The following is a 57,671-nucleotide window of genomic DNA, read 5'->3' as shown; positions in this document are numbered from 1 at the left end:
CATGCTATCATCATTGCCATAAACATTAACCAATTTATGTTAGTATCAAACAACGCAATAACCGTACCTAAAATAACAGGAGCGAATGTTGCCGTTAATGTATGTGGGCGAGTCATTTTCCACATTAATTTTGCGGGACTCATTTGATTTTCATTTTCCATGAATCTATTCAACTTACCTCTCTTTTATAGTTTTCACATTCATACATTATATCAAATATAACAGTTTGCTCAAATCTAGTTTTTAGCAAAGGCTAGAATCATTCATAAAAAAGAACAAATAGAACCTACAATTTTGAACTGAACCCCGAATAGTGGACACTTTAAAAAAAGTGGACCTATTCGGGGTTTTTCTATTTTCTTCAATGAACTACCCCGTTATACTTAACATACTATTTATGAACGGGAGAATTTTTATGAGTAAGATAATTTTTAATGAACATCAACGTAGACTATTAGAAACAAACCAAAATGTTGCATCAGTATCAGATCGCGCCATCCAATATACAGCCGAATTTAAAATAAAAGCGGTTAAGGAAAATCAATTAGGAAAAGGACCAGCTCAGATCTTCAATGAAGCTGGGTTTGATTTAGAAATTATTGGTCTAAAGAAAGCTCAAAGTTCCCTTGCACGCTGGCGTAAAACCTATCAAACACTTGGAGAATCAGGATTTTTAGAGGAACGACGCGGAAAAGCAAGTTCTGGTCGGCCAAAGGCTGAACACTTGTCAGCTGAAAAGAAATTAGAAAAAGCAGAAGCGCGTATTCGATTATTAGAGGCGGAGCTTACGCTCCTAAAAAAGCTCGAAGAAATGGAAAGGCAGGCGAAGAAGAAACGAATCTAAAGCCAAGCGAGAAATATCAGGCAATTAATGAAACGATTCGTCTGTATCAATTAAAAAATATGACTCGTTATCTTTGTAAAATAGCGAATGTTAGTCCAAGTGGCTATTATAAATGGCTTCAGAACAATGGAAAGCAAGTACTACGTGATGAAGCAGACTATCAAGATTATTTATTATTGAAGGATATTTATGAAGCCTCAAATGGAAAAATAGGTTATCGTGGATTTTATATGACTTTAACAGAATTACTAGTAACCCCAATGAATCACAAGAAGATATTACGTTTAATGAGCAAATTCAATTTGTATTCAAAAGTGAGACGTGCCAATCCTTATCGTACATTAGCGAAGGCAACTGAAGTGCATCGCCAAGTACCTAATCATTTAAATCGCCAGTTTAAACAAGATGAGCCTGGTAAAGTATTCTTAACTGATATCACCTATCTACAATATGGAAGTGGACAAACTGCCTATTTATCATGTGTTAAAGATGTAGCTACAAGAGAGATTGTGGCATATGAATTATCTACGAGTCTAAAGATGGATATTGTCAGCCGTACATTAAAAAAGTTAGAAGAATTTATAAATGATAACCTACATCCAGAGGCGATGATACATTCCGATCAAGGCTTTCATTATACACACCCTGATTTCCAACAGCGTGTGAAAGAAATGGGTCTCCTTCAATCCATGTCACGACGAGGAAACTGCCTCGATAACGCACCGATGGAATCATTCTTCGGGCACTTTAAAGATGAAGTTGATTACAAAGAAGCTGAGAGCTTAAAAGATTTGAAATACATAGTAGAAAATTATATGGATTACTACAATACTGCAAGAAAACAATGGACATTAAAGAAGATGACTCCGGTAGCATACCGAAGCCATCTAATCGTCGCTTAAAATAGGTGGCGAACTCCCTTTTAATTAAACTGTCTACTTTATAGGGTTCAGTTCATTTCCATTGTAGGCTCCTTTTATTTATTCACCTGTATAGATAAAATAATCTACTTGCATTGATTTTAAAAAACCGGCTTTTTCATATAGAGCAAGGGCTCTGTCGTTTTCAATTTCCACTTCCAGCATAACTAATTTTTCTCCGTTACGCATAGCGAAATTTTTCACCCAATTTAACAAAGCGGTACCTATACCTAGACCTTGTTTTTCAGGATGTACCGCCAATGCCGTCACCCATTGCACTTCCCCTTCTTTTGAAGAAGTAACCGTCCCAACGATTTCATCTTCTACTACTGCAACCCATAAAATTCTTCCTGCGGTCACCGTATTATAAGTAATTAATTCGATAGATTCCTCCCGTAAATCACCAAAGGCATTACTAAAAATTGTAATTAAAGCTTCTTTATCTGTTGATTCAATATAAGGTCGAATTGAAATTGAATTGGATAGCTCCATCGATTCGGGTTTTGCTTCAAAGGTTGCTTCTGAAAAACTATAGGAATACCCATATTTTTCAACAAACTTTCGTCGTTCAGTGTCATTTTCGATAACGAGGGCAAGTTCGCCTTCAGCTCCACGTTGGTGCAAGCCATCACCTAGCACTTTTAAAATTGCTTCATCCAATCCAATTCCACGATACATCGGCGCTATTAATATAGACCATTCATAAGTGTTTAAACCCATTTGATCTATACTACTTGCTACACCAACAAGCTGATCTTGTTCGTCATCATAAGCAAGAACAAAAAAGCCTTTCACATTATATTGTCTAGATTCTAGTAAATTTAAAACAGAACTATAACTATATTTATCTGTTTCAAAGGCTGTTTCACATAACAGTTTAATTTCATTATACGTTTCTATATCAATCGGAAATGATGCGGTAATTATTGAAAAGTTCATTAAATTGCTCCCCGTTCTTTTAACTTGCCTCCATTTTAGAGGAACTCATGTTATGAGCGCAAGGGCAATTGAAGAATTACATGGAATTACCTCCGATTCATAATATACCAGCTTGTTTAAGCATATTAGCATATATACCATTCGTCTCCATTAATTCCTGTTGTGTTCCCGCTTCAACCATACGACCTTCTTGCATAACAAATACGACATCTGCATTCCGTATCGTATTAAGTCTGTGGGCAATGACAAAGCTTGTTCTTCCTTCCATTAGTACTTCTAATGCCTGCTGAATTTTTACTTCTGTCACTGTATCAATACTACTTGTTGCTTCATCGAGTAATAATATTACCGGATCTGCTACAAAGGCTCTAGCAATGGACAGCAGCTGCTTCTGTCCTTGCGAAATTTCATTTCCATCGGATGTTAAAATCGTATTGTACCCATTAGGTAGCTTTACAATGAAATCATGGGCATTAGCCCTTTTAGCAGCCTCTACAATTTCCTCATTTGTTGCATTGAGTCGGCCATATCGAATATTTTCATAAACACTTGCTTCAAAAAGAAAAGAATCCTGTAAAACAAAAGCCATTTGACTACGTAACGTTTGACGTTTTAATTTCTGTACATTCACTCCATCAAATAATATTTCGCCCTGCTCCACGTCGTAAAATCTAGCGATCAATTGCATAATCGTCGTTTTGCCAGCACCAGTTGCTCCGACTAATGCAGCGGTTTGACCTGGTTTTACATGGAAGCTAACATCCTTTAAAGTGTGTTCTTGTTCAGCTAATTCATATTTAAAGGAAACATGACGGAATTTTACGTCGCCTAATAGTTTATGATGATCATCCATATCTCCTATATCCTCTTCAACTGTTTCCTCCATTATGGAAAAAACACGTTCTGCCCCTGCTATAGCAGATAATACCGTATTCATTTGGTTTGCCAAGTCGTTTAGCGGTCTAGTAAATTGGCGGGCATATTCTGTAAATACGACGATTGTTCCGATTGTAACGAACCCTTTAAAAGCAAGTATTCCACCTATACCAGCTATAATTGCAAAGCTAATATTATTTAAAAAGTTCATTACCTTTGGAATATATCCTGAGTAGGTCAAAGCCCAAAAGCCGGTTCTCCTTAACCGAGTACTTTTTTCACGAAATTCTTTCTTTACCCTTTCTTCTTGTGAAAATGCTTTTACAACTTGTTGACCCGAAATAGTTTCTTCTATCATTCCATTTAAAGCACCTAATGCTGCCTGTTGCTCTTTAAATAACTTCCCCGTTCTTCGAGTTATCCAGCGGGTAGCCATAAACATGGCAGGAATAATGATCATCGTTAATAGCGTTAATAAAGGGCTTAAACTGAGCATGACAATGAACGTACCAGTTAAGGTTAAAATACTTGAAAACACTTGAATAAAAGAACTATTTAAAGTGGCACTAACCGTTTCCATATCATTTGTCGCTCGGCTCATCAATTCCCCATGTTGCCTTTTATCAAAAAATGAAACGGGTAAATGCAAAAGATGATGGAAAAGGCCCGTACGCATACGATAAATCGTCTGTTGGGCAATGCCGATCATCCAATAATTTTGGAAAAATAACGATAATGCTAAAACAAAGTAGATTACAATTAATCCAACGATCAATAGTGGCATTCCACTAAAATGCTCTTTCATCACATATTCATCGATCATGTATCCGATTAAATAGGGACCTAATAGTGACATGGCGGAGCTGACGACGACTAATAATAAAACAGCGATGAGCAGTGCTCTCTGTTCATCAACAATTTTCCAAATACGTAGTAACGTATTCTTCCAATTGTTTGGACGGGGTCCTTTTTTCTTTTGAACCGAATTTTTCACATCTTCCTTTGTTAATACTGGCTCATAGCCAAAGGGTTTTCGTATGAAGTTCACTACGCATCGACCTCCCTCTCATGTTGAGACAGGGCAATTTGTTTATAAACTTCACTTGTTTCAAGTAATTGTTTGTGGGTACCATAGGCAATGACCTGTCCTTCATCGAGCAGTAGTATTTTATCCGCACCTTTTGCTGTGCGAATTTTCTGCGTTACAACGAGCATTGTTGCTCGTTCACCTTTAATCGCATCCCAAAAAGCAGCTTCCGTTTTAACATCTAACGCGCTAGTACTATCATCTAACAGCAAAATTTTTGATTTGCGTATTAAAGCGCGGGCAATTGAAAGACGCTGTTTTTGACCACCGGAAAGATTGACCCCCTTTTGACCAACACGTGTTTCATATTGATTTGGAAAATTTTCTACCGTCTGATGAATTTGAGCTTGAGTTGTTGCTATCCTCACTTCTTCCATTTCAGCCCCCTGTTTACCCCAGCTAACATTGTCATAAATGGATCCTGTAAATAACATAGACTGTTGGGGAACATATCCAATCATTGACCTAAGCTTCTCCAAAGGCCATTTCGTTATATGTTGTCCATTTATATAAATCGCCCCGGAAGTTGGTGCATAAAATCTAGGAATTAAGTTTAATAGAGTGGATTTCCCTGCCCCTGTCGCCCCCATTATGGCGATTGTTTCTCCAGTAGCAACAGTAAAGGAAACATCCTTCAATATCGGCTTTTTTGTATTCGGATATTGGAAAGTTACATGTTCGAAGCGAATCGATTCGGAATGTTGTATAGTAGGTGAAAGTTTTTCAGATTGAGTGTGTTCTTCAATTCCACTTTCAATTAACAATATTTCTTCCATCCGTTCGGAAGAAGCCTTTGCACGGGAAAGCGCATTAATAATAAAAGCAAACATAGAAAAGGAACCGGTCATGCGTAGCGCATAGTTAACAACCGCTACTAATTCCCCTACTTGTGCACTTCCGTTACTCACATCAATCGAACCAAACCATAAAGCTGCGAGTAAACTAACATTCATTACAAACAACAACACCGGTTGTATTAGCTCCATCATACGAAGTGCTTTCATTGTATCTACTTTTAAATGATTTGAAACTTCTTGAAAACGTGAAGACTCATAGTTTCCCCGCATATAAGCTTTTACTAACCGTATTCCTTGGAGGTTTTCTTGAAGAACCCGGTTTACCCGGTCTAATCGACGCTGTACTTCACCAAAAAGGTGAACGCCCTTTTTGACAATAATATATAAGAAAATCATAAGAAGTGGTGTCCCAATTAATAAAAACAGCGCCATTTTTGGGTTAACAAAAAAAGCCATCATTAAACTGCCTACCGCTGCCAATGGAGCACGAAGCATAATTCGCAAACTCATGAACAGAACAGATTGTACTTGTTGGACATCGCTCGTCAATCTCGTAATGAGCCCGGAAGTTGGAAACCGTAAGTAAGTTGCCATTGTGAAAGATTGGATTTTACTAAATAAGGCGTTCCGTAAATCAAAGCCAAAACTTTGTGCTGTGTGGGAAGCAAAATAAGAATTAATAATCCCACTTAAAAATGCTGAAATAGCCAGCATAATTAAAATAAATCCCCAATAACCGATTGTTCCTAAATCCTTTACGATAATACCGTGATCAATAATTCTAGCAATTATTAACGGTTGAATAAGCTCTACCGATAATTCAATGAGCATTAAACAAAGTGCAATGATTGCTGGCCATTTATATGGCTTCACATAACTAAAAACCGTTTTCATGACACACCCCTAACAAATTGACCTATGACTGGCGACAAAATATGTTAAATTATTCAAAAGTTTGAATTTTGTTCACATTTCCGCTATATATTGTATTTTTCTGACTTTCTTACCTATATTTGATACTTATTAGTATAAATAAGCATAATCCAAATCTTAAAAATTTGCCAACCGCCTAAAGTCGGAAAGAGATAAAACTTCCTAGTGTCGAAAGCATTCACTTACGAAAAATAAACATTCTTAAAAGTAATTTTCAAATTGGATATTTTTTCATTTTCTGTAAACGCTTTAATACCTATTAATATTAGTATTTGTAATACTTCATTTTACTACTTCAGTACCATCTATTTCACCTTTATATTTTGAATCTTTCGGCACTAAAACACGTATGAAAATTCACTCTCTTTTATTCCCGTTCGTTTTTTATTCATGCATCCTTATATTTATATTGGTTTATAATTATCATTATAAAAAACATTTTATAGTTCTAAAGACCTTCAAAATTTCAATATCAAAATCTTACTATTAGTTTAGGAATGACTATTTACTGTAAAATCTCTATAATAATAGTATAAATATAGGATACTCGAGGAGTCGAATGCTGATGCGCGAAGAAAATACGAATATTATCGATGAGAAATTAGTAAACACATCTCCTTTTCCATCTTTTGCACTGAATCGACATGGTAGTGTTGTCCTTTGGAACAATTTAAGTGAAAAATATTTTGGTTACTCTATAGATACATTTGTAAATAAAAATTCATCTATAAAAGATAACTTACTATCTTCCCTATCAGAAGAAGCCTACAAAAGATTATTAACGGGAAATGAGTCGTTACGCTTTGAACAAGTTCAACTTTTAACGATTGAGGATTCCTTCATTAACGCTACGTTGATTGCCTCTCCAGTTTATATAAAAGGTGAGCCTTCTATTCTTATTACTTGTCTTATAGATTCTTTATTTACTAGACTCAATGATTCCACTCAAGCTTTAAAAGATCTACAAAATGGTTTATTTTCTTCCTTCATGATGGTAACGATTGATGAAGAAGGACTAATTATTCATTGTAACCAAGCTTTCCTTAATACGAGTCACTGGACACCAAAGCGTGTATTAGGAAAAACATTTTGGCAGCTTTTTCCTGAAGATGAGAACAGCAAAAAAGTAGTTGATATCATTTGGAAAACTATTACTTCTGGCCAAATTTGGCAAGGGGAAGTAGAAAAAATTACAAAAGATGGTTTACCTTATTGGGTTGATTTAACTGTAATCCCAACCTATTCCGAAACAGATAAACAGTATCAATATGTGTTAATAGAAAAGGATATTACTAGTCAAAAGAATATACAACATAAGCTTGAGAAAATTGCTTATATCGATCCTGAAACTGGCTTGATGAATACACACCGTTTAGAAATTATCGTTAACGAAATGATAAAGGAAAATCGCCATTTCACGTTCGTGTATATAAGTATCGATAAGTTTTATACGTTAAAAGAATTACACAATCATCATATAGAAAACAATTTAATTGTCGAATTTACAAAACGTATGAAAATTTATTTCCAAGACAGCCATATGGCACGAATAAATGAAAACGAGTTTGTTGTCATTACCCCTCTTGGCGAATGGTTTATACAAGGCTTTTTAACTTATTTAAAACAAAATCCTATTTATAATGGAAATATGGCAGTACCCATTTCAATTAGTGGTGGGATTACCCGTGCACCTCAAGATCAATCAACATTTTCCCACTTAATGAAAGCTTCCCTTGCTACCATTTCTACTGTTCGTGAAGCTGGTGGAGATAGCATTGTTTCATTATCTAATGCGACTCATAAAGCGATTAATCGAAAATCTATTATTGAGAAAAGATTATTATTCGCCCTTGATCAACAGCATTTAAAAGTACTATATCAGCCGCAACTAAATATCCATACTGGAAAGATCGATGCAGTAGAAGCCCTTGTACGTTGGGAAGATGATGAAATTGGTGTTGTATCACCTGACGAGTTAATTCCAATAGCAGAAGAAACCGGTCTAATTAATAACATCGGTTCCTTTGTCATTGAAGAAGCTTGTAAGCAAGCTGCTAAATGGCATAGTGAAGGGTTAGATTTAAAAATTAGTATTAACTTGTCTGTCCGCGAATTCCGGGACAAAAACATGGCTAAAACAATTTTAGAAACGTTAGAAAATACTCGCTGTCCGGCAAACTTAATTCAAATTGAAATTACAGAAAAGTTCGCCTTAGAAGCTGAAGCTGAAAAATCTATTATTAAACAAATGTTAAAACTTGAAAACGAAGGAATTGTATTTATTCTTGATGACTTTGGAACAGGCTATGCTTCATTCCGTTATATGCAACTGTTGCCAATTAAAATTTTAAAAATTGATCAAATGTTTATTAGTTCCTTATTAAAATCTGAAAAAACCCAACGCCTCATTAACGGTATGGTTCAGTTTGGTAAATCCATGAACTTAACTGTATTGGCAGAAGGCGTTGAAACAAAACAACAGCAAGAAATATTAGAGGAATATGGTTGTGATGCTATTCAAGGATATTTAATTAGTAAACCTGTTAGTCATGACACTATAAGAAAACTCGTGAAAGTGATATAAAATTCTCTCTATAAAAACATAAAAACTGCAAGACTCTCTAATCTATGAGCGCACTGACCTAAAAAAATGAGACAAATAAAAACACCTTTCGTTGAAAAACGGGTATTAAACCTATAAATCCAACGTGGAGGTGTTTTTTCTATGGGAACAAGAGTTAGTTATCCAGTAGAAATTAAAATGAAAGCAATCGAAATGAGATTAGCAGGAATACCTGTTAATCAAGTTTTAGAAGAATTGAATATTCGAAATTATACACAACTAAAAACGTGGATGAAGTGGTATCGAAATGGAGAACTTCATCGCCTTGAACAGCCAGTTGGAAAGCAATATACCTATGGTAAAGGACCAGAATATGAAAATGAAACAGCTAAATTAAAGGCTGAGAACCGTTATTTAAAGCAACAAATTGAAGTTTTAAAAAAGTACGCAGAATGGGAAAGGAAGTGGTACCAAGAATAGTTGTGCAATTGGTAGAAGAACTAAAAGAAGTCATGACAATTGGCGAAATCTGTGACCACTTGGGGGTAGGTAGATCATCTTATTATCGTTGGAAAAAGAATAATAACGTTGAAACAAAGAAAGACATTCGGGATAAGAGAATGGGTGAGTTGTGTAAACTTCATAAATATCGATACGGATACCGAAAAATCACAAGCATTTATGGAGAACCGATAAGTGAAAATACAGTACAAAAAGTAATGCAAAAATATGGTTGGCAGTGTCGAGTAAAAGTGAAGAAACGTAAACGCACTGGACAACCAGCATACGTCGCACCGAATTTATTAAATCGTGAATTTACAGCGGAAGCACCATTTGAAAAGTTAGTAACAGATATTACCTACTTGCCTTTTGGTCAATCAATGATGTATCTTTCAAGTATTCTAGATGTCTTTAATGGCGAGATTGTAGCGCGTACAATCGGATTTACTCAAGATACAGAGTTTGTTTTAGATACATTAAATCAGCTACCAGAATTACCTGAAGGCTGTATCCTGCATAGCGATCAAGGTTCTGTATATACGTCCTATGACTATCAAAAGGCAGTAAAAGAAAAAAGAATTACCATGAGCATGTCTCGTAAAGGCACGCCCGCTGATAATTCTCCAATTGAAACGTTTCACTCCTCGCTAAAGTCTGAAACGTTCTATCTCGACGGAATCAATCGCACAACGAATGCGCATGTGATCCAAATCGTCGAAAACTATATAAAATATTATAACAATATCCGTATTCAAACGAAACTAAACAGCCAATCGCCGGTTAAATACCGTCAACTAACTGTAAAGTAGGGTGTTTTCTTATTGTCTCAAAAATGATGGTCAGTACCGAGTGCCTTGCAGTTTTATTTGTCTACTTAATTTTTTGCCTTCTTTTTGCTCTTGCGTAAGATTGCATAGACGTTCTGCCCTTATGGAACATCCTCATCACTAATTGTACAATTACCTCTGCAAAAACAAGTCCCATTGCGATGGCACCGGAAATCATAAATACGCGCATACCATTTTGAATTCCCATATTATAGTCTAGTTCGACAATATTACGCATCGTATTATAGGCGATACCACCCGGAACTAACGGAATAATTCCTGAAACATTAAAAATAATCATTGGCATTTTAAACCGCCGGGCAAAAATTTGAGCTACTAGGGCAACGACAAATGCCCCTAAAAAAGAAGCCTGTACTTCTGTGACCTTAACCTCGTAAAGGATATAGTATACCATCCATCCGATCGCACCAACGAAACCGCAATATGGAATTGCCTTTGTAGGTGCATTGAAAATGACACCAAAGCAAGCTGTAAATATAAAACTAAATAATGCTTGTATAATAAACTCCATATTCATTCTCCTTAAGAAGCTACAATGAGAGCAATACCAGCCCCAATTGCAAAGGCTGTTAAAAAGGCTTCGGCTCCCTTAGCTATTCCAGCCGTAAAATGCCCTGCCATTAAATCACGAACGGCATTCGTAATAATCAAACCTGGAACGAGGGGCATGACACTGCCAACAATAATTTTGTCCATTTCTTTTCCTAGTCCGAACTGTACCGCCAAAGAGGCAATCAATCCAACGACTAATGCAGCTAAAAACTCCGAGAAAAACTTCACCTTTGTCATCTCTTGAATAATCATAAAAACGAAAAATCCGACTCCTCCTGCCACAAAGGCAACAGGCATATCCGACCAATAGCCGTTCACTAATACTAAAAAACAACTACTTGCAATGGATGCAGCTAATATTTGTAAATGTACTGGTAAAAAATAATTCGTTTTTTGTATTTTTCTTAACTCTTCATATGCCTCTTCTAACGTAATCCTTTGGCTAGTAAGCTTTCTCGAGACATTGTTGACCTTGGCAATTTTATGCAAGTCCGTAATTCTTGCTGCTATGGACGTTATTTTCGTAACTTGTTTTTTTCCTAAGGATAAAATGATTCCTGTTGGAGTTACATAACTTTGAGCATCCTCAATGTTTTGGGAGCGAGCCATACGAAGCATTGTATCTTCTACTCGATAAGTTTCCGCTCCGCTTTCCATCATTATTTGGCCAGCTAGTAAAAAACAGTCTAGTGCCAATTCAAAATTTTGTTCATTGTTCATATTTTTGAGTCAATCTCCTTTTTCTCCATGCTCATATTATCGAACAGTAAAGATTATCTCAATACAAACATTATTAATTTTCATTTTAATTGTGGTAATTTTGTCCATTTTATAAACAAGGGAATCATAATATTTCGTAACCTTTACATACGAAAGGAATATAACCTTCAACAATTTCTACTTCATTAATAACTATCTATTTAATTTTAAGATAAAAAGTACAATCCAGTTTTTGCTGAATTGTACTATCTATTCTTTCTTAAGGCTATTTTAGCTTCACACTACCTAAAGCATTGAAGTTTTGTAAATTGTAGCTCCTCACTTCATCTCTTGAAACGGTATACAATGTGTCTTCAATGTAAAGTAAACGTGTAATTAACGTTTCCCAGTTTTCATATTCTTCTCCTTGTTTTGCAGGAGTGATTAAATTTCCTTTTAACTCAATACCATGATCAGCCGTAATTTCGTATATAACGGCCCCAGAGCCTTTATATTCGACGTCGTATTCCCCTTTCCCTTCATAAACCGTCACAGGGAATCCAAAATAGTTATATTCTTCATTTCTAAATAAAGCTTTATGATTATACTCTATTTCCGAGTGGGTACCACGCCCACCTATTACAACCGAATCTTGTTCCTTCGGGTTTTCGTAATCTGTAATATCAAATAAAGATACTTTAATACCTTTCGTTGTTATAATAGGCTGTTTAGAAGTACTATCTATCCTTGATTCTGTATCGTATCCTATTCCGATTAAATGATGTTCATCTAACGGATGAAGATAATTACTATAACCAGAGATTTTCAATTCACCTAATACTTTCGGTTGTTTCGGATTTTGTAAATCAATTACAAACAGCGGATCTACTTGTTTAAATGTCACAATATAGGCTTTATCCCCCATAAAACGGGCAGAGTATATTCGTTCTCCTTTCGCTAAATCTGTTACTTCCCCTACTTTTTCCAATTTATCATTGTAAACAAAGAGATGATTTTTAGTAGATTCATTCGTACCGCCCCATGCATCTCCTTCAGTAGTTGCAATACGGAAATAACCATTATGTTCATCCATCGAGAATTGATTTAAAAGACTTCCTGTAATAGAAGTTGAAGCTAAAAACTCCACTTTCACTCCATCAATTGTAAATTTAAAAATATCTGTAGTTGTTGGTCCTGCTGGTAAAATGGCTATATCCGTCGATACCTTTGAATCCGTTTCTTTTTCTAGTGTTCTCGCCATAAAATCAACAGCTGTTAAATAAAGGGCATTTTCCGACATGTATAACGAGGAGCTACCACCTAGAAAACCTTTTGTTTCAATTTTTTTCTCTTCAAAATTGTTTAAATCAATAGACGATATAATTATATAGTTTGGCTCATTGGATCCTGGTAAAATCGTCAACTGGTCTAAATCCATCGGCTTTACCTCATTATCTTGAGCACTATCATAAGTGTATGGTCGCAATTCAACATCTTTTTCTTTTTCTAACAGCCAATATTCCGGCGCCTTATTTGACACAATATACAGGATATTATTATATTTACGAACTCCGTTTATATAACCATCTTGTGCAAACTCTCTTATTAACTTAGGTTTAGCTGGATTCTCCATACTATAAAAGGCTACCTTTGTCATACTATTTCCACTAGCATATCCATCTTTTTTTGTCTCCACATAATCATCCATAACAACGATTAACATATTTTGATGTATCATTAGTTGAGATGGATAACTGTTTCCATCTAATGTAATTTTACTAGCAATTTTTAAAGCATTGTGATTTGTCCCATCTGTTATGATAATTTGATTATCTACAGCAGTATAAATATATTTACCGTCCGTTACGACAATATCTCCTTCTTCAATGTCCTCTACTTGATTGTTTGTAGTAGAATAAGACTCGGCGCCATCGTCACTTGCTCCACCTGATATTTCGTTAGAGGAAGACATGTCTGCACTTTTACTTTCCTCGACAGTTGTCTCAAACATCGAATGGTTCGTAGCATCTGTATTGATGGCATTTTGGAAGAAATCTTTCAACTCCTGAAGTGACGTAATTTTTTCAAGTTCTTCTATAACTTTAAATTCCACTTCTTGTTTCTTTGTATTTAAAGGTTTTTCTTTAAAGGCCTCTTCTTCAATATGAAGAACGTATTGTCCAGGCAGCAAATTTTCTATTGAAAGAGACTGTTTATTTTGTTCCAAAGTAATTTCGCCCTTAACCTTTTCCCCAGCTGCATTCGTAATATAAATGAATTGATCTTGAATACTATTGTCATTCATTTTATGGGAAAAATGGACATGGTACGGTTGATTTATAAAAACAGTTGAAGAAGCGCTGACCTCAACTTTTTTCCCTAGTATCCAAACACTTACGAAGGCAATAAGTGCGATGGCCATCAAAAGGATTCCACTAATATATAATCTTTTTTTCATCTGTTTCCTCCCCTTTAGAATGTATTTATCCCATTAGACTTTTATTTCTTCGTTTCGTTACAAACTTTTTATAAAATTTTTTCCAAAAAAAAAGTGTGAAAAATCGTTTGATTTCTCCACACTTAAAATATTTAATTTGACGTTACACTACCATTTAACAATAGTTGAACGATGGGAAGTTTCTTTAATCATAACGCCCCGTTTTGCCATTTTCTCGATATATTCATCACCAGGAACAATTGATTCAGGCGGATAAACACCGTGCTCAGTAATCACACCACTGCCAACCATAACAGCAACTGTAGCAATCGTACATGCTGTTGCACGAGCCATAGCCGTCATCGTCGTTTTTTCATCTCTTTTAATCGTTAATTCGTATTCATAAGTTAATTGCTCATCGGATTTCTCACCTGAAACAATGACACGCAATAGAACAGCATCTTCTTTATCTCCTAGCGACAGTTTTTTCTTTAGAGCCTCACGGACAACATCGCGGACCGCTACTTCATTTCCATCGACTTCCACTTTATTTCCTTTATCTAAGAACCCTAAATCGGCAAGCAATTGAAACTTTTCTGCATGCCCTTTATAACGAATCGTTTTATATTCAAGGTTTTTAACATGAGGGAAAGTATTCGTTAACGTGGACGTTCCACCAGAAGTATAAAAGGCTTCTAGAACGCCAAATTGATCAAAATAAATTGGCTCAATTCCAGAAAGAGATTTTACTTCAGTTAACTTTCCATCCTTAATTATTTTCGCAGGTTCTGTATAATGATCGATAACCCCTTCTAAAGAAAATACTTGTGTATAATTTAGCGGTGGTTCAGGTTTAGTCGGAATACCACCTACATAAAGCTTTATCGATTCAATCGTATCTAATTTAGAAGCACCATATCCGGCTAATATATTGATCATCCCAGGAGCTACGCCTAAATCAGGAATTAATGTGACATTTTTCGCCTTTGCCTCTTCATGTAATGTCAAAATATGTTCCGTTACTTCCCCGATGTGTCCTCCTAAATCGACAGAGTGGACGCCAACTTCAATAGCTGTCTTTGCAACCCTCTCATTAAATTCATAGAATAGTGCATTAACAGCAACGTCCCCCTTTGCCATGACGTTACGTAATTCATCTTCATTTTTCGCATTTAAAGATACTACTTCGATTTTCGACGTTGAAAGAGAGTCAACAAATTGTTGAGCTGCATTCGTATCGATATCTGCCAAATATATTTTTTCTACATTTTCGATAGAGTTTAAATCCCTCGCTACTTCTTTCCCCATTAAGCCAGCGCCTAAAACTACTACTTTCATTAAACCCATCCCCTTTTTCTGCTTTAGTTTTCAGTATCAATTTGCGCTCGTTGAAGTTTCCCACTATAGTCAACGTAAATACTTTTCCATTCTGTATACACATCCAAAGCTGCTTGACCGGAATCCCGGTGCCCATTTCCAGTTCCTTTTGTCCCCCCAAAAGGAAGATGAATTTCTGCACCTGTTGTTCCTGCATTTACGTAAACAATTCCTGTATCTAAATCTCTTTGTGCTTTAAATATTTTATTAACATCTTGAGAGAAGATAGAACTCGATAAACCAAATTTCACACTATTGTTCACTTCAATCGCTTCATCTAGACTTGCTACTTCGATTATACTTACGACTGGTCCGAAAATTTCCTCTTGGGCGATCACCATATCATTTTGAACATCTGTAAAAATAGTTGGTTCAAAATAATATCCTTTATCAAATGGTGGTGTTGATAATACTCTGCCTCCAACTAGGAGAGTCGCCCCTTCCTTCTTCCCAATTTCAACATAACGGTTGATTTTTTCAAGGGCAGCTTGATTAATAACAGGGCCAACCTTTACCGTTGGATCGAGACCATCTCCTATTGTTAACTGACCAATCGATTTAACTAGCATAGACTCCAATTCAGTTTTAACATCTTTATGGACAATGACACGACTACACGCTGTACAACGTTGACCAGCTGTTCCAAATGCACTCCAAATAATCGCATCCACCGCTAACTGTAAATTGGCATCATCCATTACAATTACAGCGTTTTTACCACCCATTTCAAGGGATACCTTTTTTAAATGCTTACCGCCAAGTTCGGCAACCTTACTTCCTGTTTCCGTAGAACCGGTGAAAGAAATGACTTTGACATCCGGATGCTCAATCATTGCAGTTCCAACTGTTGAACCTGCACCAAATACGACATTGGCAACCCCTTCCGGCAATCCTACTTCTTCTAATATTTTTGCCATTTCGTAAGCCATAAGAGGCGTTTCAGTGGCAGGTTTCCAGACAACTGTATTCCCCGAGACGATCGCCGGAAACGCCTTCCAAGTTGCAATGGCAATCGGAAAATTCCATGGTGTAATGAGGCCTACTACACCAATCGGCGCCCTGACACTCATCGCAAATTTATCTGCAAGCTCGGAAGGAGTCGTTTCCCCAAACAGTCGTCTCCCTTCCCCGGCCATATAAAAGGCCATATCAATACCTTCTTGCACTTCTCCACGTGCTTCTTCAATGACTTTACCCATTTCCTTCGTCAAAATTTGGGCTAGATGTTCCTTCTTTTCTTTTAATTTATAACCAATTTCATATAGAAAATCTGCTCGTTTAGGGGCAGGAACTAGCGCCCAAGATTTTTGTGCTCTTTTAGCTGCTGCTACAGCCTCATCTACTTGAGCTTTTGTTGAAAGGGGAACAGTTGCAAGCTGTTCTCCATTAGCCGGATTTACAACGGGAACTGTCTCTAAACCATCATCTGTTATCCATTTACCATTGATAAAGTTTCTAATTTCCATAACACCCTCCCTATTTTCGCTCGAATTTCCTCTTATATTGTCTTTTATTCGACTTTTTCCACCTTAATTCCTCTATTCATAGATTTAGATTTTATGAAATTTTGAATGAAACCTTTCCGAGAGGTGAAACGTAACCTTAAATGGTATATATGTATTATTAAACTTAGGAGGATATGAATAATGAACAACCATGAAATTGACTACAAATTGCACGGAGATGATATGCAGTTTGTAGAAGTCGAACTAGATCCTAACGAAACAGCCATTGCCGAAGCAGGAAGTTTAATGATGATGGACGAAGCAATCAAAATGGAAACCATTTTCGGTGACGGCTCTAAAAACAGCGGTGGCATTATGGGAAAGTTAATGGGCGCTGGGAAACGATTAATATCCGGTGAAAGTTTATTTATGACAACCTTTACGAATGTGGGCGAAGGAAAAAAACATGTTTATTTTGCAGCCCCATATCCAGGAAAAATTATTCCAATGGATTTAAGTCAATATAACGGGAAAATTATTTGTCAAAAGGATTCTTTTTTAGCTGCTGCGAAAGGCGTTTCTGTCGGTATTGAATTCCAACGTAAAATTGGTGCTGGCTTCTTCGGTGGTGAAGGTTTCATTATGCAAAAACTTGAAGGAGATGGATTAGCATTCATCCATGCCGGTGGAGCTATTGAGAAAATTGATTTGCAAGCCGGTCAAAAGCTTTTAGTAGATACTGGCTGTTTAGTGGCGATGACTTCTTCTGTTGATTATGATATCCAACCTGTTAGTGGCGTAAAAACCGCTTTATTTGGAGGGGAAGGAATATTCCTTGCTTCTTTACGTGGTCCTGGTACAGTATGGATTCAATCGTTACCATTTAGCCGATTAGCAAGCCGTGTATTTGCTGCTGCTCCTGTTTCAAAAGGCGGAGGCGGAAATAATGCAGGTGAAGGCGGAATCGGTGGAATTTTTAATCTGTTTAACGATTAAGTAACCCCCCTTTTTTTCTAAAAAAGAATTCCATCGAATTAAGATGAAAATGCTTGGGCTTTTTCGTTGTCCAAGCATTTTTTATAATTCATTAACTTTCCAAATTATTATTTTCAATCATATTTAAGCAGTTCAAATCTAATTTTCCCCACTCATCTATCTCCCTTTTTGTATGCAAAATTTAAAATCGCATATCGGAAGAATAATTTTATAAATTACGGTAATTATGAAATTAGAAATCCCTTCTGAGTAGGGATATTAAAGGTGACAAGAACAAAATGAAAGATCAATTTTTAAATATCATTGTTATTTTAAATACTAAATCTTACGAGAGCCTTGCATTCCTTAAAGGGAAGAGAAAGGGGTATTAGTGAAAAAGCATTTGCAAATAGACCCAAGTCAAAAATTTAACGCTTCACTTCTCTTATTTACAACTACTGCAGTTCAAATTGGGGTAGGAATACATGGATTTCAAAGTGTAATTTACAAAGAAGCGAAACAAGATGCTTGGATATCCATTATTATAAGTTTTATTGCCGCTCATCTTGTAGTTTTTGTTATGTTTAAAACATTAGAGATGTACGGTTCCGATGATATTTTCGGTATCCAAATAAATGTATTTGGTAAATATTTAGGAAATTTAATGAATTTAGTTTTAATTAGTTACTGTTTATTAGCATTCTTTGTTGTTATAAGAACTTACACAGAAGTTATTAATGTATGGGTATTCCCTGATTTAAGTACATCCTTTATCACCATCACTGTCTTACTAATAGTTATTTATACGTTTTCTGGAGGACTACGGGTAATCATAGGAATTTGTTTCTTTAGTTATGTTTTACCACTATGGATTTTAGCTATCTTATTATTTCCACTAGAGTATGCTAACTACAATCATGTTTTACCTGTATTCGGTAGTGATTTAATCAGTATACTAAAGGGAGCTTATTCCATGTCCTTTACAATTGTAGGTTTTGAAGTATTAAATGTACTTTATCCCTTCGTTAAGGAACAGAATAAGGCAAAAAAATATGTCCACTTAGGACTACTTTCAACATTGGCTATTTATTTATTCGTTATGTTAATTAGCTTATCTTTCTTTAGCGGGGAACAACTTGAAAAATACATTTGGGCTACATTAACAATGTTCAGCATTATCCGTCTCCCCTTTATCGAAAGAATTGAACTTTTTACAATTTGTTTTTGGTTAATTATCATTTTACCAAACCTTTGTTTATATGCTTGGTCTGCCCATCGTGGTTTCATACGAATGATAAAAGTAAGTGAAAAGAAATTTATTTACATTTTCTCAATCATTATTTTTATCGGAACTTTATTTGTAGAATCACGGTCCCAAATTAAAACGATAAATGATTTTTTTGGTAGATTATCTTTCGTTTTAGTGTTTATTTATCCGTTTATTTTAAATGCTATTGCGAATATAAAAAGGTTGTTTTCTAAACTAAAGTAGAAAAAAGTGGAAAATCGAGAAGTAGAAAGTGAAAATGCCGAATAAAAAACGCCTCAAATTTTGAGGCGTTTACATTATAAATATAATACAACAATTAAAATTGCCGCTAAAATTAATCGATAAATTGCAAACGGTACTAGCTTAATACGTGATATTAACTTTAAGAAGAATTTAATAGATATTAATGCGAAAACAAAGGCACTAATAAATCCAAGGGCATAAAATCCAAAATCAGAAGGATTAATTTCGCTCCAGTTTTTCACAAGGGATAAACCACTAGCCCCTGCCATAATCGGAACAGCCATAATGAACGTGAAGTCTGAAGCCGTCTTATGGTCAAGTCCTAACATAACCCCACCTGAAATTGTCGCACCTGAACGAGAGAATCCTGGCCATAAAGATAAACATTGGATTAAGCCGATTTTAAATGCTTTTCCATAGGATAGATCGTCTAAAGATGTAATTTTAGGACGTTTTGGACCAAATTTATCAGCAATAATCATCCAAATGGCCCCAACAATTAACCCAATAATAACTGTTGATGTGAAAAATAAGTTTTCATCAATATAATCTTCGAACAATACGCCAAACACACCAGCAGGAATAATCCCTACGATGACATGTCCTAAATTAAATTTACGAGAAGCCGTTTGTCCTTTAATTTTATATAATCCTACCAAACTTAACATACGCTTCCACATTACGACTACAACTGCTAATATCGAACCTAGCTGAATAACAATTTTAAATGTGTTGGCAGAACCTGGTTCTAAAAACTCCTTTGTCTTTAACCATAGATCATCTACGATAATCATATGTCCTGTTGAAGATACAGGAGCAAATTCTGTCATCCCTTCAACAAAACCAAGGATGACCGCTTTAATAAGTTCAAATAATTCCATAAAAATAATAGTCTCCTCATTTTTTACTTTTGCTTAATTGCACAAAAACCATCAATGTTAAAATCGATTAATTTAGTTGCCCGAAAATGTGATATCAACTACCCATAACTCAGAGCGGCTACCAATTCTTGTAGGTGGACCCCAAAAACCAAAACCCGAAGATACTAAAGCATGCATATTCCCTTTTTTCATATGTCCATAATCAAGTTCAAATAATTTATCGGTAATAAAATTGTTCGGCCACAGTTGTCCAAGATGGGTATGCCCTGATAAATGAAGATCTACCCCTGCCTTTTGCGGAAGATGTAAATCGTAAGGAGTATGATTCATTACAATCCATGGCAATTGTTCCTTTTCAGGCTTAAGCTCAGCAATCGATCGTCTATCTTTATTCGTCACATCTTCCTGACCTGTTAAATACAAACGATTTCCAACTAAAATAGTTTCATCCATCAAAATTTGAACATTTGCATTTTTCATTTCTTCGACAAATTGAGGAATTTTCCCACCATAATATTCGTGATTTCCAAGCACTCCATATACACCATATGTTGACTTTAGCTTTGACATCACCTCTGCCATTCCTTCTTCCAAAAACCATTTCGGATCATCATCGACTAAATCGCCAACTAATAAAACAAGATCCGGGTTTGCATCATTTGATAGCTCCACAAACCTTTGAAGATGTTTTTTGTTCGAAAGGACCCCTAAATGGAAGTCAGATGCTACTACTAATCGGATTGGCTCACCACTTTTGTCAACGGAAATTCCTAAATTACGTACTACTGGAGAATAGGCGTTATAGCTACCCCAAGCAAACAATACAACTAAAAGTCCAACGACAACAGACCCAATAACAGCAATATTTTTTAATGGTGTAAACGTTACTAGGAGATTCGTGATGATACATAATATGAGTCCATACTCAAAAAAGAACATCCAATAGTTACCGACTACTGATAATGGTCTTAAGGTTTCATGAAATCTTCCAATGATAAAACTAAATGCAATGAGGAAGAAAACAATCCAGTAAACTACGGGCCAACGGAAAAGATGAATTGCTTCTAGCCACTTTTTAAAATTTAACCCTAAATAGGTTGTAAGTGCACTATAAATGATGAAGACAATCGATATGCCAACGATTTTCCCCATTCGTATTCCTCCATTATTTGTAATACCCAAAGTATACCATGTTGAGAGAAAATGTTCATATTCAAGTAGTAAAGAGGACGCCCTAAAATGCGTGTTAGGACGTCCTCTATCGGCATACTGTTAACTATTTCCAACAATAGTTACTGTCACTTTAAATAAATCTCCATCTACCTCAACAGTAAGACGGCCATTGTGTAAATCAACAATCGACTGAGCAATCGCTAACCCTAATCCAGAACCATCTGTATGGCGGGAAGCATCCGCCCTTTTAAAGCGTTCTGTAAGCTCTTGAACGTTTTCATTTAATTCATACTTTGAAACATTTTTTACTGAAAACTCAATATTGGATCCAATTTGTTTTAAAGTAACATATACTCTTGTTCCCTCTAACGAGTATTTCAATGTGTTGACAATTAAATTATCAATAACACGCCACATTTTTTGACCATCTACATAGGCATAGAGGGGTTCCTCTGGCATTAAAATACGTAACTCTAAATTTGAAAGGGAAAAGGCCTCTTCATGTTCTCCTATTGCTTGTTGCACCAATTGAGTTAAATCTAGCTTCTGTTTTGTTATTTCAATATTCCCACTGGCCATTTTTGACACTTCAAATAAATCTTCTATTAACGTTTTAAGACGGGCTGATTTTTTATCCAATACATCGATATATTGTTTTCGTTGTTCATCTGTTAAATCCGGGTTCTTTAATAAATCGGTATAGGTTATAATCGACGTTAACGGTGTTCGTAAATCATGGCTAACATTCGTAATAAGCTCTGTTTTTAACCGTTCACTTTTCGCTTGTTCTGACATTGATTTTTTTACACCTTCACGCAATGCATTTAAATTTGCTGCATGCTTGGCTAATGGTGACTTCCCTTTCACCTTAATATCATTTGTTAAACGTCCCCTTGCCATATCTTCCGTCTGTCGCATAATTCGATTAAGATACCCAATTCGACGAAGAAAGAGAATGCCAGCTGGTAATCCAATAAAGAATAGTAAAAGAATATAAATCATGAGTAGCTCAACGCTATACGATGCCCCTACGAAACCAATTCCGGCAAGAAAGAAAATAATTAAAATGGCTACGGATTGTACACCGAGGGAACGGTTTAAAAATAAATCCCTTAGCCCATCTGCAAGTCTGTATAGCATAGCATTTTTTAATTGCTCTTCTATCTTAGGCTCATTTTTAATCGAATCCCAAGTCCATGTTATGCCAAATATTATGGCAGCAACACTTATAAAGACTATAAAAAGAAATATGAGTTCTTCAACACTAGATGTAATTAAATTTATTGGGTTAAAGTAAATGATATTATTGATTAACGAATTACCAATATACTCCATTAATCCAAAGGATATAAAACTTACCACAATAATTAAAATGATGCGAACATCAATAGGAAGGCGTAAGAAAGCATCTTTTACATTGGATGATTCTCTGAACATATCCATTTTTGGTCTAGCAAAAGTAAACAATCCGACAATTGCTAATATACCAGTGACCCATATAACAATAAAAGTTATTTTCGCTATATTAAAATATTGATAATCAGTTCCCAAATTAGAACTACTAAGCATAGATTTTGGTATACTAAAGGATCCTTCATATCTTGCGGATTCTCCATCAATTTGAAATTCCGGAATAGTGTCTTGTACTTCCGAGTAAACATTATTATCATAGGAATTTATATTAACTGAATTATTTACTATTAAAGGATTTTTATCTTCATAACTTTCAGTAAATAGATCAGATTTTTGTTGGGTTCCTGATTCAAATTTTTTTCCATTGTCTATGTTTACAAAGTGATAAGAAAAATAGCTAAATTCATTTAAAAAGGACTTTTTATATTTTTCTTGCTCTGCTGCATACTCATCGATTAATTGTTCCTTTTGTTTTCGAATTTTCTCTTTAACATAATCATCACTTTCAAAGTTCGCTTTAATATCTGCAATTTTTTTATCACGCTCCTCTATTAATAGCTCTTTTAATGTTGAATCTTTGCTCTCCTCTGCCTCCATTATCCGCCCTCTATATTGAGATTGAATACTTTCAACTTGTTCCGTTAAAGAGCCATAACGATATCGATACTCTTCGATTTCTCCTTGCGTAACATTGATTGTTTCCTTTGCCTTTTCAGCATCAAAGGGCATTAAAACGTAGTGGCCTAATTGGTCAATAAAACTTTCCTTCGTAGATTGGAAAGTATCCGATTGAAAATAAGATTTTACTAAATAATTAGGGGCTTGCTTTACAAAGAGCACTATAGAAAATACTGCCCACGTAATAAGAAAAAGAGTGAGGAGTAATTTCCCTTTATTTTTCATCAATGGATCCTCCTCTAAAATAATCTCTCAAAAAATCGAATCGCCTCACCGATATGTTCATTAATAAATTGCCAAGTCTTCATTCCGATTATGAACATACCAATAATACTTGCGATAAAACTAATAGTCGTCACACTTTTTTCAATTTTGTTTTTCAATTTTATATCCAATTCCCCACACAACCTTTAAAAATCTTGGATTTTTCGGATCAGCTTCAATTTTCTCGCGAATTTTTCGAATGTGCACTGCTACAACATTCTCAGCATTATAAGCTTCTTCATTCCAAACAAGTTCATAAATTTCTCGAATCGAAAATACTCGTCCAGCATTTTTTAATAGAAGTTCCGTAATTTTATATTCGATTGGTGTCAGTTTAACAAGTTCCCCATCTAATCGTACTTCCTTTGCTTCGACATCAAGGGTTAAACCGTTCGATTCATATTTTGTAGACTGGGCATTGTACGTACCTAGTTGAACGTAACGTCTTAATTGGGATTTCACCCGGGCAAGAAGCTCCATTGGGTGAAAAGGTTTTGTAATATAATCATCTGCCCCTACTGATAATCCATGAATCTTATCAGTATCTTCGGCTTTTGCACTTAACATAATAATCGGGATGTTTCGCTCGGCGCGAATTTTAAATGTTGCGGAAATCCCATCCATATTCGGCATCATAATATCGAGAATAATTAAATGCACTTCATGTTCTTCCAACAGTTTCAATGCTTCGACTCCATCTGCCGCCTTTAAAACATTGTAGCCTTCATTTGTTAAATAAATTTCAATTCCATCACGAATATCTTTATCATCATCTGTAACGAGCACGGTTAACTTCTCCATTGCCCTCACCTCATCTTTTTCTTATAGTTTTATATTAGCCATCGTTTCTTAAAAAGCAGTAAGTATAATTCTGAAGAAATTCTTAAGATATCATTGTATTTAGGTGTATTTCAAATTCTAAAAATCCAGCAATTACGCCTATTTTCAGTATATTACCATATTTTAGCTTTATTTAAGAGTGGTTAATAGTATTTATCTATGGTGGGTAAATTGGGGTACCGAACTTTTTAAACTGGGGTACAGTGGGGTACATAAAAGTACTTACCAGATGATATTCAATTATCGTATGTATTACGTTCTTTCACACATGAAATATATATTCTAATATCTAGTTATATAATGTTAGATTCTCGTTATACTTTTGCTCTGTAGGTATTCGCTTTTTTATACAAATGTATACCTACAATTGAGGTGGTATCATCAAAACATCATCATTTTTGTGATGATATAGTAAAAAAATATGTGATATTGTTATGAATTACCTTTATAGTTATTTATGTACAAAATAATAATGAGGTGAAAAATTTGAGTGCTTTTTTAGGTGTAATAGGATTTTTAGGAATAATAGTAGGAATCATTTTATTAATTCTAGGATTAATTAGAAAGAAAAAAATGAAAGGTGGACTTGTATTAGCTCTATCTTTTGTAGTATTTATAATTGCATTGTTTATTCCATCACCAGATTCGAAGAATACTACAAAACAAGCTGTGGAAAGTGAAACTAAAGAAGTAGCTGAAACATCAGAAAAAACTGAGGAACCGAAAGAAGAAGAATCTACAGAAAAACCTTCGCAAGACGAGGTGACTTATTATCAAACTGAAGTGTTACCAGCGATTGATGACTTTCAGGCTGAATATGATAGAATTTGGAATGATTTATGGGTAACAACATTTAATGGTGTATCAGATGGTTCAGTAGACGTGTACACAGCGTATCGAAATATGACTTTTATTGAGACAAACTATAATGTGCTAAGCGATAATATAGCGGAATTTGAAGGAGAAAATTTATCAAAAGAGAATAAAAAGTTATTAGAAAGCTATAAAGAAAAGTTAATTGAATCTGCAGATTATCGTGCAATAGCAAGTAGAAGCGCCGCAGAAATGTTTGATGAAGGTAATTTAAAACCATCTAAAGTTGAAGAAATTAAATCAATAATTTCTTCTGGTGATGTAGAATTAATGCAGGCTATGGCAAATAGACTATCTATTGAAGAGAATTTAGGATTAACACAACAAACAACAGATTAAACAATAGAAAGAGTCACTCATTGAGTGGCTTTTTTTATTACACGTTTAATAATCGCTTTATCTCATCATCAACCTTATTTTTTAGTGCAATATTCATGTATCTACTATGATGTTCAGTCCCCTTATCCATAATCACATATTCTGTGATGTCTTTATCAATTCGAATTTCCGCTTGTACTTTAATACCACTCTTACCTAGTTGGGATCTCACTTCTCTTAATTCATTTTGAACTACAGTAATTTGTTGCCCCATCCACATAGCTAATGGACGATTTATTTTAATATCATTTAAATGTTTTAGATCGCGCTCTAAAGTTCGTTTAGTTAAATCAAGGATGATTTGTTTATGAATTAATTCAGCAGCATTAAAGTCAATCAAATTACTTCACGCTCTTTCCGGATAACTGGTACTAATGCTAGAACATTATCGATACAAAATACTCGATTAGCATGTTTCAAAAAGCAATAAGCATTAAATTTATCATCAGATACTTTCGTTACTTTAATACGTCTTTTAGTGATTTCGCCATTTTTAGCAATGTACATCATATCAACTAACTGATTGCGTTGCATTGCTTTTAATAACTGTCCTTTCATTAATACCACTCCTTTTACAGAACGTTAGTTCTTATTTTACGCTAATTATAGAACAGTTGTTCCTCTTTTGGCAATAAAAAATCCAGGTAGTAAAATACCTGGATTAATTAATTTAAGTAGTGAATTAGTTAAGTTAGCTAATTTAATTATACTTTTGGTTTAAATTTTCAAATACGAAAAAAAACCACTAATCTGTGAGTGGTTTTTTTCTGCACGCTGATTCCGGTTCAGCGAGCCAAACCTTTGTAGGTCCTGCTACTATAAGTAAAGGACTAATGTTATTTTCATATTAAGTTATTTCAGTTTCCTTTGTCAAGCATATATCACTTAAACTTCCAACTGGACTTGACTTAATCTTTTCAACTACCTCTTCATTGTCACATAAAAATGCGGTAACAAATGTTGCAGTATTAGCTTTTTTAGCATTTAATCTTATTACTACAACATAATTATCTGGAGTCACTAAGCTTACTCTTCTATTGGAATCGTACTTCTTTTTTTTCTTATCATATCCACTAAATACAGGAATCGAACTATCGAGCAAAATATCTCTAATCCACCTAATCCTTTGTGCTCGTTCAGTGCTAAAGATTGATTTATCAGCTTTTTTCCGGTTAGAACTTGTAAAAAAAGCATGCTCGAATCTTTCAGGGTAAAATCTAACCAATATGCCGTCGTGCGTTACTATTTCTTGATTACAGTACTCTTCTTCATATACTTTTTTATATTCGGCCTCTGAATGAAGGATGAGTAAATCTTTATATATTGTCATAAATTTATTTTAAAAACATTAAATTTACTTTGATTTTTAATTGTTGGTTTAAGAACATGGCCGATATGTTCTTCTATTCTGCTAATGACAGCCAATTTTGCGGAACTAGTTTCGTATCCATTAAATTTATAACCAACGGCACCCATCAAAACATCGACTAACTGAATTAATACAGATTGCTTAGATTCTATAGCTTGAACATTTTCTACATATGCTAAAGAAGCTCGATTTAAAACATTATCCAATGTACTTAATCGATCACGTTCTTTATTCTTCTTATAGTCTAGGAAAATTGAGTACTCTTTATTCCAATCTAACCAATGAAAGATTAATTGGTAATAAAATTTATAAAATCCTAATTCCTGATCAGAATCATGATATTTTTGTAGATTAACTTTAGCCGAGTCGATAACTATACATCGAAACCTAATTGCCTTATTTTCAAAAAATATATTGATTAAATCTAAATAGAACTCAACTTTAGAAGGGGATACATTTTTCCATTTAATTTCACCAAATAGATTATGCTTAACTCGTAATCTTTGTATATCTTTTTTGATTTTCCTAATATTACTTTTATCTATCCACACTCCACCTAAAACTGAATATCTATCAACGGGTCTATCTTGCCCTATCATTTCTGGTCTGTTTTCATCACAATAAATGTGGTACATATTTAATCCTCACAAAATAACAAAATTTTATACAATTATAACTTATAATTTCAAATAATTCCAAAATTCAACATCCATAATTTATAGTGATTAACAAAAACCAAGGACACCGATTTTTGGTAATAAAAACTTTGGTTTTTTTAATATTTTTAACTGGAAATTGTTGACATTTTATAAACCATGGTATATAATTAAAATATAGAAAGGAGGTGAACAAAGTGGATTATGATAAGGTTTTAACTTACTTAATCTCAATATCAACGGTGATTCACTTACTGACAAGTTCAGCAAAGAACATCAAAGATATTAGACAAAGTAAGAAAGAAGAAAAGCGACGCCCTCCCGCAAAGAAGAAACGTCGCAAATAAGAACCCCGAAGGAGGTTAACCCCTCCTTCACCCTTATCTTATCATATCCATTTAATTATGAAAAATATAAGTTATGGTATTGCTTTTGCATTTGCATTGTATGTTTTGATTGAAATGGTTAACTGGAACGATCCAAAATTCTTCGATTACTCCATGATTGTTATTTATTCGATTTGTTTAATTTTAGTAATGTTTAACTCAATTTTATATCTTAAGAAAATGAGGGATAAAAAATGACTGAAAAAAAGACATCTGAAGCTCAAAAAAGAGCAACTCAAGCTTATAGGGAAAGAAACAGGGAAAAAGCGCGAAAGCAAAGTGCGAAGAGTTCAGCTAGAACCTTTATTAATAAATACGGTGATATAGAGGAATTGAAAGAGTTGAAAATATTAATTGAAAAAAGAATTGAAGGACTATCCGAATAAACGAAAAAACCGCCCTCTACATGAACTGACCCAAAAAAGTTAGACATATTTTGTTAGGCGGCTTCCAAGACCTTTGTTCGGTATTCTACCGGGCTTAGGTCTTTTAATTTTGCCTTCATTCGTTTGTAATTATAGTACTCAATATATAACCTTAATTCTTCTTCAAAATGTTCGATACTATTAAACTCTTGCAAGTATAATAGTTCAGATTTTAAGATGCCAAAGAAACTCTCCATTGCTGCGTTATCAAGACAATTCCCTTTGCGGGACATACTTTGCTTGATACCGTGTTTTTGGAGTGTTTTCTGATATTGTTTCATCTGATAATGCCATCCTTGATCTGAATGTAGGATCACTTCATCTCCTATTTGAAGACGTGTTAACGCCTGATCAAGCATATCTGATACAAGTTTATATACAGGTCTTTTCATCAGTATATAAGCGATAATTTCACCATTACATAAATCCATCACAGGAGATAGGTAGCGTTTTTCACCAAATAAATGAAATTCTGTTACATCAGTTACCCACTTTTCATTCATTTTCTCTGCTTTGAAATCTCGTTCTAATAGATTTGGTGCAATTCGACCAACTTGTCCTTTATAAGAACGATATTTCTTCATTCTTACCAGACATTTTAATCCCAATTCATTCATGAAACGGTTGATTGTTTTTGGATCATGTTGGAATCCGTATTTTTTCAATTCACTCGCAATACGACGATAACCATAACGCCCCTTGTGTTCGTGATATATTGATTGAATTGCCTCCTTAACTTCGGCATATTTATCTTCACGATTCATTCGCTTTTCCCAATAATAATAAGTGCTTCGAGGAATATTTGCGACTTTAACTAATTCTACGACATCATAAATGTGCTTTAGTTCAAAAATTACTTGCGCTTTGATTTTATTTGTAATTTTTCCTGTCCCTGAACTAAAGCATTCAACTTTTTTAAATACGCATTCTCCATTTCTAGCTGTTTAATGCGTGCTTCAAGTGCCTCTACAGAACCATCAGCTGGAACCGATTTCGATGTCTTCTTGTTTAATTTATTCATGGATGGACGCCCCTTTTTCTTTGAATTGAGGGCATCAAATCCACCTGTTTCAAATTGATTACGCCATTTTCGAACTAATTTTGAAGATGAAATATTGAAAATAGCAGCTGCATCAATAGAGGACGTACCCGTTTCATTCATATAATTAAGTACATCCATTTTAAACTCTGCAGAGTAACTTGTATATGATTTCATAAAGGCTTCCACACCATGTTGTTCGTATAAACGAATCCAAGAAGTTAATTCAGATACGATTACACCTTCTTCTCTAGCAATTTGTTTTACACTTTCTTGTCCATTTACATAACGTAATAATATTCGTATTTTTTCATCTTTTGTAATTTTAGTCATAAAAAACACCCCGTAAAAGTTAGATTGGTGTCTAACTTTTACGGGGCATATCAACATTGGAAAGGCGGTTTTAATTTTGATTTACCATTTTTAATGTTCAGATTCAATTGCTTCTGCTTTTGTGGTATGCACAGTTCCAAATGGATGATTAGGCGGAGCATAAATTGTATAAAGTTTTAGTGGCGTATTACCTATGTTTGTTATGTTATGCCAAGTTTTTGCAGGTACCATTATAGCTGAATCTTCGTATACATTTCTTTTAAATGGTAAGTTATCTTTACTTTTGCCCATTTGGACAATTCCTTGCCCCTGTTCAATACGTAAAAATTGGTCAACATCGGGATGTATTTCTAGTCCAATATCTTCTCCTGGATTCAAGCTCATTAATGCAACCTGTAAATGGTCCCCCGTCCATAAAACAGTACGATAATTATTATTTTGCTCTGATGCTTCATTAATATTAATAACAAAAGGATTTTTACCATAGTCTTTTAAAGCTATTCTATTACTAGTTCTATTACTAAAGAGGTGATAATAATTTAAACGATTTCTTCCCATTATGTCATTGTTATAGGGATAGTAATGTATTTCTCCACCAAAATTATTTATCCTAGAATTACAGTAGTACATGTTATGGTATGGATAACCATACGGATAATAATACATCTATTCAGCCCTTTCCTAAATACTTCGTAATATCATATGCTTATATCTGAGAAATGTGTCCTTAATAGACTATTAGGTGATAGAAAACAAAAAAGACCAGGCTCACAATTAAATGAATACCTGGTCTTTGTTTTTTATTTTTCTAACTGAATATCGTAATTAAATCCTTTTTTCAATAACCATTGTTCTAACTCATATTTCCCTTTAGAATCTTGTGGGTACCAATAGGATTCAAGCATGTACTTCCCGTTTGTACACATGACTTTGTAGTCTAATTTCTTGCTATCTAAATACTTTTTCAAAGCTACTAATCCTGAATTTGTTGCGGATGGGAACCAATAAACACGGACATTGTGACGTTTACGTTTTACGGTCGCTTTTGCAACTTGTACTTTTTTCTTTAATTTCGCTTGTTTGGCCAACCCTGTAGCACTAGCTACCCCTATTGCTTTTAAAAATGCTTCATCTTTTAATAATGCATTCTCTTCTTTATTATCTATAAATAAATTTTCGATTAATACTGCAGGCATTTCCGTTTCTCTTAACACTGATAAATTAGCCCGTTTTTTGCCTCGATCTTTTACACCAGGATAAAATTGCTTGATAGCTTTTAATACTTCATCATGCACTGCGTTTTGAAGTGCTTTCGTTTCTTTTTGAACAGGTCCATCATAAATAAAGGTTTCAAACCCTTCTCCACCACCTGAATTTACATGATATGAAGCGAAGTAATCAGCTCTCCAGTTGTCAGCTAAATCATCACGTTTGCTTAAATCTACTGTGGTATCTGTTGTACGTGTTAGACGTACCTCTGCATTTTCATATTGCTCAAGTTCTGCTTTTGCATATTTTGCTACTTTTAAATTCACGTCATCTTCTTGGAGTCCAAATTTTACGGCACCGGGGTCAATTCCACCATGCCCTGGATCGAGTTGAAATTTCACTACTGGTCCCATTATTTTTCACCTTCCTCTAAATCGTCTCTAGGTTTGTTGTAACCAAGAGCTTGTTCACTATCTCCTAATCCACTTGTAGTAGGGTCTTGTACAATACCGATTAGCACTAAAATTGATAAAACAGTATTAAAAATAGCGGTAGCCTGTTCGCTAACCGCTGCTGATAATCCGTATCCAAATAAGTCTGCTACTTGTTGAACCAGTAATAATACCAATGCAAATGCCGAAACTAAAAATGTTTTACTTTGTAATCTTACCTTCCAATTAATTTTCATATTTATGTTCCTCCTTTGTTCTTACACCTGTTACTGTTTCAAGGACAACAATACGAATCTCGTGATCGTTGATTTTCTTTTTAGATTCTTTTGTTGTGGAATTTAATTCTTTGATATTTTCATTGAGTAAAAGGATGTTTTTATTTAAGTTGTACGTAATCCGCCAAATAAACAAGAGACCTCCACAGAGAGCTCCTACAATTGGCAACCAATCATTAATTGTTTGAATCATTTAGGCACCGTCCTTGTTGCATAATAAAAACCCTCCACAATTGTGAAAGGCTTGTTAAATACTACCTGTATAAGGTTCTTTTACAATTTGTTCATATTCTTCCGCAGTAATAACATTGGCTTTTACCGCATCACCAACTTGTTCTTTCGTCCATAGCTTTGCTATGTAGAAGTATTTTATCTTAGTAAAATTAAGCATTCTTAACACTTCCCGTCATAATGGCATACCACATATCTGCTATTTCCTGTTCCGGTTTTGGCTTGTTTTTTAACAATTCTTCGGCTTCAATTTGTTGTTGTCGATATACTTCATCTAAAATTATTTCTCCATCGACAAAAACATAATTTGAAGGATGATCTAATACATCATGATCATCCTCAACTTCAATTTCAACATTATTTTGAATGAATGGGCTAGTAGTACTGCAACCTAGTACTTTATTATCTTGGGGATTTACAAGCAAATATAGTTTCATATCTCCACCACCTAATACATTAATACTTGTCTTAATACTGCTTGTTGTGCATTAATTCCACTTTGGTTATTTGCTACACCAGTAATTGTGTTATGTGTAATACTTAATGCTTTAATCGTAAATGCATTACTATCTGCTTCATCAACCGGAACCATAAACAATGTGTGATTTCCTAATCTACTCTTTGGAATATAGGTATAAACGTAATTCCAGTTGTTTGCTGCACCTGATGAATAAGCGCTCCACACTAATATCCAACCGTTCGGACATTTTTGTAATGGTACATCGGGTGTGATGACCGTTGAAGCATTCATAAAGGCCACCCCATTCCACAACACCCTTTGTTTATTGAGAACATCGTATTGACCATTCGCTACTTTCCACACGTTGGCTTCTTCATCGTATAGACCTGGTTTATCGTTTTCGATTAATTGAACTCCATCTATCTGTGCCCAGTTTGCATTTGCTCCACTAAGTACAATTTCAATTCCTTCTGTATTATCAGCAAACACTGGAGTTGTAAATGTAAGACCATATCGTTCCACCGAATAATCACTTGCAACAGCAGTGAACGTTTTACTAGCAACTAACGATAATCTTGTACCTGCTGCATCTACATGATAAATATCCACTTTCGGTACAGCCCCAGCAGATACATTCCATTGCCTTTTTGCGTAAAAAGATAGCGTATATACTGTAGAAGGAGATAGGGTGTGTATTTGTTGTGCCATGGCATCCGTAGATCGTACACAAACCCCTTTAGAGCCAAAAATCGGCATAGATCCTTTCCCACTCGGTCCAAAACTAACGGCTAATTTCGGCGTTCCTCTGGTAATGTACCAAGGTGTATTCGGATAAAATCCAAAGTACATATCGTCCCAGCTGTACTGTAAATCCGTACTATTAGGCAGTGCATCATGTTGTTCTACTAATTCAAAGGAATGATCTTGAACATGGTTAGTTTTAGAAGCGATGGAATAACCTAAATTACTATTATTATCTTTAAGAATAAAGTCACCATCTTTTACACTAACCTCACCAAATGTTCCCGTTACCCCTCGGACTTCTCCCTCAATAACCGCGTTTAATGCATAAATCTTGCCGTTTGTATCAGCGTAAAACATGTCTAACCAAGGCGAGGAAGTAGTTGCTCTTTTTTGAATCTTAAAACCACCTGTAGCGTTTGCAATGGTTCTAACCAAACCATTGGAAAGCATTATTTCCATACCTTCCTCTTTTGTTACTTTAAAACCGTTATATAAGTTACCTAGTCCAACAGAAGCATCTTTTGCGTTTTGTTCGGCTTGTGCAATGTTCCTTTCCACGTCTTTAGGGGAAATATCCCACGGAGTAGCAACATTTCCTTCTTCCATTTGAAGTTGAGTAACATACATATAAGGTGTTGTTACGTCGGCGCCAAAATCAGCATTCGCACTACTACCTACTAAAAACCTAACGCCTGTACCATCTCGGTTGGCCTTAAAGTGATGCGTTATTTTATAATATTCATAGCCATCCATTACAACTTTTGGACAATCGGCAAATTGAATTGTATCCATTCGTTGGTTACTTCCACCATCGTTATAAATTAAATAACAATATGACCAACTTCCAAAACCACCGCCACGCATATAATAACTAACTGTATAATCTTGTCCGCCTTTCACATTGAAACCGTATAACGATGCGCTCGATTGATAAAAACCGATAGATGTACCAGCCGTTACCGCCAACCCTCTAGTGTGAACGAGTAAGGCGTTGGGGAATCCGTCTATTGTCGTTGTGCCAATTGTCCCTCTATTAGACCATGGCGTCCAACCTATGCCGTCTTTAAAATCCGTTCTAACGAACATATTCTTTCCGCCAACCTGAACATTATCGTACAAAGGTGACCAACTATAGTCCGCTGGGTTTGTGCTTTCTGTCGCTGTAGTCTTGTTATAGGCTAGTCCTAAATATCTTTTTCCGTCAGGTGAATCCGACATCCCATTACCTTTATCATCATCAGCATATTTTAGCCATGTGTAAGTTGGAGTACCATCCTCTCCTGGAGGTCCCGGTACACCTTGGTCACCTTCGATTTTGGCCCAAAGATAATCAGCGTAGTCGTCCGATTCTGTCGGCGTTGTCTTATTGTAAGCAATACCCATGTACTTTTTACCATTAGGTAAGTTTGACATGCCACTTGTCGGCGTATCAGCGTATTTTATCCAGGTATAAAGCGTTTGACCGTCCTCTCCTGGTGGCCCCTGAATACCCTGTGGACCTGGGTCTCCTTTTTCACCTTTTATTAACGTCCACTTGTACTTGGTTGGGTCTGTACTATCTGCACTTATAAAGTCTGTATACTGCCCGATATAGAGTTTGTTTGTACTATCTGTTGTACTAAAACCTACTGTTCCCGTTGCATTGTTTGCATAGGCTACATGGAAATATGGTGTGCGCCCATCTTCCCCAGGGGGTCCAGGAATACCTTGTGACCCATCGGCACCTTTAACTAAAGTCCACTTATATTTAGTTGGATCAGTAGATGCTACCGGGTTAGAATCGACATACATTCCGATATACGCTTTACTTAACGTATTCGTGAAAGTAAATCCGACTGTTCCCGTTTCGTTGTCAGCATAAGCAATATGAGTATAAGAAGAGGTGCCATCCTCTCCTTTTTCTCCTTTAATTAAAGTCCAAGTATAATCTTCGGGGTTTTCAGGCGCTGCATCTGTTTTAGTAATTGCAACCCCCATATAGCTCGCATTTGTAGAGTCCTCTGTCATGCCACTCCCGTCTGGATATTGAGAATAACGTACCCAAATGTAAGTTAACTTCTTATTAATTTCAGATTGTAACGATTTCCAAATTGCTTTAACATCTTCTTCTGTATATTCAATAAAATCTCCTAAAGTAACTTTCTTCTGAGATTTATCACTCAAGGAACGTTCCATAGTATGAACTCGAGCTTCAAGATATAGAGGTGGTTTAAATTTTGTATCCTTAATTTTTATAGTGTCACCAAAACGAATCTTTTTATTTTCAAGACCTGGTATATGTTCTAAATCAGCAACTTCACCACTATACTCTACAATTGTATTAATTCGTTTATCTAACTCTGTACGAGTGTATTGAGTTAATTCGTCTAATGTCATGTCACTGTTTGAAGTAGTTGGTTCATAAGGTTCAATGAGATGCATAAGTTTACCAGTATCAGGGTCAGGTCTTCCCCATCGTTGAAGTGCTTCATCATCTGTGACAAGTGCAGTTAACCTTGTACCATCTTCTTTTTCCGGTCCAATCCCTAACAGAGCAGTAACGATATTTGAATTATCTTCTTTGCGTTCAATACCAATTAAATCTTTTCCAAACTCTACTTCTCGCCCTCTCCATTCACCTTCACGTTTTAACAAATCCACATATCTGGCTACCACTTTATTGTTATTAACAACAATACGAAATCTTTTTTCTAAGCTAAACTCATTCGCTATTGTATTTATAAAGGCATAAGGATTGGTATAGTCCTCCACAACAAATGTTCTAGTACCCATACCCTCTAAAATACCTGCCTGGAATTCAGTGCCTGCTAAAGTATGTGCCATTATAGTAGAAATTGTTTGGTCTTTAAAAGTTTGCGGTTCTATTACCTTTGCCTTTTTTAATTGAAGGTAGGAAGCTGTTGTATAAACTTGTGTATATAGAGCATTATTTGAACGATATTCACGTGAGTTTTCTATAATTAACTCTATGAAATTGTTATCTTCATCTGGAATAACAACTCGATTTCGATCTGTTAAAAATTCAGAGTATTTCCTATCCGCAAATGTTGTAAAATCATAGGTTTCTTGATTATCTTTTAAAGATTTTGAGTGTATATCATTCCAAAAATCCCCCAAAGGGATAAAAGAGAGTATCTTGCCTGTTTCTCCATCTGTTATGTGTATCATTTATATCTCTCCTTAAATCTAACCTTTGTTCTTAATGACATATCAGGTAATACATATAATTCATTTGTGCCCTTCTTCAATTTAAAGAAATTAGCGCCAAAGTCTTTTAAATCCATGCGACTTTCCCCATTAATTAAAATGTCACAAGTAGTATGATCAAATGTAATAACATCCCCTGTATAGGCAATAAACGGTATTTGTTCAATTTTTTGTTCAGTAAGAGCGTACGCTTTTATATAATCAATACGATTCGTATGCGGTGAAGCTGTAGTTCCATATTTGTCTATGAAAATACCGACATATTTTAATTTCCCTCTAAATTTATCCTCTGTCACTGTCCAGCTAGCTGTTAAAGGGTCCATATGTTTTCCGTCACCTAAGACACGAGCTACATAAAATGTATATTTGTCTCCGATACGTTGTAAACGCATATAAGCCGGAAAGTTATCCCATTCTTTTTGGTAATTACGGGAACTAATTAGGTAATTTTTGAAATCGCCAATAAACGGTCCAATACGACCCTCAGCCAATTTCCTCTCAACATAAATCGAATTATCAACTGCAGTCATTATTGCAATTTCTCTCATTTCATCATCAAATAAATAAAAACCAAACCTTCCCGTTTGGTTTACATTATCCGTATATAATTGACCACGTAATTCAATTTCGAAATCACCGGTTAAAGGCACCTCTTTGTAGACAGATGGGCCATGAAACCCTGTACCTGTTCCATATGATGGAGCAGTTATACCCGCACCATCATAGCCAATTGTACCTTGTGAGCCACCTTCCATATCACTTGTAGCCGTTGTCCATTCACCAATGGTCGTCCCCGTTTCTTCTAACAATAGAGTTTTGGTGTCCACAATTTGCGTATTCACATCTGCAGGGGCACCGATTAACATATATTCATTATCTTGATTTTGAACCATAGCAAATGTTACTGGTCGTAAAACTTCTAATTCAAATATTGGATCAGCTTCTGCTGTACCTTCACTTCTAAACGAAACGCTATCGGATGGAAAGTTAATTATTCTTTCATCGCTATATTTATAAGGGTCCGGACAGATAAAAGAAATAGTACCTTCTCCTATTTCAAGAAATTCCGAAATATCAAAACTACCATCCACAAGGGCATAATAAACACGATCTGGCTCATCATCAAATATCAATTCTTGAGGTTCTTCTGTAATTAACCATTCGGCCAATTCCTCTTCAAGTTTACGTAAATCCTCACGTGATTCACCATCGTAGAAAATTTTTTGTCTAATTGGTCTCACATTCGTGGTGGTACTTTGCAGATAAGCTCCGGGTTTACCTGGAATAGTTAGTAAATTTCTTGAAATGGGAGCCCATGCTGAACGTTCAGTACTATCGTCCTCTAGATAAATCCAATCTTTTTTAATTCCGCCGAAACTAAAAGAATATAAACCTTGCAATTTTTTCACCTACTTTCTAAATGAGAGAGCCCTATTTTCTTTGAACGATTGGATTTCTGTAACATCATCAGCAATCCATTCTGCCAGTACACGGCTATCGGCAGTTACTAACTGAATAACTTGTGGACCCATATTCATTGTTGAGGCAATGCCTTTTCCTATAGCTCCTAAAACTTTTTCGGTTAGTGGTAATGCTGCTTCTGGTCCAGCTTCTCCAAAACCTTGTAAGACTCCATTGTTAATACCTGCGATAGTAGGCTTTGTAAAGACAGCACCTAGGGCATTCCATTTAATGTCGAACCCAGTCGGATAAGTTATTTTCTTACCCATAATTGTTTTTGATGAAGTTTCTAAAGTAAATTTAGGTAGACTAGGTAAATCAATATCAGGAATTTTCAATTTTAGTCCATCAAAAAATCCCTTAATGTCGTCTACAATACCCGATACCGTATCTTTTGCTTTCTCTATCGGATCAGTAATAAACTTCTTGACTTCATTAAATTTATCTCGTGCTTTATTCACTATATCTGTTGCCTTATTTACAAATCCATCCTTCAATTCAACAACTTTATTCAACGCTTTTTCCTTTGCTTCCGTTATATAAGTTGTAATAGCATTTTTTATTGAAATAAATTTATCTCGTGTGGATGTGTAAAATTCTGTAAATTTTAACATTCCCGCTATTATTAGTTCTTTAATTTTATTTGTAACTGTAGTCTTTATTTGTTCCCATTTTTCTAGAAGCCAATCTTTTAATTGACCCGCCTTTTCTACAATGGTATCCCAATTTTGGTAAAGCAAAACACCAATCGCTATTAAGGCTGTTATGACGCCAATTACAATAAGTACAGGAGCTGCCACTGTACCGATAGTTACACCCAGTGCAGCAGCAACCCCACTTAAAGTAACAAATATAGGGGCTAATGCCATACATACCGCTACGAGTGTAGTTATCACACCTGCAACAATTGTTATAGTAGTTACTAGTTCTGGATTTTCATTCGCCCATTCTACAATTTTTGTTATAATTTCAGTTACTTTTGTTACTAACGGTGTAAGTGTTTCGGATAATTTATTCAGTTCATCCGTAAAAGCAATCTGAGATGCTGATGCTTCAACTATTGCCTGGTTATTTTCCGAGTATTTTTCATAACTTGCAGTTAATCCCTGGTCAGCTAACAGTTGAGAAATGTAATTCGCGCGTTCCTCAGTAGATGAAAAAGATTGCATTTTTTTATTAAAATCGTCTACAGGTTCACCACTTTTCTCGAGTAGATCGGTTAGTTGTCCAGTAGCCTCCCCGAGTTGAGTAGTTGTTGTAATACTTTCTGCTAATCCTTCAGCCGTAAAAGTATCCCCATAGCTTACAATTGCTCCTGAAATCGCCTTTGATATTCCGGTTATTTGATCTTTTGTTTTGTATCCGGCTTGTATTAAGTTCCCCATCGCTTCAGTTACTTGATCGGTTTCTTGACCTACAGAGTCAAAGGCAACACGGGCTCCAGAAATATCGTCTAAGGCTAATCCAACCTTGCCTATTTGGACTTCTAACATAGATAGATCCTTATTGGTATCGGCCATCCCTGTTGTAAGTCCTGCAACACCTGCAGTAATAGTTGCACTTCCTGCAGCTAACCCAGAACCTATTTCTTTTGCAGCATCTTTAGAAGCATCCTTTAATTCTCTTAAACCTCGCTTTAATTTATCAAGTTTTGACGCAGTTTTATCTGCCTCTCCCCTTTGTTCGGCGAGCTTCTGATTTGTTTGTGCAATTTCATTGGCAAGTTTTTGTTCATCAACTCTAACACTTGCTAACTTTTGAGCAAGATCTTGAGCAACTTTTGAATTTTCTCCAAATGATTCGCTAGCTTGGCGATAGGCTGATTCCGTTTGTTCAATCGAACGTTTCATTAAATCTTGCTTTTGGGTTAGAAACTGTATGCTAGATTCTAATCGATCCGTTTCGGAAGCAGTTAGTTTCATTTGTTCTTGTTGTAATTGAAAGGCTGCATCCAACTTAGAAACTTCAGCTTTTAAATCAAGAGTACTAAGTTTTTGTTTTTCTAAACTTTGGTTTGTTTGGATGATTTGATTAGCAAGTTTTTGCTCTTCTATTTGGGCATTCGTTAGATTTTTGGCCATTTGTTGAGCAGCATCGGAATTTTCCCCAAATAGTTGTTTCGCTTGTTCGTATGCAGTTTCAGCTTGCTCCACTGAACGTCTTGCAATATCTTGCTTTTGGATTAGAAACTGCAACTTTGCTTCTAGTTTTTCACTCTCAGAAGAAGTTAGTTTCATTTGTTCTTGCTGTAATTTAAAATCACGGTTTAACTTAGATGTTTCAGCTTGTAGCTCTTTAGAACTTTTTTTGAAATCATCGTTAAACATTTTGACAGTTATTTTTGCTTCTGGGCTTTTTGCCACTATTCTCACCGCCTTTATATCGTTTTAGGGTGATTCATCCATCCTTTAACTGCGATTGTATTTTCAATAATTCGATTTAAATTTGGGAATGGTGCTTTCCAAAATACTTCCTCTTTAATTTCAAGCGCAACTGTGCACCAAACAAAAAAATCCTCCAAACACTCAAATGTGAGTTTTGGAGAAACTACTTTTTTCCCTTTTGTTTTTCAGTTGCTTGTTCTAGTGCCTTTTTGAAATTGTTATTCGTGTCTTTTGAAAAGTTGTACATTAATAAATTCAAGTAAGTATCTAGTACTTCTTCAAAATCAGCATTGTATTTATTTTTAAATGTTTCTAGATCGTAAAAATCATTTCTTGGTCCAACATATCCTAAGTAAATAACATTTTTCATGTGATCTTTATCTAATTTATCTTTGACTAAAACTACTTCAGCTGCAGAAAGTTCACCTTTGGTTGCTGCTTCTATTCCCATTGCTGAAATCATTTCTAGTAACTCACTTTCAAGCGCTTTTTCAAGGATTCCATACTCTCGACCTACTTTTAATGAGTGGTTGTTAAAAAATAGAGGAAATCGTTCTTTATTTGTTTTCTCCTCGAAAAATTCACCATTTTCTTCCTTAACTTCAACATCGAATAATTCCACAACAGGTAATTTTCGTTTTCCATTCATATAGAAATCTCCCTTTTCTTTTTAATTAAAAAAAGCCCACTATAAAGTGAGCTTTAATTTTTAAACTGTTTCTACTAACTCGACTAGTTCACGACTAAAGTTTGTATGCCACTGTTCTACTAATGTCGGGTCCGTTGTATCTGCTACGATAGCTTCATAGTAAAATTGATCTGCTGAATCTGGAAGTGAATCAAATGTTAGTTCCAACATAGCCACTTCTTCTACTGCTGCTTCTAAAGGGGTGATTTTAAAACCTCCGCTATTTGAGCAATTTGGAAATGCCATTAATTTCTTATTTCCTTCAAAATCATTCACAGCAGTTACCGTAAATATAAAATCTTTGCCAAGAGTATTTATACCAGCTGAATAGACTCCCGCTTTTAATTTTTCATTAGTCATTCCAAAATAATCACGCGCTACTTGAACAGGAATATGGCCAGATACAGTAACTGCTATTTTAGTTGTTTTTGACTTTTGCTTAATTATTCTTGCTCCTTGCATTTTTTGAACTGATTGAACTTCTCCCTCTCCTTCCATAGTTCCAACCAATCCAAAATCTGTTCCTTCACCATATGTTCCGTCGGATTGTTTGAAACGAATACCAGCATGTGAAATGTCTGTTGTATCAAATACTGTTACAGTCATTAAAGTACCTCCTCCAACTTATCTATTAATTTATTTTGAGTAATGTCTGTTAATTTAGGTAACCCCTTGTCAACACCTCGTTCAAAGAATTTTTGAGCTACATGATTACTCGGGCCTCGTCCTTCGTTTGGGAAAACTAAATAACCGAATGATCCAGGTTTATTTGCTGCTCCCCCTTTTGCTTTTATAGTAATTTCTAAATTTCCAAACTCGGCCTTATACCATTTTGTTCGATTAGCATGTACACCTTTTTCCTTATCTGATGTCTTTATTAATTGTGTGATTTCAGGAGCGAGTATTTCTTCACCATCTTTCTTTAAAATGGTGTTAATTTCTCTTTCCATACTGCGCCCGAGATTTTTCATTTTCTCAGCTATTTCTTTAAACTCTCGATAATCAAATTCATATTTGATACTCAAGTTTAACCACCCTATTCAACTCGATATTTGCTATGTCTACAAAGCGATTTGTATCAGCATGTCTTGCTCTAGCTTTAGTACAATCACTAAATGTAATGCTTTTGACATTTACTGCAACACCAAGTATATCGATAATTGTTTCGTCAAAGTCGTCTCTGTTTTCTGAGTAATAAATGATTGTGATGGATTGAGTTAACGAATTACTAGTGTTTTCACCTTTTGTAAAGTCACCCATCGAATAAACTAATAAATGATAGGGGTTGTGATCATATTTTTGAGTCTCATCATCAGGTACTTCATCTTCGTAAATCGGTAAATTAGGGAACGCTTTTTCCAAAGCTTCTACCAGCTCTTTTTTTACTTTCATCATATACGCTTTGGTTTTATCATTCATTTACTACACCAACTCTCTGTAAATACCAATATAAGTAGGGATTATTTGGATCTCTATCAATTTTCACTGTGTTGTATTCCACATTATCAATACGGACTGTATAATCATTTGATAATTTACCTTTTAAAACAGGTGGGTACATTGTTTTAAGCTTTAAATCTAACGTTCTACTCATGGCATCTACAAAAGAATAATCTTGTTCACGTGCCGACAATTCAGAAAAAGCTAATGTTCCTTCTTGTGTAAATTCCTTTCCTATTTGCTTTTTTGTATTAGATAGCTTTGTTTTGTTCTGACCATATATAAGTATTCCATCGTTAAAAGTTTCGCGTAATGCCTTATTAACCAGTTGAATCACCTGTTCCGATGGCAGCCTCATGTTGTTCAACAGCTACACTTAAAATTAAACTTCGTAAACGCTTAGCATAATTAATCTCAAATTCATCAAGAGCATTATTCCATGCGTATCTGCAGCGTTCTAACATTAATTCTCGTACCGTAGAACCTTCATCAAAGGAAAACTCAGTCTCGCAAAGTTCATTAAAATAGGTTGTACTGCTTTTAATATAACGAGAAAGAGTATTATCGGTGTTTTCATCGTTCCAAGTTATTTGTAAATTATCTTTTAGCTCTTGTAGTAATTGTTCATCAAGAGTTACTGTCATGATTATTCACCGCTTTTCAACGCTTTTTCGGCTGCTAGAGCATCTTCTTTACCTTGAATTTTCTCTCCATTGGATAGTAGGTACCAACCACCGCCAGTTGATTGAGGAAACTCCCCTTCATTGTCGACATCTGATTCTAAATCCTTCTTAGATTGATCTTCTTCTACAAACAAATAAACCTTCTTGGTTTCTGGGTGTGGCTTAGATAAAAACTCGATACGTTCAGATGAAGCTTCATATCCCTTTGCTGGGTATTCATCTCCTACACGATAAACATGATCTGTTTCTTTATCATTAAATGGTGTTACAACCTTTATTGACATTTATTTTCCTCCTTAAATTGAAAATAGAGAGGCATAAGCCCCTCAGAAATTAAACTGTTTCAGGTGTCGCAGATGTTTCTGTACCAATACCGGAAATATCAAATACTAGGAAGCTATCATTTGAAACAGGGAACCCATTAGCTTCCATTTTTGTAGCATAAACACGTTCGTCATCGATAAATTTCACTTCATCGCTATATTCAATTTTTTGAGAAGAACCTACACCAAGGAAGTAATCAGCTGCAACTCCCGCTGCCATTTTACCAACCGGCATTGCAACAGATTCTATAATTGTTGCCGGAATTGGTAATACCCCATAAACATAATTTCCATCTGCTGTTAAAACTGTTGTAGCAGGGAATAGTTTTTCCCAATAATCTGCAGGGTTAACAACTAAAATGACGTTACTCACTTTTCTTTTACCGTTTTTAGTAAGAGGGTACATCACATTTTTACCAAGTGACTTTGGTGTTAAATCTGATAATGCTGTTGCTGTTTTATCAGGATATACACCATCTACTACCGCTCCATTTAAATCTTTAATCATTCCAATTGGTTCATCTTTACCAGTACCCGAAACAACAGCAGTTTCTAAAGCGATATTACAAGCTTCTACTAATACCGCGCGAACATATTTATCTAACCATTCAGGTCCTAAGTTCAGCATTGATTTAGCGACTGGTAAATAAGCTGATAATTTATATAGATTTGTATTAACAACATTAAATCCGTTATCAAGTTTTTTCTTGATTGCGTCTGTTAATTTACCCCAAAATGCTGGGTTTACATCACCGTTTTTAGTAATCCATTTAGTGACACCAGTTGTATTTACAAAAGTAATTGCTTGTAATAAAGCGTGTGATTGTTCTAATTCATCAAATACTCGATTAATTACCGTCGCGGGTACAAGCTCTTCAACTCCGCCAAAACCTTCATTGTTAATAACAGCATTGTAATACTTTTGTTCTGCAGAAGTTAATGGACGTATACCGCGCTCAGCTAAGATACGAGAATCGCTCATTTCGTTTGTAACCAATGACTGTGCTTCTTGTAATATTTGGTTTTGAATGCCACCTGCAAGCGCCACTAGAGCATTTGCAAATTTTTCTGTGTCCCCTTCTTGTAAAGCTGCAACGATATTAGACTTCATTTCATTTTGTGCTTGCATATTTTGATCTGGGTTTAAAATTCCTGGCATATTATTTGCCCTCCTATTTTTTTAAAATAAAAAACGCTACTCGTTTGAGTTGCGCTTGAATTTATTAAGAATATTTTGTTTTTCATTTTGCTCTGGTTTTTTATTTCGGAATTTTGCAAGAATGCTATTTTTTACTTCTAACGGATCTAGTTCTTCTTCTTCCTCTTCCTCTTCTTCTGACTGAGTTGTATTTCCAACACTATCTGCAAAACCTACTTCTACAGCTTCTTCATCTGTAAACCAAGTTTCAGCAACGATGAGTTTTTCTACATCTTCTTTTTCACCTTTGAATCTAGTCATATAAATATTGGCAATGGATTTATCAATACCTTCTAATGCATTCAATGTTTTTTGAATATCGGTTTTGGTACCCCAAACCCATGTTGATGCCTCATGAATCATGATCATAGAACCCGTATTCATAATCACTTCATCACCAGACATGGCTATTAAAGAAGCTGCAGATGCTGCAACACCATCTATATGGATAATAACTTTTGCATCATGGTTTTTTAAAAGGTTATAAATAGTAATACCATCAAATACATCTCCGCCAAGAGAATTAATGTGTACATGAATTTCATCGGCATCAATGTTTTTTAAGGCATTTTCAACATCATTTGCTGATGTTGAATTATCATCCCACCAACTTTCGCCTATGTCACCATAAATAATTAGTTTCGCAACATTCTCAGAAGCTGTTGCTTCAAACTGATTTGTTATATGTTTTTGTCCGTACGTATTGCTGTACGGATTGTTTTTAAAACGACGTTTCGTCAAATGTCTTCACCTCCTTCTAATGCAGAGGCATCAGAATAGTTTTTAGTGACATATCGTTTATCTGCCCACGGCTCATTAATTCGTTCCCCACCGATTCGCTCAATAATGTCGTTAATCGATAATCCTCCAATAGCAAACAACTTATCTAGTGCTGTTGCTAAGTCAGATAAATCTGTCACTTTAATATTCGTAGCATCTATTTTTATATAGTTGCCATTTAGATATTCTTCTTGCTTGTACCATTTTTTATTGACTTCTGCTGAAATCAAATCGATTAGTGGTAGCAATCCAAACATTAAGAAATAATTAACTAACTCCTTTACGTTCACAACGTCACCTTTCACTAATCCCCGTGGCACATGTAAGGCTGAGGAAACAAAATCAAATATATCATCCACTAAATTGCGAACATCACGACTATCGTTTTTATTTGCTCCACTTTTTCCATTACCACTTAAATCTTCTAGTGTGTAACCATCCTGTAATTGAAAAATAGCTCCGGCATTATTAGCTTCCAACCAAGGTTTAAATTGAGCTGTAAGCATCTCGTTAATTTGTTCTTGGCGTTTGTCATTTTGTGGTCTTAAGAAATCCCCTTTTAATACTAGTCGTTTAGCATTAGAACGCTTATAAATATCTCTAGCAGAAGAAATAAGAGAACCATAGTCCGAATACAGTGTGTTTATAACATTCATCACGTTTTCGTTATTTAGTTTGAAATAGAAAACTTGGCTTTCTTTAAAAGTTTTAGTTAAACTCAAATCTCCTATTGTCACACCGGAGTAAGTATTTTCTTTAAATGCATATTCTTCTTTGTCGAAACTATCAGCGACATACCACATTTCATTTTGAGGAATTACCAATACTTCATTATTGTAATAGAGTTTGTAAATTATCTTTTTCCAGAATTCAACTGCATTTTCATTTTGGTTAGGCGCTACATTCATTAGGTAATAGTTAATTTTTTTCACCGATTTGTTATTTTCCATCGTTTTAAACTCGCATCTTGCAAATGCGTCAGCAATTAAATTTACACATGCATCTATTGCTAGTCGTTTATATGAGTCTGCAACTGTAAGTTGTACAACAATGTTCATTAAATCTTTATTTGACGAAAATGGATTCCAATTTTTTAGCCAACCAAACATTGACATGGTACCACCCCTTTCTAAATAACAATTGGTTTGAACTCTGCTAAAGATTCATAGTCAATGTCTCCATAGTCCTCTAATTCAGAGTCAAAATTCAGTGCATGTAAAAAAGCGAAAAAACCATCTGTTTTTCGCTTTTCAGGATCTATTTTTTTGTATTCTTTGTTTTGATTATCCAGGTAATCTACATAAACATTTCCGACATACCATCGCATTAATGGATCATCGCCAAAAACTAATGTTTGATTAATAAACATATCATCAACTAATGGTGATAATTGAGAGTGTGTAAATTTCCCTGTACGACAGACTTCCACTTCAAAACCTGCCTCTTTAAGTGCTGGACCTAATATCCTGGCTCTATAAGTATCTAAAGAGATTTTCTTTATATAAAACGTTTCTGCTTGTTTAACAAACCAAGCAACTATCTTTTCTGGTGGAATCGACTTACCATAAACTATTTCTGCAAGTCCTTTATCCAGAGCAATCTGTACAATATCCTTATTGATGTCTTGTAATTCTAATGCTTTTTGGTGAATAAACGTATGGTGTAACCAATAACGTTTCCCATTGTATTTGGCTAATAATCCAACTGAGCAGAAATCTCGAACATCTGCAAAGTCAACACCGCCGATTGTATCTAACCCTTCTAGTTTGTCATATGGAACAGGCTGATTTGTTGCTAAACGATCCTCATATGAAGCAACTTCAAAACGAGTATCTTCAACTGGGCAGTTCATTCTCTTTGTCATAAACTCAATACGAATAGCCGCGTTTCGTTGCATTTGACTATATTCCTTTTTCATTTTTCGTTGTAAATTAACGTTGTATGGTAATGAAGGATTTGCCTTCTCCCAATTTTTAAAATCGTCAACCTCACTAGGATCATCTAATTTACAAATAAACGGAAATAAAGAAGATTCCTCAATTCCAATTTCACCATGTAAGATTGCACGTGCTTCATCTTTTAAATCATCTAACGGGCCTCCTCGAACTTTCCCATCAGTAGACATATGAAATTCCCGATAATCTTTTATTTTACCCCCACCGGAAGTGAAAACTTTGATAGTTTCGTAATCTTTATATTCATGCTCTTCATCAAACGCAACACACCCTGAACGCTTACCATCCTTAGTTCGAGCATTTGATGTATTAAAAGTCAACGTGCTTTTTGTCGCGTTATTTTGAATCTTTTCTTTTGAACGATAGAAAGCATTTTTCAATTTTTTTAAGTTTGCTTTCTCTTCCAATACGTTATATACATCTTCAAATGACGTTTTTGCTTGCGTCTCTGATGTTGCCACAATATCAATATGATAATTTGGTATTCCATGCTGCTTTGTCATCATAAAAAAAGAATCCCATGAAAAGAATCCATTTTTACCAGCACCACGCCCCATATAAAGAAGGTACCTATCGAATACTAATGAATCATCTGATTTCCAACGTAGACCGAATATAAAAACATTCACAAACTTCTGCCAGTCAAATAGTTTATATGGAAAATACTTTGCTGGTATCTCAACGCTATCATTAACCATTTGGTGGTTAATATACACATCGTCACGAGCCAGTATTTTAAGGATGTAATCTTTTAGAAGAAACTGTTCTTCGCAGGCAGCCACTTTCCCAGATTCAATTAAATCAAAATACGTATCTATGAATTCATGTGAATTACACGTCGTCACCATCATCATCACCACCTGGCTTTTCTACTTTTGAAGCATCTAAGCCTAGCTCACTAAGAAGTTTTAACATTTGTGCATTGGTTTTGTTCAACTCCGTCACGCTATCATTCTTCTTTTTATTAACACTACGACCATTTACCACTAAAACCGTTACTCCACGTTCTTCAATATCTGCGATCAATCTATTTTTTACATCCCATAAAGACATATAATCATTTATTAAATCGCTATAGTGAGCTTGTACTATCCCGTTTTCTTCCAATTGCTTCCGTAAACTAGCTTCAATATTTTTACGGGTGCGTTTGTATTTTTCATTTTTCACCGTTTTTGTGTGCAATTCATTACTATTTTGTTCTTCATCTTCATCATTTTCAGTAATTTTTTTGGCCCAATCATAACGTCGATGCCAACTTTTCACTGTATTAATAGATACATCGTACTTTTCCGCAATTTCCTTGTATTTCAAACCTTTTTTATAATCGATTAATGCTTGTTCATGATTCTTTTTTTCCATCTCTCCACCACCTTGCACCCCTAACTACTAGTTGCAACTTGTATGCAAATCGAACTCACGTGAGGAAATGAAAAAATAACTTTTCCCATCGCCCCCCTCCGTTGAATTGTCCCCCGAAAAAAAGCCGAATTTTTTTAAGGGGGGTATAAAATTGTTTTTGGTTTACCATTTCTCTTCGTTAACAAATCTTTTTCCTTGTTGGCCCATGATTGTCCCATAACGATCATGCATCTTGTTATGACAAGAGTTACATAAGCTTTCTAGATTACTAAGAGTTAAGGCAAGTATCGGAACCACTTTAACTTCTTTTAAGTGATGAACGCACTGTGCTCTACGATACCTACCTTTACGTTTACATTCTTGGCATTCATAATTGTCACGCTCAAGTGCTTGAAGTCTAAGTCTCATCCATTCACGAGACTTATAAAACTTCATGAGATTACCCTCATGAATGTATCTCATAAGCTCTTTAAAACGTTTCTGACTAATCATTTATAACGCTCCTTTTCATAGTTCAAAACGTTTTTCCCTTTCACTTATAAGTGGCATTCGTCAACCTCTGCACCCTATAACACAACATATCTATAATTCTGTTGCGTTTTATTTTTGCCGTTGCATTCTTGGTATTGCTGTATTTTTAAAAAAAATAATTTAAAAACGCACAATTCTAAAACTATGTTGTGTTATATAGTTGTGGGTGCAAGTATTTTTCTATAAAAGTAAATTGAACATCTTACTAAAATTGGGCATAAAAAAGCCGCGACTCTTAATGAGCGCGACTTAATACTTCTCCTTAATTTAAACCCAACTTTGTAGCAATTCCTGGGATATATATACTTACTATAACTAAAGCAAAAGTTCCAATTGTTACACATTTAAACATAATATTCTCTAACCATCTTGGCATTCGGATTAACTTATAAATAATTAATTGTGCTACAACAACCAAGACCATAATTATTCCTATAATCAGTATATGGTTACCAATAACTTCTGCACCTTTTGGCATAAAAGATAAATCAACTTGAGGCAAATAATCAACCACCTTTTTATTATAATAATTTCTATAATTATATAATTTTAGTGATTAATTTCCAAGTTCTAATGTTGTTAAGGCAACTCTCTAATACTCTACGATTAAACTCTCACCTTTTTGCCTATTAACTTTTCGATAACTAATTTTGGTTGGTCCACAATCAATTCATCTATGTCCTCAAAATAACTGAATTGAACATCAGGAGTTAAAGGTGGTTTAATGTCGAATCCTAGTTTCCTTGATTCACCTATTAAGAACCAAGCTCGTGCTTTATCTGTTGTTAAAATACGGATATTGGTCTTACTAGATTGTTTAATTATTTAAATATATTCTGATTCAAATGGCGGAACCCACTCTACTGTTGTATTTAGTTTTTTTATTCCCATCTTCACCAGTAATCGTTCTTTAAGTTTTTTAAACATTGTTCGTGCCTCCTAATATTTTTAGTTATACAACCCTGCTATTTTTTCATCTAAAGTATCTTGGCCAACCCCGATATAGAAAAGTGTGACTGTTTCTTTTGAATGATTAAAAATTTTCATTAGTGAAGCTACTTCCTTATGTTTCGCATAGAAGTTATAGCCAAAAGTTTTTCTCATAGAATGCGTCCCAATCGGTTCTGGGTAACCAATTGCTTCTGCGGCTTCTTGTAATATTCGATATGCTCTGGTACGGTCTATCGGTCTTTGCTTACCTGTAGCGGTGAGTTTCTGACTTTTAAAAAGGTAATCGTTATTTTTTAAATCTTTAACATATTCGTTTAGTACTTTTTTTAAAGGTGGAGAAATAATGAAACGTTTTTGATTGCCTGTCTTTTGTTCAAAAAGCAAAATGTGAGTTCCTAAAACGTCCCTTTTCTTTAATGGCAAAATATCCGAAATACGTAAACCTGTATGAATCCCAACCATGAACATTACGTAATCTCTCATGTTATTCTCCTTAAAGTAATTTAAGAATTCCTCTAACCAATCTTTCTCGCGTATTGGTTCTACATATCTCATGACATTACCCACCCTTCAACTTCGATTTTCTTTTTACAGGTTTCAATTGTTTTCCAAACACCTTGTTTTGTGATACCCAACATCTCCCCTATTTCCTCACAACTAAAACCCTGTGCGTAGAGTTCTAATATCTCTCTTTGTCTTTCTGTTAGAGAAGCTACAATTTCTTTTGCGATTTGAGATTTATAAGAATCATCCTCTATTTCATCTGATGATGGATTATCGTGACTATATTGATCGTAGCTTTTGAAATGTATTATATTTCTTTCACTTTTCATTTCTCTTTGATAAACTGCTCTTCTTTCAATTCCTCTCATCAGTCCTGGTTGCCGCCCCGTTGCTAACCATTCGATAGTAAAGTTAATAGTTCTTAAAGCAGCATTTAATATTCTTTCATCATGCTGCAGCATAAGTAGATGTTCTTTCCCAGTGGAATTTAAATGTTTTTGCTTTTTATAAAATCGAATTTGCTTTTGTATTTCCCTCAACTTATCCTCTGTGAAAATTAAACTAGCTTGATATTCTTTTAATAAATCAATCACTTATACTGCACCTGCCTAACTTAATTATTTTTTTCGAAATGAACCTTTTACACGTTTATAAATGTCTCTATTAATTCCCATTAGCGCCTCAATTTCTCTCTTGCTTAACTTCTCTTTAAAATTTTGCGATTTACTTTTTTTCTTTCTCTTCTTCATTGGTTTAATAGCAAGTCCATTTTTAATTAGCTGCTCCTGTAATGTGCGTGTCATATATACTCTCCCCTATTCACAAAATAAAAAGGACATCAAATCATGAGAGTGCCCATACTCTCAAAATTCGATGTCCTCGGTTGTTCCGATAGACTTATAATTTTTCGCTACATTCGTGTACTGCTCTAGTTGGTTTATTTGATTCCCAACTAATTATAGTTTTACCGAAACCTGTTGTTGGTGCTTGCACCTTTTTCATTTGCCCATCTTTCACTAAGTAAATTCCATCTTGCAAATATTGTAGTTGTTTGCCCATTCAACCACTCTCCTGCTATAATAATAGTGTCGAGATATAGCAAGAGAGTGTGAGTCGTAGTTGCTGCTACGGCTTTTTTATTTGTCGTAAAATATTGTGGTTGTGGTAAAAATATGTGTTAATGCAACTGAATCCTTTCTTTTTTATTTTAATTCTCAAAATGGTTGTAACTTTGAACTAATAAAGGAATAACATTTTTCCTTTGTTTTAAATCCTTCATGAAATTCCTCATTTTCAACTTCGTAAAACTTGTCCGTTTTTCTAATGTTAAATGATTCAATTTTAACTTCTTCATTTTCTTTCAAACCATTAATTTTTTTATATACCGGATCACTTTCTAATCCTAGTACCTCGTACAGATTCATTTGTGAAAGCAACTAATATACCTCCTTGGTGTTTTCGAAGCTTCTTTTGTAATCGCAGTTCCCTGTGCTTAATGTATCGCTCTATTTCTTTTTCATACAACGCTTTTTCTTGGTCGCTTATATCACTTGTTTCCAAATCTTTAAGTAAAGCCTCAACATAGCTATTCATGATTCCACCACTTTCTTAGTTCGTATGAGGTATTATCGCCTCACTCTTCTACCTCAATTCTTTCTCTTACAGTCGAATTGAATATCTCTCCAATTTTTAAGAGCTTGCTATATATTGGGCAACCATCACAAGGTTCATTCGATCTATCAATTCGAGTAATACAAATCTCCTTGCAATGCAGTTCCCACAACAGTTTTTGTCTCTCACAAGCTAATATTCTTTTTGGTTTATCTATGACACCCATATTACCCTCCAATACATTACACATAAGATATTTATAAGATAATTATGTGTAATATTGACATTTCAATTTTTATTTCTCCCTTTATTTACCCCTTTTCCCGAAATCTTTTACAAATCGTTGCCCACCATATTCGATAACAGTAGGTTTTCCATCTTTCGTTTTGACAATCTTCATTTCGTAATCTAGTGTATCTAAACTGAAATGCATGGATTGTAAGATTTCTTTTAGTTTTTCTACCTGGATCGTTTTTTGTTCTTTCAACGCTTTTCGCAGTAAATGTTTAGCATGATGAAATTTCATTAAAAAACCTCCATTTTAATTAATACCCATGATTCTGCCGTTGATGATTGATCTGGTTTTTCTCGAAATAGGCTTGTTCAATTTGATCCCATGTGAAGCCTAACATTTTTCCTAATATATAAAAGTCCTCAAAAAGCTCAATCCAGGAATCGTCACTTTCCCAGTGTCTTAAATCTTGTATTTTAATATTAAAATCTAAAAATAGGTTTGTAATATCGTCATCATAATGACAAATATCATCCCAGTCCAAATTAGGTCGTACATCTAATTCCAACCCAATACTCAAAATAAAATGCAAGCAATCAACGTATTCTTCAAGAAGCAAATTCCTCATTATCCACGGTTTATTTTTATGTGTTTTATCTGGGTTGACTGTTAATACTTCTGTTCTTGGCTTTTGGTCATTACTCCACTTCTTAAAACCTCGCCATTCATTAGCACACTCACCTAATTCAACTTGTAAGGCTAATAGCTTCCAATCCAAATTTGATTCGCTTTCATGTAATTCTGGATGCTCATTCATGATGTGTTCATCTAATACTCTTTGTGCTTCAAATAGCTTTTTTAAATTCATGTTTATACTCCTTTAAAATGGCAAGTCTGATTCATTAATTACCGGAACATTACTTGCAAATGGATCATTGAACTGTCCGGTATTTCCGAACGGTTGATTTTGACCGCCATATTGCCCCGTATTTTGCGTTTGTGGTTGAGAATGATAATTTTTGTATTAGGTTGATAGTTTAAAGCTGAATTTGAGCCATCTGAATTGTTTGAGCGTGGTTCTAAAAACTGAATGCTATCTGCTACTACATCAGTCGTATAAACTCGGTTTCCGTCTTGCCCCTCAAAACTACCTGTCTGAATACGCCCTTCAACTCCAATTAAATTACCTTTCTTCATGTAATTTGCTAGGTTCTCAGCTTGTTTTCTCCATGCGATACATCCAATAAAGTCTGCCTCCCGTTCTCCCTGTTGGTTTGAGAACGTTCTATTTACAGCGACAGTGAATCGACACACTGCTATACCTGATGGGCTATATCGCAATTCAGGATCTTTTGTAAGTCGGCCAACTAACACAACTCGATTTATCACGCAATATCACTCCTTTTCCACTTTTCAATTACTCGATAGCCCTTCTCTAGAAGCATTTTAAACTCTGGATGTTCTATAGGTGCAGTAGCTATCACCTTACAACCATCCTCAAAACCTGTTAAAGTTGCATATTTTTTGTATTTATAAAAATCTTCGTGACCATTAAAGGTTTTTGTAACAACCTTTGGGCGTTGATCTGGAACATCTATAGGAATCCCATTTTTTCTAAATTGCATATTACCCCTCCAACTTAGCTAATATTTTTTGTCTTTCAACTTCGAAATCAATGGTTTCGTTTTGCTGTTCGGTAGTTTGTGACTCTTGTTGATCACGCTTGTTAAACCATTCAGGAAGTATTTCTGTTCGTCCGTTATTGTATTTTTTAGGTGCGGATTTCTTTTCATTTTCAGCCTTGATTTGTTTTATCAAGGTAGTGGCTTTTTCCCTTAATTTCTTGGTTGATAGAATATGAGAATTCCAGAAAGTATGGTTTTGTGACCACTCAATTAAATATTCGATTTGTTCCGCCGTTCGACCATCACGTTCCATCATCAAGCGAATATGATCTGACCAAGTTTGTAAGTTAGGCTCTTTAAAGCTTGGGTCATCAGCTAAAATTTTTTCATAAAGCAATTTTGCTAATTGATAATGTACAGAAGACTCGTCGTAAACTTGTTTGCGACTTTTCTTTTTATCTGTTGTATTCTCTGTTGTATTCTCTGTTGTATTCTCTGTGTATTCTCTGGTTATTGGTACTGCCATTTTGTCATGTTCAGATACTGCCATTTTGTCATTGTCCATTACGTCATTTTGTCGTGATTCATTTAGACAATTTGGCGCATTCCTTAATGACAAATTGTCATCTTCGATAATGTCATTTTGTCGTAATGCACCATTACATAGGTTTTCGAGTTTTTCATAATCAATTCGATACCATTTTGTTCTGTCAAATTTCAGCTTGTTAAAGTTACCTACGACAAGGATCTCTTTGCTCTCTAACTCTGCAATAATTCTTTGAACGGTGCGTTTTGAGTAAAATGGGAACTGTTCTGCCCATTCGTCTATGGACTTGTACACCCAAGCTTGTCCATCACGAATGTTATTTGAAATACGCAACCAGTAATGCACTTGCTGAACAACAATCGCATTGTTTAAGCCAATTTTTGTTGCAAGTGTTGGTAACACCTGCAACGGTGGTTCATTGATTAATAGATTCATAATTTTATTTCCCCCACTTTTCGACAAAACGTAGTGCATCTTGAAGTTGATATTGTTTAATATCTCGATATGAGCCTACATGATAACGTTCTTTAAGAGCTGCATAGATGGAACGGAACAAGGCTTGTCTAGCGCCTTGATTTTCTGTCAATTCACAAACACGTGCCCCTACGGCTTTACGTAATCTTAATTGTTCACCTGAATGTAACGTTACATTTTTTACGAGTTGTTCCAAAGTCTCAACCCTCCTTTCAATTTGCTGAAATTGTTTATAAGAAATTGCTAGTGTTTGAGGTTCTTCCTCAATTTGCTTTTTGATTTGGTAGTAGTTTGTAATCAACATGTTGTATGCTTGCCATGCCTTATCACTATTGAGTGACTTAGCATGAAGCCATGCTCCTTGTTCTGTCCATAAGTACAGTACTGATACAAATTTAAGGGTAACGTCATCTTGACGTGAGCCTTTGAATTGCTTTAAAGATTCACCAGTTAAGGCGAAATAATGTACACCCTGCTCATAGTGATCATTATTACGTTGAAAATTACGAGTAATAACTTTTGCTTTTGTGCCAAATGCCTCGGCAATTTGTTGAGTAGTTAGTACCCTTTTATCCAAATGCTCTAATACTTGTAATTGCTGCATTTTAACTCCCCCTCACAAGGGTAACGTCATTTTGACGTAAGCCCTTTTTCTTCAACTTTTAACGCCATATTTAAAGTGTCTTCAATGCCACTAACACGTGCTAATTGAGTTGAATAAATAGCTTTGGCTTTAGCAAGTTTATAATCATTCTTAGCGTTTGCTACATCTAGAGCTAAGTCAGTTAATTTTTCCTTTTCGTCCGTTAAAAATTGTTTTAATTGTTGAATGTAAGTTTCCATATGATCGCTCCTTGATATTTTTTATAGTTTGGTTCATAATTAAAGAAAATTTATTTTCTGAGTGTCCGCTAAAACAATCAGGTAATTGCAGGTGCTTTATTGCACCTGTTTTTTTATGACTTTAAATACTTTCCTTTCTGCTAAACTATTAGTAGAAAGGTAGGTGATAGATATGCTAACGAATGAACAAAGAGCTCATGATTTAGCGATGTATTCGTTGGATTTCAGATATAGTCACGTGATCCAAGAACAAGCAAATCAAGGGAAAAACGAAATTAAATTTGATGCATACAGTGAATACTTATTTCTGTACAAGGAATACTTAGAAATTTTTAAGCGGGATTTTCCACAACATGACCAATAACTTTACCATCCATTAGCACAGTAACTTTAACCACTTTGTTATTGGTCTTCTCCTCACTCGTTGTTCCAACAACTTGTGAGGATTTTTTACTTTCATTCATCTTTGTCACCTACTTCCCGATGGAATCCCATCAAGCAGCACACAATCATTTTCAGGGGTTATTAGAGCAAGGAAGTGTGTTTTCACCTTCCTTTGTTTAAATTTTGATTGTGAACTGCTTGACGAGAGCGAATATACATTCGCAATCATCTTTGACTTGTGTTATAATTTCCTTATATTAAATTCATTATCTTTTCTTTTTATATCTGTTTAATCGTTGCACCGATTAAGCAGTTTTTTTATTTGCTCTGAATTGTAGTAATGCCAACTTCTGGTCTTGCGTTAGATACTTCCAAGCTTTAACTTTGATTCGCAAATCGTTTCACCACCTTCGCAACCACACCAATTCTTTTCAAATAATGTGGCATGATATGTAGTTGTTTGCGTTTCTCTAATTCTTGTAGTACATTGATAGATTTAATGGCGTCTTTCAATGTTTCTCGTGCCATATCCCAATCTCCACGCTCTCTATAAACATCTGCCCTTGCAATTAAATCTTCGTAACATAGATTTTCAGTCACGATTTTTTGATTGATTTGTTTTAAATCCAAAATCTAAAGCCTCCAATAATAAACATAGGTACTGTTGGTGCAAGTTGTGTAAATACATCAATACCAAACATAGTTCTAATGACAATATCTTCTGAGTTTGTTATCTTAGCTGCCTTTTCTAAGAACTTTGCTTCACAAACAATAATATTTTTTTCAATTCGGCTAATTGTTGATTGAGTGGTGTGTAATAAGTGAGCAAATGCTTCTTGAGATAACTTTGCTCTTTTTCTACACATTCGAATTAATTTGCCGTAATCTACTTCCATTTTTTCACCCCCTTTTATGCTGATTCTGCATATATGCACAAGTTGCATACTAAGTTAACTTGTTTGAGATTAAAATGAAATTATAGAGGTAATGCCCAACCTCCCATTCAAATCACATGTAACTACCTGGAAACTGTGTTTACACTTCCCATTCATTCATAATGATTTCTTCAATTGCTCTTATGGTTGGTTCGTATAACCAAACTCTCT

At 35.0% G+C, this 57,671-nt stretch carries 65 protein-coding genes and 1 pseudogene (2 of these 66 running past the window's edge); 9 read left to right on the top strand and 57 right to left on the bottom strand.

Translation table 11 applies throughout. From position 1 onward, the window contains the following. Nucleotides 1-161, bottom strand: partial view of a 1,4-dihydroxy-2-naphthoate polyprenyltransferase gene (locus MHH69_RS01385; RefSeq protein ID WP_341362938.1) — the 5' portion only. 751 nt of this gene lie to the left of the window's left edge; 161 of the gene's 912 nt are visible here — the first part of the coding sequence; the start codon lies at nt 159-161; its stop codon lies beyond the left edge, outside the window. Between the two features lie 254 nt (nt 162-415). Here MHH69_RS01385 and MHH69_RS01380 point away from each other — a divergent pair. Then, nucleotides 416-1,746 (top strand): IS3 family transposase gene (locus MHH69_RS01380; RefSeq protein WP_341361552.1). Its coding sequence is split into 2 segments (ribosomal slippage): nt 416-794 and nt 794-1,746, totalling 1,332 coding nucleotides; the frame shifts between segments, so codons are not numbered across the junction. Between the two features lie 78 nt (nt 1,747-1,824). On the opposite strand, the gene MHH69_RS01375 is transcribed toward MHH69_RS01380, so the two are convergent. The 3 genes from MHH69_RS01375 to MHH69_RS01365 all read right to left on the bottom strand — a co-directional run bounded on the left by MHH69_RS01375 (nt 1,825) and on the right by MHH69_RS01365 (nt 6,357). Next, nucleotides 1,825-2,703 carry a GNAT family N-acetyltransferase gene (locus MHH69_RS01375; RefSeq protein ID WP_341361551.1) on the bottom strand — a complete coding sequence of 293 codons (879 nt, stop codon included), beginning with the start codon at nt 2,701-2,703 and terminating at the stop codon, nt 1,825-1,827. Between the two features lie 97 nt (nt 2,704-2,800). Continuing rightward, entirely contained in the window at nt 2,801-4,627 is a 1,827-nt protein-coding gene (locus MHH69_RS01370; RefSeq protein WP_341361550.1) for an ABC transporter ATP-binding protein, read from the bottom strand. Continuing rightward, nucleotides 4,627-6,357, bottom strand: coding sequence for an ABC transporter ATP-binding protein (locus MHH69_RS01365; protein WP_341361549.1), 1,731 nt, complete (start codon nt 6,355-6,357; stop codon nt 4,627-4,629). Before MHH69_RS01365 ends, MHH69_RS01370 begins: the two co-directional genes overlap by 1 nt. A 604-nt stretch (nt 6,358-6,961) precedes the next feature. On the opposite strand from MHH69_RS01365, the gene MHH69_RS01360 reads away from it, so the two are divergent. Together MHH69_RS01360 and MHH69_RS01355 are read left to right on the top strand one after the other, a co-directional pair. Next, nucleotides 6,962-8,980, top strand: coding sequence for an EAL domain-containing protein (locus MHH69_RS01360; protein ID WP_122971824.1), 2,019 nt, complete (start codon nt 6,962-6,964; stop codon nt 8,978-8,980). A gap of 141 nt (nt 8,981-9,121) precedes the next feature. Beyond that, nucleotides 9,122-10,269, top strand: a protein-coding gene (locus MHH69_RS01355) for an IS3 family transposase (RefSeq protein WP_341361548.1) whose coding sequence is annotated in 2 segments (ribosomal slippage) — nt 9,122-9,395 and nt 9,395-10,269 — 1,149 coding nt in all. Because the reading frame shifts where the segments join, the coding sequence is not laid out codon by codon here. A gap of 61 nt (nt 10,270-10,330) precedes the next feature. Here the strand turns inward: MHH69_RS01355 and MHH69_RS01350 are convergent. From MHH69_RS01350 to MHH69_RS01330, 5 genes are all read right to left on the bottom strand, one after another. Then, complete coding sequence (locus MHH69_RS01350) at nt 10,331-10,819, bottom strand: threonine/serine exporter family protein (RefSeq protein WP_122971823.1); 489 nt, start codon at nt 10,817-10,819, stop codon at nt 10,331-10,333. Nucleotides 10,820-10,830: 11 nt separating this feature from the next. After that, nucleotides 10,831-11,580 (bottom strand): threonine/serine exporter family protein, encoded by a 750-nt coding sequence (locus MHH69_RS01345; protein ID WP_122971822.1) that lies wholly within the window; start codon nt 11,578-11,580, stop codon nt 10,831-10,833. A 265-nt stretch (nt 11,581-11,845) separates the two neighbouring features. Then, a complete protein-coding gene (locus tag MHH69_RS01340) occupies nt 11,846-14,017 on the bottom strand; it encodes a beta-propeller domain-containing protein (RefSeq protein WP_341361547.1) in 2,172 nt (723 codons plus the stop codon). 147 nt (nt 14,018-14,164) lie between these two features. Continuing rightward, entirely contained in the window at nt 14,165-15,334 is a 1,170-nt protein-coding gene (locus MHH69_RS01335; RefSeq protein WP_122971820.1) for a saccharopine dehydrogenase family protein, read from the bottom strand. A 23-nt stretch (nt 15,335-15,357) separates the two neighbouring features. Continuing rightward, on the bottom strand, nt 15,358-16,839 hold the full coding sequence (locus MHH69_RS01330) for an aldehyde dehydrogenase family protein (RefSeq protein WP_122971819.1): 1,482 nt from the start codon (nt 16,837-16,839) through the stop codon (nt 15,358-15,360). 180 nt (nt 16,840-17,019) lie between these two features. On the opposite strand from MHH69_RS01330, the gene MHH69_RS01325 reads away from it, so the two are divergent. After that, a complete protein-coding gene (locus MHH69_RS01325; RefSeq protein WP_122971818.1) occupies nt 17,020-17,814 on the top strand; it encodes a TIGR00266 family protein in 795 nt (264 codons plus the stop codon). Nucleotides 17,815-18,184: 370 nt separating this feature from the next. After that, a complete protein-coding gene (locus MHH69_RS01320) occupies nt 18,185-19,285 on the top strand; it encodes a GerAB/ArcD/ProY family transporter (RefSeq protein WP_341361546.1) in 1,101 nt (366 codons plus the stop codon). A 74-nt stretch (nt 19,286-19,359) separates the two neighbouring features. Here MHH69_RS01320 and MHH69_RS01315 read toward each other — a convergent pair whose 3' ends face one another. The 5 genes from MHH69_RS01315 to MHH69_RS01295 form a co-directional block, all read right to left on the bottom strand. After that, entirely contained in the window at nt 19,360-20,187 is an 828-nt protein-coding gene (locus tag MHH69_RS01315; RefSeq protein ID WP_122971816.1) for an undecaprenyl-diphosphate phosphatase, read from the bottom strand. Between the two features lie 72 nt (nt 20,188-20,259). After that, on the bottom strand, nt 20,260-21,339 hold the full coding sequence (locus MHH69_RS01310; protein ID WP_122971815.1) for a metallophosphoesterase: 1,080 nt from the start codon (nt 21,337-21,339) through the stop codon (nt 20,260-20,262). A 120-nt stretch (nt 21,340-21,459) separates the two neighbouring features. Further along, entirely contained in the window at nt 21,460-23,676 is a 2,217-nt protein-coding gene (locus tag MHH69_RS01305; protein ID WP_341361545.1) for a sensor histidine kinase, read from the bottom strand. Between the two features lie 14 nt (nt 23,677-23,690). After that, nucleotides 23,691-23,834, bottom strand: a complete 144-nt coding sequence (locus MHH69_RS01300) for a hypothetical protein (protein WP_158599689.1) — start codon at nt 23,832-23,834, stop codon at nt 23,691-23,693. Next, nucleotides 23,818-24,516: a response regulator transcription factor gene (locus tag MHH69_RS01295; protein ID WP_122971813.1), complete on the bottom strand. Its 699-nt coding sequence runs from the start codon at nt 24,514-24,516 to the stop codon at nt 23,818-23,820. Before MHH69_RS01295 ends, MHH69_RS01300 begins: the two co-directional genes overlap by 17 nt. A 525-nt stretch (nt 24,517-25,041) precedes the next feature. Between MHH69_RS01295 and MHH69_RS01290 the strand changes: the two genes are divergently transcribed. Beyond that, nucleotides 25,042-25,767 (top strand): hypothetical protein, encoded by a 726-nt coding sequence (locus MHH69_RS01290; protein WP_122972831.1) that lies wholly within the window; start codon nt 25,042-25,044, stop codon nt 25,765-25,767. 37 nt (nt 25,768-25,804) lie between these two features. On the opposite strand, the gene MHH69_RS01285 is transcribed toward MHH69_RS01290, so the two are convergent. From MHH69_RS01285 to MHH69_RS01270, 4 genes are all read right to left on the bottom strand, one after another. Further along, on the bottom strand, nt 25,805-26,146 hold the full coding sequence (locus tag MHH69_RS01285) for a hypothetical protein (RefSeq protein ID WP_341361544.1): 342 nt from the start codon (nt 26,144-26,146) through the stop codon (nt 25,805-25,807). After that, on the bottom strand, nt 26,143-26,364 hold the full coding sequence (locus tag MHH69_RS01280; protein ID WP_122972833.1) for a transcriptional regulator: 222 nt from the start codon (nt 26,362-26,364) through the stop codon (nt 26,143-26,145). The genes MHH69_RS01285 and MHH69_RS01280 overlap by 4 nt, the downstream gene beginning before the upstream one ends. Nucleotides 26,365-26,653: 289 nt before the next feature. After that, nucleotides 26,654-27,136: a hypothetical protein gene (locus tag MHH69_RS01275; protein WP_341361543.1), complete on the bottom strand. Its 483-nt coding sequence runs from the start codon at nt 27,134-27,136 to the stop codon at nt 26,654-26,656. After that, nucleotides 27,133-27,810, bottom strand: a complete 678-nt coding sequence (locus MHH69_RS01270) for a DUF3800 domain-containing protein (RefSeq protein WP_341361542.1) — start codon at nt 27,808-27,810, stop codon at nt 27,133-27,135. The genes MHH69_RS01275 and MHH69_RS01270 overlap by 4 nt, the downstream gene beginning before the upstream one ends. A 218-nt stretch (nt 27,811-28,028) precedes the next feature. Here MHH69_RS01270 and MHH69_RS01265 point away from each other — a divergent pair, with 218 nt between their 5' ends. Together MHH69_RS01265 and MHH69_RS01260 are read left to right on the top strand one after the other, a co-directional pair. After that, entirely contained in the window at nt 28,029-28,178 is a 150-nt protein-coding gene (locus MHH69_RS01265; protein ID WP_341361541.1) for a hypothetical protein, read from the top strand. 233 nt (nt 28,179-28,411) lie between these two features. After that, entirely contained in the window at nt 28,412-28,603 is a 192-nt protein-coding gene (locus tag MHH69_RS01260; protein ID WP_341361540.1) for a hypothetical protein, read from the top strand. Between the two features lie 53 nt (nt 28,604-28,656). On the opposite strand, the gene MHH69_RS01255 is transcribed toward MHH69_RS01260, so the two are convergent. From MHH69_RS01255 to MHH69_RS01080, 36 genes and pseudogenes are all read right to left on the bottom strand, one after another. Continuing rightward, nucleotides 28,657-30,014 (bottom strand): IS3 family transposase gene (locus tag MHH69_RS01255; RefSeq protein WP_341361539.1). Its coding sequence is split into 2 segments (ribosomal slippage): nt 28,657-29,561 and nt 29,561-30,014, totalling 1,359 coding nucleotides; the frame shifts between segments, so codons are not numbered across the junction. Between the two features lie 90 nt (nt 30,015-30,104). Continuing rightward, entirely contained in the window at nt 30,105-30,680 is a 576-nt protein-coding gene (locus MHH69_RS01250; RefSeq protein WP_341361538.1) for a cupin domain-containing protein, read from the bottom strand. Nucleotides 30,681-30,814: 134 nt separating this feature from the next. Then, nucleotides 30,815-31,636, bottom strand: coding sequence for an N-acetylmuramoyl-L-alanine amidase family protein (locus tag MHH69_RS01245; protein WP_341361537.1), 822 nt, complete (start codon nt 31,634-31,636; stop codon nt 30,815-30,817). Continuing rightward, entirely contained in the window at nt 31,636-31,911 is a 276-nt protein-coding gene (locus MHH69_RS01240; protein ID WP_341361536.1) for a phage holin, read from the bottom strand. The genes MHH69_RS01245 and MHH69_RS01240 overlap by 1 nt, the downstream gene beginning before the upstream one ends. Then, the gene (locus MHH69_RS01235; protein WP_341361535.1) at nt 31,901-32,143 is read right to left on the bottom strand and encodes a hypothetical protein; all 243 of its coding nucleotides are present in this window, start codon (nt 32,141-32,143) and stop codon (nt 31,901-31,903) included. Before MHH69_RS01235 ends, MHH69_RS01240 begins: the two co-directional genes overlap by 11 nt. 54 nt (nt 32,144-32,197) lie before the next feature. Then, nucleotides 32,198-32,341 (bottom strand): XkdX family protein, encoded by a 144-nt coding sequence (locus tag MHH69_RS01230; protein ID WP_341361534.1) that lies wholly within the window; start codon nt 32,339-32,341, stop codon nt 32,198-32,200. Then, nucleotides 32,334-32,618, bottom strand: coding sequence for a hypothetical protein (locus MHH69_RS01225; RefSeq protein WP_341361533.1), 285 nt, complete (start codon nt 32,616-32,618; stop codon nt 32,334-32,336). Before MHH69_RS01225 ends, MHH69_RS01230 begins: the two co-directional genes overlap by 8 nt. 11 nt (nt 32,619-32,629) lie before the next feature. Then, complete coding sequence (locus MHH69_RS01220; protein WP_341361532.1) at nt 32,630-36,553, bottom strand: phage tail spike protein; 3,924 nt, start codon at nt 36,551-36,553, stop codon at nt 32,630-32,632. Further along, nucleotides 36,550-37,992, bottom strand: a complete 1,443-nt coding sequence (locus MHH69_RS01215; RefSeq protein WP_341361531.1) for a distal tail protein Dit — start codon at nt 37,990-37,992, stop codon at nt 36,550-36,552. Before MHH69_RS01215 ends, MHH69_RS01220 begins: the two co-directional genes overlap by 4 nt. A 9-nt stretch (nt 37,993-38,001) precedes the next feature. Next, entirely contained in the window at nt 38,002-40,416 is a 2,415-nt protein-coding gene (locus MHH69_RS01210) for a hypothetical protein (RefSeq protein WP_341361530.1), read from the bottom strand. Nucleotides 40,417-40,600: 184 nt separating this feature from the next. Further along, nucleotides 40,601-41,086, bottom strand: coding sequence for a hypothetical protein (locus MHH69_RS01205; protein ID WP_122972842.1), 486 nt, complete (start codon nt 41,084-41,086; stop codon nt 40,601-40,603). A 60-nt stretch (nt 41,087-41,146) separates the two neighbouring features. Then, on the bottom strand, nt 41,147-41,731 hold the full coding sequence (locus MHH69_RS01200) for a phage tail protein (RefSeq protein WP_341361529.1): 585 nt from the start codon (nt 41,729-41,731) through the stop codon (nt 41,147-41,149). Then, the gene (locus MHH69_RS01195; RefSeq protein ID WP_241559354.1) at nt 41,731-42,150 is read right to left on the bottom strand and encodes a hypothetical protein; all 420 of its coding nucleotides are present in this window, start codon (nt 42,148-42,150) and stop codon (nt 41,731-41,733) included. The genes MHH69_RS01200 and MHH69_RS01195 overlap by 1 nt, the downstream gene beginning before the upstream one ends. Next, entirely contained in the window at nt 42,134-42,544 is a 411-nt protein-coding gene (locus MHH69_RS01190; RefSeq protein WP_122972844.1) for a hypothetical protein, read from the bottom strand. The genes MHH69_RS01195 and MHH69_RS01190 overlap by 17 nt, the downstream gene beginning before the upstream one ends. Continuing rightward, nucleotides 42,537-42,923, bottom strand: coding sequence for a phage head closure protein (locus MHH69_RS01185; protein WP_122972845.1), 387 nt, complete (start codon nt 42,921-42,923; stop codon nt 42,537-42,539). Before MHH69_RS01185 ends, MHH69_RS01190 begins: the two co-directional genes overlap by 8 nt. Next, nucleotides 42,886-43,209: a hypothetical protein gene (locus tag MHH69_RS01180; protein WP_122972846.1), complete on the bottom strand. Its 324-nt coding sequence runs from the start codon at nt 43,207-43,209 to the stop codon at nt 42,886-42,888. Before MHH69_RS01180 ends, MHH69_RS01185 begins: the two co-directional genes overlap by 38 nt. 2 nt (nt 43,210-43,211) lie before the next feature. After that, nucleotides 43,212-43,532, bottom strand: a complete 321-nt coding sequence (locus MHH69_RS01175; RefSeq protein ID WP_122972847.1) for a hypothetical protein — start codon at nt 43,530-43,532, stop codon at nt 43,212-43,214. 49 nt (nt 43,533-43,581) lie between these two features. Continuing rightward, complete coding sequence (locus tag MHH69_RS01170; RefSeq protein WP_341361528.1) at nt 43,582-44,730, bottom strand: phage major capsid protein; 1,149 nt, start codon at nt 44,728-44,730, stop codon at nt 43,582-43,584. Nucleotides 44,731-44,766: 36 nt separating this feature from the next. Continuing rightward, nucleotides 44,767-45,510, bottom strand: a complete 744-nt coding sequence (locus tag MHH69_RS01165) for a head maturation protease, ClpP-related (protein WP_241559282.1) — start codon at nt 45,508-45,510, stop codon at nt 44,767-44,769. Beyond that, nucleotides 45,507-46,664, bottom strand: a complete 1,158-nt coding sequence (locus MHH69_RS01160; RefSeq protein ID WP_122971330.1) for a phage portal protein — start codon at nt 46,662-46,664, stop codon at nt 45,507-45,509. Before MHH69_RS01160 ends, MHH69_RS01165 begins: the two co-directional genes overlap by 4 nt. Nucleotides 46,665-46,678: 14 nt before the next feature. Then, complete coding sequence (locus MHH69_RS01155) at nt 46,679-48,352, bottom strand: terminase TerL endonuclease subunit (RefSeq protein ID WP_341361527.1); 1,674 nt, start codon at nt 48,350-48,352, stop codon at nt 46,679-46,681. Next, the gene (locus MHH69_RS01150; protein ID WP_341361526.1) at nt 48,336-48,863 is read right to left on the bottom strand and encodes a P27 family phage terminase small subunit; all 528 of its coding nucleotides are present in this window, start codon (nt 48,861-48,863) and stop codon (nt 48,336-48,338) included. Before MHH69_RS01150 ends, MHH69_RS01155 begins: the two co-directional genes overlap by 17 nt. A 162-nt stretch (nt 48,864-49,025) precedes the next feature. Next, complete coding sequence (locus MHH69_RS01145) at nt 49,026-49,355, bottom strand: HNH endonuclease (RefSeq protein ID WP_241559328.1); 330 nt, start codon at nt 49,353-49,355, stop codon at nt 49,026-49,028. 301 nt (nt 49,356-49,656) lie between these two features. After that, nucleotides 49,657-49,896: a hypothetical protein gene (locus tag MHH69_RS01140; protein ID WP_341361525.1), complete on the bottom strand. Its 240-nt coding sequence runs from the start codon at nt 49,894-49,896 to the stop codon at nt 49,657-49,659. Between the two features lie 446 nt (nt 49,897-50,342). Next, entirely contained in the window at nt 50,343-50,900 is a 558-nt protein-coding gene (locus MHH69_RS01135) for a site-specific integrase (protein WP_341361524.1), read from the bottom strand. Beyond that, nucleotides 50,897-51,442, bottom strand: coding sequence for a sigma-70 family RNA polymerase sigma factor (locus MHH69_RS01130; protein ID WP_341361523.1), 546 nt, complete (start codon nt 51,440-51,442; stop codon nt 50,897-50,899). The genes MHH69_RS01135 and MHH69_RS01130 overlap by 4 nt, the downstream gene beginning before the upstream one ends. A 24-nt stretch (nt 51,443-51,466) precedes the next feature. Further along, nucleotides 51,467-51,652: a hypothetical protein gene (locus tag MHH69_RS01125; protein WP_122971321.1), complete on the bottom strand. Its 186-nt coding sequence runs from the start codon at nt 51,650-51,652 to the stop codon at nt 51,467-51,469. A gap of 94 nt (nt 51,653-51,746) precedes the next feature. Then, nucleotides 51,747-51,908 (bottom strand): DUF3954 domain-containing protein, encoded by a 162-nt coding sequence (locus tag MHH69_RS01120; RefSeq protein ID WP_341361522.1) that lies wholly within the window; start codon nt 51,906-51,908, stop codon nt 51,747-51,749. A gap of 155 nt (nt 51,909-52,063) precedes the next feature. Next, complete coding sequence (locus MHH69_RS01115) at nt 52,064-52,285, bottom strand: hypothetical protein (protein WP_341361521.1); 222 nt, start codon at nt 52,283-52,285, stop codon at nt 52,064-52,066. A 482-nt stretch (nt 52,286-52,767) separates the two neighbouring features. Then, nucleotides 52,768-52,986, bottom strand: coding sequence for a hypothetical protein (locus tag MHH69_RS01110; RefSeq protein WP_341361520.1), 219 nt, complete (start codon nt 52,984-52,986; stop codon nt 52,768-52,770). A 19-nt stretch (nt 52,987-53,005) separates the two neighbouring features. Then, on the bottom strand, nt 53,006-53,560 hold the full coding sequence (locus MHH69_RS01105) for a dUTP diphosphatase (RefSeq protein WP_341361519.1): 555 nt from the start codon (nt 53,558-53,560) through the stop codon (nt 53,006-53,008). 12 nt (nt 53,561-53,572) lie between these two features. Continuing rightward, nucleotides 53,573-54,081 (bottom strand): annotated as a pseudogene (gene ssb / locus MHH69_RS01100) (single-stranded DNA-binding protein). Beyond that, the gene (locus MHH69_RS01095; protein WP_341361517.1) at nt 54,078-54,317 is read right to left on the bottom strand and encodes a hypothetical protein; all 240 of its coding nucleotides are present in this window, start codon (nt 54,315-54,317) and stop codon (nt 54,078-54,080) included. Before MHH69_RS01095 ends, ssb begins: the two are co-directional and overlap by 4 nt. Before the next feature lies 1 nt (nt 54,318). Further along, complete coding sequence (locus MHH69_RS01090; protein WP_341361516.1) at nt 54,319-55,299, bottom strand: hypothetical protein; 981 nt, start codon at nt 55,297-55,299, stop codon at nt 54,319-54,321. Between the two features lie 4 nt (nt 55,300-55,303). Beyond that, nucleotides 55,304-55,942 (bottom strand): ORF6N domain-containing protein, encoded by a 639-nt coding sequence (locus MHH69_RS01085; RefSeq protein ID WP_341361515.1) that lies wholly within the window; start codon nt 55,940-55,942, stop codon nt 55,304-55,306. A 26-nt stretch (nt 55,943-55,968) separates the two neighbouring features. Then, the gene (locus MHH69_RS01080; protein ID WP_122971308.1) at nt 55,969-56,181 is read right to left on the bottom strand and encodes a hypothetical protein; all 213 of its coding nucleotides are present in this window, start codon (nt 56,179-56,181) and stop codon (nt 55,969-55,971) included. 172 nt (nt 56,182-56,353) lie between these two features. Here MHH69_RS01080 and MHH69_RS01075 point away from each other — a divergent pair, with 172 nt between their 5' ends. Further along, nucleotides 56,354-56,545, top strand: coding sequence for a hypothetical protein (locus tag MHH69_RS01075; protein ID WP_341361514.1), 192 nt, complete (start codon nt 56,354-56,356; stop codon nt 56,543-56,545). Between the two features lie 398 nt (nt 56,546-56,943). On the opposite strand, the gene MHH69_RS01070 is transcribed toward MHH69_RS01075, so the two are convergent. The 3 genes from MHH69_RS01070 to MHH69_RS01060 form a co-directional block, all read right to left on the bottom strand. Then, nucleotides 56,944-57,195, bottom strand: a complete 252-nt coding sequence (locus tag MHH69_RS01070) for a hypothetical protein (RefSeq protein WP_341361513.1) — start codon at nt 57,193-57,195, stop codon at nt 56,944-56,946. Continuing rightward, entirely contained in the window at nt 57,186-57,461 is a 276-nt protein-coding gene (locus MHH69_RS01065; RefSeq protein ID WP_341361512.1) for a helix-turn-helix domain-containing protein, read from the bottom strand. The genes MHH69_RS01070 and MHH69_RS01065 overlap by 10 nt, the downstream gene beginning before the upstream one ends. A gap of 139 nt (nt 57,462-57,600) precedes the next feature. Further along, nucleotides 57,601-57,671 carry the end of a hypothetical protein gene (locus MHH69_RS01060; RefSeq protein WP_341361511.1) on the bottom strand. 247 nt of this gene lie beyond the right edge of the window, so 71 of the gene's 318 nt are visible here — the last part of the coding sequence; its start codon lies off the right edge, out of view; its stop codon occupies nt 57,601-57,603.

This window comes from Ureibacillus sp. FSL E2-3493, assembly GCF_038077515.1.
In the GTDB taxonomy this organism is placed as follows: domain Bacteria; phylum Bacillota; class Bacilli; order Bacillales_A; family Planococcaceae; genus Ureibacillus; species Ureibacillus halotolerans.
This window is presented reverse-complemented; position numbering and strand designations above follow the sequence as displayed.

Excerpts from the sequence above, each read along its gene's own strand:
- MHH69_RS01340 (WP_341361547.1), bottom strand. The coding sequence starts at position 14,017 with ATGAAAAAAAGATTATATATTAGTGGAATCCTTTTGATGGCCATCGCA.
- MHH69_RS01180 (WP_122972846.1), bottom strand. The coding sequence starts at position 43,209 with ATGACAGTAACTCTTGATGAACAATTACTACAAGAGCTAAAAGATAAT.
- MHH69_RS01240 (WP_341361536.1), bottom strand. The coding sequence starts at position 31,911 with ATGAAAATTAATTGGAAGGTAAGATTACAAAGTAAAACATTTTTAGTT.
- MHH69_RS01160 (WP_122971330.1), bottom strand. The coding sequence starts at position 46,664 with ATGTCAATGTTTGGTTGGCTAAAAAATTGGAATCCATTTTCGTCAAAT.
- MHH69_RS01200 (WP_341361529.1), bottom strand. The coding sequence starts at position 41,731 with ATGACTGTAACAGTATTTGATACAACAGACATTTCACATGCTGGTATT.
- MHH69_RS01235 (WP_341361535.1), bottom strand. The coding sequence starts at position 32,143 with ATGATTCAAACAATTAATGATTGGTTGCCAATTGTAGGAGCTCTCTGT.
- MHH69_RS01150 (WP_341361526.1), bottom strand. The coding sequence starts at position 48,863 with ATGGAAAAAAAGAATCATGAACAAGCATTAATCGATTATAAAAAAGGT.
- MHH69_RS01205 (WP_122972842.1), bottom strand. The coding sequence starts at position 41,086 with ATGAATGGAAAACGAAAATTACCTGTTGTGGAATTATTCGATGTTGAA.
- MHH69_RS01220 (WP_341361532.1), bottom strand. The coding sequence starts at position 36,553 with ATGATACACATAACAGATGGAGAAACAGGCAAGATACTCTCTTTTATC.
- MHH69_RS01360 (WP_122971824.1), top strand. The coding sequence starts at position 6,962 with ATGCGCGAAGAAAATACGAATATTATCGATGAGAAATTAGTAAACACA.
- MHH69_RS01080 (WP_122971308.1), bottom strand. The coding sequence starts at position 56,181 with ATGGAAACTTACATTCAACAATTAAAACAATTTTTAACGGACGAAAAG.
- MHH69_RS01190 (WP_122972844.1), bottom strand. The coding sequence starts at position 42,544 with ATGAATGATAAAACCAAAGCGTATATGATGAAAGTAAAAAAAGAGCTG.
- MHH69_RS01330 (WP_122971819.1), bottom strand. The coding sequence starts at position 16,839 with ATGGAAATTAGAAACTTTATCAATGGTAAATGGATAACAGATGATGGT.
- MHH69_RS01375 (WP_341361551.1), bottom strand. The coding sequence starts at position 2,703 with ATGAACTTTTCAATAATTACCGCATCATTTCCGATTGATATAGAAACG.
- MHH69_RS01275 (WP_341361543.1), bottom strand. The coding sequence starts at position 27,136 with ATGACAATATATAAAGATTTACTCATCCTTCATTCAGAGGCCGAATAT.
- MHH69_RS01170 (WP_341361528.1), bottom strand. The coding sequence starts at position 44,730 with ATGCCAGGAATTTTAAACCCAGATCAAAATATGCAAGCACAAAATGAA.
- MHH69_RS01350 (WP_122971823.1), bottom strand. The coding sequence starts at position 10,819 with ATGGAGTTTATTATACAAGCATTATTTAGTTTTATATTTACAGCTTGC.
- MHH69_RS01325 (WP_122971818.1), top strand. The coding sequence starts at position 17,020 with ATGAACAACCATGAAATTGACTACAAATTGCACGGAGATGATATGCAG.
- MHH69_RS01245 (WP_341361537.1), bottom strand. The coding sequence starts at position 31,636 with ATGGGACCAGTAGTGAAATTTCAACTCGATCCAGGGCATGGTGGAATT.
- MHH69_RS01155 (WP_341361527.1), bottom strand. The coding sequence starts at position 48,352 with ATGGTGACGACGTGTAATTCACATGAATTCATAGATACGTATTTTGAT.
- MHH69_RS01085 (WP_341361515.1), bottom strand. The coding sequence starts at position 55,942 with ATGCAGCAATTACAAGTATTAGAGCATTTGGATAAAAGGGTACTAACT.
- MHH69_RS01315 (WP_122971816.1), bottom strand. The coding sequence starts at position 20,187 with ATGGAATTATTTGAACTTATTAAAGCGGTCATCCTTGGTTTTGTTGAA.
- MHH69_RS01305 (WP_341361545.1), bottom strand. The coding sequence starts at position 23,676 with ATGAAAAATAAAGGGAAATTACTCCTCACTCTTTTTCTTATTACGTGG.
- MHH69_RS01295 (WP_122971813.1), bottom strand. The coding sequence starts at position 24,516 with ATGGAGAAGTTAACCGTGCTCGTTACAGATGATGATAAAGATATTCGT.
- MHH69_RS01185 (WP_122972845.1), bottom strand. The coding sequence starts at position 42,923 with ATGAGGCTGCCATCGGAACAGGTGATTCAACTGGTTAATAAGGCATTA.
- MHH69_RS01065 (WP_341361512.1), bottom strand. The coding sequence starts at position 57,461 with ATGGAAGTAGATTACGGCAAATTAATTCGAATGTGTAGAAAAAGAGCA.
- MHH69_RS01095 (WP_341361517.1), bottom strand. The coding sequence starts at position 54,317 with ATGCAATTTAGAAAAAATGGGATTCCTATAGATGTTCCAGATCAACGC.
- MHH69_RS01230 (WP_341361534.1), bottom strand. The coding sequence starts at position 32,341 with ATGCTTAATTTTACTAAGATAAAATACTTCTACATAGCAAAGCTATGG.
- MHH69_RS01280 (WP_122972833.1), bottom strand. The coding sequence starts at position 26,364 with ATGAAAGGACAGTTATTAAAAGCAATGCAACGCAATCAGTTAGTTGAT.
- MHH69_RS01090 (WP_341361516.1), bottom strand. The coding sequence starts at position 55,299 with ATGAATCTATTAATCAATGAACCACCGTTGCAGGTGTTACCAACACTT.
- MHH69_RS01270 (WP_341361542.1), bottom strand. The coding sequence starts at position 27,810 with ATGTACCACATTTATTGTGATGAAAACAGACCAGAAATGATAGGGCAA.
- MHH69_RS01145 (WP_241559328.1), bottom strand. The coding sequence starts at position 49,355 with ATGATTAGTCAGAAACGTTTTAAAGAGCTTATGAGATACATTCATGAG.
- MHH69_RS01310 (WP_122971815.1), bottom strand. The coding sequence starts at position 21,339 with ATGGGGAAAATCGTTGGCATATCGATTGTCTTCATCATTTATAGTGCA.
- MHH69_RS01120 (WP_341361522.1), bottom strand. The coding sequence starts at position 51,908 with ATGGGCAAACAACTACAATATTTGCAAGATGGAATTTACTTAGTGAAA.
- MHH69_RS01175 (WP_122972847.1), bottom strand. The coding sequence starts at position 43,532 with ATGTCAATAAAGGTTGTAACACCATTTAATGATAAAGAAACAGATCAT.
- MHH69_RS01335 (WP_122971820.1), bottom strand. The coding sequence starts at position 15,334 with ATGAAAGTAGTAGTTTTAGGCGCTGGCTTAATGGGGAAAGAAGTAGCG.
- MHH69_RS01110 (WP_341361520.1), bottom strand. The coding sequence starts at position 52,986 with ATGAAATTTCATCATGCTAAACATTTACTGCGAAAAGCGTTGAAAGAA.
- MHH69_RS01250 (WP_341361538.1), bottom strand. The coding sequence starts at position 30,680 with ATGTATTATTATCCGTATGGTTATCCATACCATAACATGTACTACTGT.
- MHH69_RS01365 (WP_341361549.1), bottom strand. The coding sequence starts at position 6,357 with ATGAAAACGGTTTTTAGTTATGTGAAGCCATATAAATGGCCAGCAATC.
- MHH69_RS01345 (WP_122971822.1), bottom strand. The coding sequence starts at position 11,580 with ATGAACAATGAACAAAATTTTGAATTGGCACTAGACTGTTTTTTACTA.
- MHH69_RS01260 (WP_341361540.1), top strand. The coding sequence starts at position 28,412 with ATGACTGAAAAAAAGACATCTGAAGCTCAAAAAAGAGCAACTCAAGCT.
- MHH69_RS01125 (WP_122971321.1), bottom strand. The coding sequence starts at position 51,652 with ATGACACGCACATTACAGGAGCAGCTAATTAAAAATGGACTTGCTATT.
- MHH69_RS01225 (WP_341361533.1), bottom strand. The coding sequence starts at position 32,618 with ATGAAACTATATTTGCTTGTAAATCCCCAAGATAATAAAGTACTAGGT.
- MHH69_RS01075 (WP_341361514.1), top strand. The coding sequence starts at position 56,354 with ATGCTAACGAATGAACAAAGAGCTCATGATTTAGCGATGTATTCGTTG.
- MHH69_RS01135 (WP_341361524.1), bottom strand. The coding sequence starts at position 50,900 with ATGAGATATGTAGAACCAATACGCGAGAAAGATTGGTTAGAGGAATTC.
- MHH69_RS01105 (WP_341361519.1), bottom strand. The coding sequence starts at position 53,560 with ATGAATTTAAAAAAGCTATTTGAAGCACAAAGAGTATTAGATGAACAC.